Source organism: Pseudomonas sp. IT-347P, from assembly GCF_949768005.1.
In the GTDB taxonomy this organism is placed as follows: Bacteria; Pseudomonadota; Gammaproteobacteria; order Pseudomonadales; family Pseudomonadaceae; genus Aquipseudomonas.
Genome location: NZ_CATKPQ010000044.1, coordinates 397,968 through 454,383, shown reverse-complemented (window position 1 = coordinate 454,383; position 56,416 = coordinate 397,968). Strand labels below are relative to the sequence as shown.

Genomic DNA, 56,416 nt, shown 5'->3' with positions numbered 1-56,416 from the left:
GCACGGGACATCCTCGGCCTTACTGACTGACACAAAACCCTTGTAGGAGTGAGCCTGCTCGCGATCGCGGTGTGTCAGTCAACATTTATGCTGTCTGACACACCGCGATCGCGAGCAGGCTCACTCCTACAGTTGATTTCGGTGTGTCAGATATTGGCGCGCAGCACCGAAGTCGGCAGCGCCTCCCCACGCTCGGCACTCGCCGTCACCGCTTCGATCAACCCGCTCAACTCATACCCCTGCGCCTTCAACCAATCCTGATCGTAATAGGTGTCGGCATACCGTTCGCCGCCATCGCACAGAATCGCCACGATCGACCCCGACTCCCCCGCCGCTTTCATCTGCTGCGCCGCCATCAGGGCGCCGATCAGATTGGTTCCGCTCGAGCCGCCGACATGCCGCCCCAGACGCTGCGCCAGATAATGCATCGCCGCCAGTGACAAGGCGTCCGGCACCTTGACCATCGCATCGATCACCTTGGGCAGGAACGACGCCTCCACTCGTGGCCGGCCGATGCCTTCAATGCGCGAACCGCAATCCAGGCGCAAACTCGCATCGCAGGTCTGGTAGTAATCGAAGAACACTGAACGCTCGGCATCCGCGCACAGCACGCGGGTGCAATGCTGGCGATAGCGCACGTAACGACCGAGCGTCGCGGTGGTGCCGCCAGTGCCGGGGCTGGAAATCAGCCAGCTCGGTTCCGGGTGCTTTTCGTAACGCATCTGCTGGAAAATCGATTCGGCGATGTTGTTGTTCGCGCGCCAGTCGGTGGCGCGTTCGGCGTAAGTGAATTGGTCGATGAAGTGGCCGCCATGTTCGCGAGCCAGACGCTCGGACTCGGCGTAGATTTGCGTGGGATCTTTCACCAGATGACTTTGGCCACCGTAGAACGCGATCTGCGCGATCTTCTCCTTGGACGTGGTCGCCGGCATTACCGCAATGAACGGCAAACCGAGCATCCGCGCAAAATACGCCTCGGAAATCGCCGTCGAACCGCTGGACGCCTCGATCACCGGCGCGCCGGGTTTCAACCAGCCATTGCACAACGCATAGAGAAACAGCGAACGAGCCAGACGATGTTTAAGGCTGCCGGTCGGATGACTGGACTCATCCTTGAAGTACAACTCGATGCCGGCAAAACCCGGCAGCGGCAAAGGGATCAAGTGGGTGTCGGCGCTGCGCTGAAAATCCGCTTCAATGATGCGGATGGCTTCGCGGGCCCACTGTTGGTGGTCGCTCATGGTGATGGTTCTCGTTGAATCGGCAGGAGATGAATCGGTTCGAAAGGCTCACTCATCAGCTTAGGAAAAATCCTATAGCGCGCACAGATACAGCTGAGTCTCAATATGTCAGACAACTGCTAGGCTCAGCGTGGCTTGAGCCAGACACCCTGTAACGACATATAACAAAAAAGAATATAACTTTTGTTTTAACAACTAACAGTACGGGTTAGGGTGTCCCACCTTTTGACTTTATCGATGGAGAGCGACCTTGCCTCTGCGTAGCACTTTCACGCGTTTCTTTCAGTTGGAAGCTGCCAGCGGTCTGTTATTGATCGCCGCGGCCGTGCTGGCTTTGATTATCAACAACTCGCCGCTGTCGTGGCTGTACACGGGCCTGCTCGACACTCCGGTGGTGGCGCAGATCGGTGCGTTGAAAATCGCTAAACCCCTGCTGCTGTGGATCAACGACGGCCTGATGGCGATGTTCTTCCTGCTCATCGGCCTGGAAGTGAAGCGCGAAGTCCTCGACGGTCAGCTGTCGAAACCGTCGCAGATCGTCCTGCCCGGTGCAGCCGCAATCGGCGGCATGCTGGTGCCGGCGCTGATCTACTGGTTCCTCAATCGCGACAACCCGGCAGCTCTCGATGGCTGGGCGATCCCGACCGCGACCGACATCGCCTTCGCCCTCGGCGTGCTGGCCCTGCTCGGCAAGCGCGTGCCGGTGTCGCTGAAGCTGTTCCTGATGACACTGGCAATCATCGATGACCTCGGCGCGATCGTGATCATCGCCATCTTCTACTCTGGCGAACTCTCGACGCTGTCGCTGGGGCTGGCGGCGGCGTGCATCGCGGCGCTGGTGGCGATGAACCGGCTCGGGGTGGTCAAGCTTGGGCCGTACATGATCATCGGACTGATCCTCTGGGTCTGCGTCCTCAAGAGCGGTGTTCACGCGACGCTGGCCGGCGTGACGTTGGCCTTCTGCATTCCATTGCGCACGAAAAACGCCGAGCCGTCGCCGTTGCTGACCCTCGAACATGCGCTGCACCCGTGGGTGGCCTACGGCATCCTGCCGCTGTTCGCCTTCGCCAACGCCGGCCTGTCGCTCAGCGGCGTCACCGTGGAAAGCTTCACCCATCATGTGCCGATGGGCATCGCGGTAGGCCTGCTGTTGGGCAAGACCGTCGGCGTGTTCGGTCTGACCTGGCTCGCGGTCAAAACCGGCATCGCCGCCCTGCCCCAAGGCGCCAACTGGGGTCAGGTGCTGGGCGTTGCGATCCTGTGCGGCATCGGCTTCACCATGAGCCTGTTCGTTGGTTCGCTTGCGTTTGAACCGGGCGTGAGTGATTACGCCGGGATGGACCGGATGGGGATTTTGACCGGGTCGATTCTGGCGGCGCTGATTGGTTATGCGGTGACGGCGGCGGCGAGTCGCAAGAATTCCCAACCGATGTAATCTTTGTGGCGAGGGAGCAATCTCTCTCGCCACAAATTTCCTGCTTTCCCGCTACACAGCGATCAATCCCACGTCTTTAGCGACGCGTCCTACAGCCACCATTTTCCTGCTTCGTTAACGTTGCGCAGCCCTTTGCGAAGGGCTGTCGATGGATGAGCGAAAGGACGATCAGTGGCTGGCAACAAGGACATTCCCCGGGTTCAAAACCCACCGCAAGGCGACGGACATCACGTCACCTACCGCTACATGACGGCCACTGAACTGGCCGAACGCGACGCCAGACAAAACGTTTATGACGCCATGCTGGCGCGGCAGGAAGCTTTCGAGCGCAGCCGTGAGGTGGCGGTCAAAAAAGCCAATCCCGTTCGGGCTGGCTGTGTATTTGCCAAATCCTGCAAATTGCCGGACGCGATTATCGATTACTCCAGTCCTTCGGGAATGGTGCCGACTGACAGTCTCAAGGATTACGGCGACCTGATTCTGTTGGGTGCGCGAGAGGCTGATGAAAGCGGCGCAGTTCCTCTCAAGAAAATCGGTGCAACTGCTATTCCAGCTGGATTTGGCAGTCTGGCTCTGGCGGGATCAGTGTTTGAAGCACTGCCCGCTGCTGTATCCAGTGCGGCTGTTGCGCCTTTAGTTGGTTTGGTTGTGCTGTTCATGCCATCGAACCTTGGTGACAGCGCGCTCTATGCCGACGAACAACTGCGTGGACTTGAACAGGCGCGAACGCGTGTTCGGTTGAGGGTCGAACAGCAGGCCGACGGCAGCCTGAAGGGCTACGGCTTTTACACCGGCAAAAATCGCGATTGGGAAATGGTTGATGTCGTGCAGTTCAAGTTGCGTGACAGTCAGTTCATTGCTGACGTGGGTGAAGGCGTAGAACTGATCTGGACGCCTGCTGTGGATGGCTCGGACATCCTCGGTATCCCCGCGCTGGAGGCGGCACCGCAGGCGCCGCATATCTGGGTTTATCCGCCGACGAAAGCGGCGGATGGAATTCTGGTCAATCCGGTTTATCCGCCGGAGTACCGGGATTTTATTCTGGTTTTTCCGGTGGGGACGGGGGTAAAACCGTTATACGTTGTACTAAACACAGCACGCAAAGGCTTGGCACCTGCTGGCCATAGCTACCATAAACCGCCGTCTACAGAGCAAATCACCGCATTTCCAGACTTAAAAAAAGTTAAAGACAAGAATCCAGTTCAGGGCGGAGGTGGACTTCGTAAGCGCTGGACAGATGCCAAAGGAAAGAGAATTTACGAATGGGATTCAAGGCACGGAGAATTAGAAATGTACCGAAGCGATGGAGCTCATCTAGGAGCATTCGATCCCTACACCGGTGAACAACGTGAAGGGCCTATAAAAGAAAGAAGCATCAAAAAAAGATATCTGTGAGGAAAAGATGGGACTAGAACTGAGACTGGAGTGGTACGACACAGCAACCCTGCAATTGCAGGGCGAGGAGTCGTCAAAAGATCTGGGGGATGATGAATCAGTACTGAATGCCTTAGGCATTCCGGTGGAGGGCAACATCAATAATGGCAGCTTCAACGTCGTCGAGAAGTGGGTTGCGACCATTCAGCCGTACTTTCAACATCAGATTATTCTGAGTGCCAACGACTATCAAATTTCGTTTGACTACAGTTAATACCGACAAACAGGCTGTTGAAACTTAATGCGCTACCTTTCGATAACCGGCTTTTACCCTGATGACGCTCAAGACGACTCTTTGCAATTCGAGTTGTATATGAAAGATGGCGAGATGAACGAAAAAGTCGCACAGCTCATTGAGTCTAGGCCCCTAAATGAATTGGAACCCGGAGAGCTGTTATTGACTACAGATCAAGTCACTGCGCTGGAAACTCTTCTCAAAGTTAGCCTCCCCAAGGGTTTGGAGTTCTTCATGGGCACCTGTGCTGATTACTGACTACCGAATTGGAAGCAAAAAACAAAAACCCCGACCAGTCACCTGATCGGGGTTTTCTTTACCCTACATTCCGCTTAGTGCGAAACGCGGCTGGTCCCGCCAACGGTGGAGATGCGCACGCGTTCGCCAACGCGGAACACTTCATTCTCCTGAACCTGCTGCACATAGGCACGCATGCTGCCGTCGTCTTCACGTACGGTGATTTCCACGCCTTGGGTGCGGGTCAGACCTTCTTCAGTCGCCGAACCAATCAGACCGCCCGCCACCGCACCGATCACCGCGGCAACGATGCTGCCCTTGCCGCCGCCGATGGCGCTACCGCCAACGCCGCCGACCACTGCGCCTGCTGCGCCGCCGATCGGGGTTTTGGTGCCCTCGATTTTCACCGGGCGCAGGGATTCGATGGTGCCCATGCGAATCGTCTGCACGCGACGCGCTTCGTCACGGGAGTAGGAGTCACCGGTCAGGCTCGATTGGCAGCCGGTAAGCAACATCGCCATCGTGGAAAAGGAAGCAACCAGCAGAACAGACTTACGCATAGTATCAACTCCAAAGGAACATATGTTCATTAAACTCCGTGGCTTGACGCCTGTCACGACACCGCCCGGATAAATTGGCTTTCATTCAGGCGCGGTACAGACGCCTGCAAGGTTTCCCAACAGTAGCGCCAAATGACCGATTCTGCGCCACCGACACCAAGGATTTTCATGGATTACTTCATCATCGTCGTCACCACGGCCGCCGGTCTGTACTTCCACTGGTGGTTGTACGTGCGGATCAAGCGCTGGATGGATCGCGACCTGGCGTTGTCGCTGGCGGGCAAGGATGAAGGCAAACGCGCTTTCATGCTTGAACAGTTGGCGAACGCTCAGGCGCAGAAGATCAAGCGCCGGGATCTGCCGAAGTGGCTGGAGGCCGCTGCGGCAGGCTATCCCGCTCGGTAGACTGCTTAAGGTGCCAGACGTTCAAGAATCCAGTCGACGCCCTGCACACGGTAGTTGAGGCGATCGTGCAGACGGCTCGGACGGCCCTGCCAGAATTCGATGCGCTCAGGCAGCAAGCGATAGCCACCCCAATGTTCCGGGCAGTCGGGTTGAGTGTCGGAGAAACGCTGCTCGGTGGCCTTGAGCAAATCTTCCAGTTCACCGCGCCCATTGATCACCCGGCTCTGCGGTGAGGCCCAGGCACCAAGACGGCTGCCCAGTGGACGCACCTGATAATACGCATCGGACTCTTCAGGCGTGACCTTCACCACCCGCCCTTCGATGCGCACCTGGCGCTCCAGGGTGGGCCAGAAGAAGGTCATGGCGGCGAACGGGTTGGCCGCCAGATGCTGGCCCTTGGCGCTGTCGTAGTTGGTGAAAAAGGTGAAGCCCTGCTCGTCCAGGCCCTTGAGCAACAGAATGCGGCAATGCGGTCGCCCATCCTGGTCAACCGTGGCCAGCGTCATGGCGTTGGCTTCCACCGGCGCCTGTTCGGTTTTCACCGCGTCGGCGAACCACTGGTGGAACAACGCAAACGGCTCGGCCGGCGCTTGCGCCTCGGTCAGACCATCCCGGGTGTAATCACGACGCATATCTGCCAGAGCCTGGGTCATGGCGCATTCCTTTTCGTTAGCGGATCACTTCTTGGTGGCATCGGTCGCGGCGACTTTCTTGTCGGTCGCGGCGGCTTTGGCGGGCGCAGTCTTTTTCGCTGGAGTCTTGGCCGGGGCCTTTTTGGCCGGTGCCTTGGCGGCAGCTTTCTTAGCCGGAGCCTTTTTGGTTGCCGGAACAGCGGCTTTTTTCGCCGCCGGGGCCGGAGTTACCGGTTTGGCGGCTGGTTTGACGTCTTGCGCGGCGACCATGGTCACTGGCTTCGGCGCTGGCATGTTGTACTTGCTCAGTAAGGCAACCATGGTGTTCTGCGGGGTCACCAGCAATTCGACGCGACGATTCAGGGCACGACCTTCAACGCTGTCGTTGGCGGCACGCGGCGCTTCCGACCCCATACCGCGCAGCATCAGGCGATCACGCTGCAGGCCGCTGAGACGGAAGATTGCGGCAACCGACTGCGCACGTTCCTGGCTGAGCTTGATGTTGGCCGGAGCGGCACCGCTGGTGTCACTGTGACCAAGCACCAGCACGGCGGTTTTCGGGTCGGATTCGAGGATTTTCGCCACGCGGGTGAACGGGCCGAGCGTGACCGGCAGCAACATGGCTGGACGATCCGGGTTGAACGAGCCTTCGACCGGCGCGGTGACAACCAGCACGTTGTCACGACGCTCGAGTTGCAGGTTGCTGTCCTTGACCGCTTCACGCAGACGCGGCTCGTAATCGTCGAGCCAGGCCTGGGTCACTTTCGGGTCCGGCATCGGCACGGCTTTGCTGGTGGGTTGATCCTTGCCACCGAACGGCCACCACCATTTGCCACCCGCGTCGGCGTCAGCTTTGGCAACGGCTAGCGGTTTTTTCGCTTCGGGGGCAACTTCAGCCTTCATGTCGGCCTTGGCCGCTTCCTCATCGGAACCGAACGGCCAGTACCACGGGTTGCTGCTTTCGGTTTTGGCCACGGGTGCAGTGGCGGCAGGTTTCAGCGGGGCGGGGGCCGGAGCCGGCTCCTTGGCCGCGACTTTGTCGGAAGAGCCGAACGGCCACCAGCTACCGCCGTCCGCATCGTTTTTCGGAGTCTGTGCACAACCAGTGATTGCTACACACAGGGCCAGGGCGAAGGTCTTTTTAGATGACATTGAAAATCCACAAAATGAAGTAATGAAAAATCAGAGCACTTTCGCCCGGATAAACAGTCGCTTTGAATCGAAAAACCGTTCGAGGTTCCGGCCCTGGCACCCCGAGTGAAACTTTACAGACAAGTGGCAAGCACCCGCGCGAGCTTCTGCGCGCGCGGATCCATCAAGACGTACGGCCCAAGGGTATTTGTCACAAAACCGAACGCGACATCATGCTCAGGGTCAGCAAAACCGATGGAGCCGCCCGCGCCAGGATGGCCAAACGCCCGTGGGCCGAGGCCGTAGGTGGCGTTGGGCACGTCGGGTTGATCAAGCATGCAGCCCAGACCGAAACGGGTGCGGGTCAGCAAGGTCTTGTCATCGCCAAGGCTGTGTTCGCGGGTCAGCTCTTCGAGCATGTCGCTTTCGAGCAGGCTGCCATCGAGCAGACCGGCATAAAAACCGGCCAGACTGCGTGCGTTGCCGTGGCCGTTGGCCGCCGGTTGCTGCATGCGCCGCCATTCCGGTTTGTTGGTGCTGGTGAGCACCGACGGCGGATTGGTGAAAGCCCGGGTGGTCATCGCAGTCGGTTCGCGCATGGTGACTTGCAAAAGACGTTGCGCGGCGGCATCACCGGCGTTGCCCTTGCCGCGCGCGATATGCGCCACACGGTGGAACTCTTCGTCAGCCAGTCCCACATGGAAATCCAGGCCCAGCGGTTTGGCGACACGGGCGACGATCGACTCGCCCGGCCCGCGACCGTCAACGCGGCGCAGCAATTCGCCGATCAGCCAGCCATAAGTGATCGCGGCATAGCCGTGACCGGTGCCCGGCGTCCACCATGGTGTTTCAGCCGCGAGGGCGTCGACCATGGTTTGCCAGTCGTAGAGGGCTTCCGGCGCCAGCAACTCACGCAGCGCCGGCAAGCCGGCCTGATGGCAGAGCAATTGGCGCAGGGTGATGGACTCTTTGCCGGCGGCGGCGAATTCCGGCCAGTAGCGCGCAACCGGAACATCCAGTTGCAACTTGCCTTCGGCGACCAGTTGCAGCGCGGTGACAGCGGTGAAGGTTTTGGTGCAGGAGAACAGATTGGCGATGGTATCGCTGTGCCAGGCTTCAGCACCATCCTTGTCGGCCGTGCCGGACCAGAGGTCGAGGACGGTTTCTCCACCGACCTTGATGCACAGGGCTGCGCCGCGTTCCTGGGGATCGTCGAACAGTGCGGCAAAGGCTTCGCGCACCGCTTCGAATTGAAGCTCGTAATGTCCCTGAATCTGCACCCGCAACTCCCCCGCGAAAACGCTCTACAAAGTGGCCCGCATTGTTCCAGCCCTTGAGGGATTTGGGAACAGCTGCGGGCCGGACGGTTATTTCGGACTTTTCGTTGAGGCGGCTGACGCCTTCGCGAGCAAGCTCGCTCCCACACTGGATCTGTGTATCACGGAAGATCTCCTGTGGGAGCGAGCCTGCTCCAGGCGGCGTTCCGACGAAGAACGATGACGCGGTGGCTCAGGACTCAGTGACCATTGCCGGAATGACCACCGGCATGCCCTGCCCCCGGCCCTTTACCGGCCTCGCCTTTCCTGCCGCCCTCAGCCTCATGCCCCGCCGCTACGGCCGCTTTCTCAGCCTCTTTGCCAAGCTGATCAATGGCCTGCAAATTGCTCTTGCGCACCGATTCGACAAAGCCCTGATACGGCAGATCCGTCACCCCGACCAGACCAAAATGCCCATTCTCGCCATCGAGCAAGCGCCCGGTCACCGGTTGATCCAGATACTGGAACCAGTGCACGCCGACAATCGATGGCTCACTCAAGGCTTGCTTGAGGAAGTTGGCGTACGCCGGGCCGCGATCTTCTTCCCTCGCCAGTTGCGTCACGCCGCCCCAGAACGGGCCACGATCCGCTGAGCCGAAGTTGAATTCAGTGATCAGCACCGGTTTGTCCAAAGCCCCCAGGGCGGCAAAGTCATAGCCGTCCTGCGGTTTCAACGTGTACATGTTGAAGCTCAGCACATCGCAATACTGCGCGCAGGACGCCACGGCTTCCGGCGTACTGATGGCGAAACGGCCGCCGAGCAGCAACTGGTTCGGCGCGTGCCACTTCAGCGAGTCGGAAATGGTTTTGAAGTACGTGTCGGCGAAGACCTTCTGGAAGTATTTGAAGTCCGCCTCGATTTCCGGATGTTCCGGGCTCGGCAATGGCGGCACGAAACCCGGGTCCTCCATCAATTCCCACGCCGGCAGATCAATGCCCCACGCCTTCGACAGCCCTGCCTGATTGCGGTACTTGTCGCGCAACTGCTTGAGGAATGCACGTTTGGCCGGCACGTCGGTGGTCATTTTCAACGTGCCGTAGGCCAGCGCGTAGCGGGATTTCGGATCATCACCGGGACCGGCCCACGCCAGTTCATTGTCGGCGTAATAGCCGATCAGCCACGGATCATCGCGGTGATCGCGGGCAGCGATGGCCACGGCGCGCTCGGTGGCCATGGCGAAACGCGGATCGAACGGATCCGGCATGCCGCCCCACCAGTCGCTGCCGGTGCTGATGCTGGTGTAGTCGCCGACGATCGACAACGGCAAGGTGTACGGCACGCGTTCGGCATCACTTAGCGAATCGGCGCTCCAGTTACCGACCGTGTTGAAGCCCCACGCTTGCAGGCGATCAAGCGTGTGGCTGGCCCACTGCTGCTCATCGATAGTGGCCTTGCACGGCTCGGCAGCCGGCTCCGTCGTCGTTTGAACGGTTTCGGCCCTGGCCGCCTCAGCGACGCCGGACTTCGGCTCGGCAGGTACAGAAGCAGGCTCGGCGGCTTGCACCGCTGCCGCTTCAGCGGCTTGAGTCTTGGCCGCCTCTGCTACCCCGGATTTGCTCTGACTGTCGGCTTTGCACGGTTCACCGTACACGCGCTGCAGGTTGGCGCCGTAGAAGTCATACCAGCGCCCGTTGCCATACCCCCGGCCCTGATCGACACCGTTGCCGCCACGGTTGTCGCCATCGCCAAAGTGTCTGGCCAAGGGTTCATCAGGTTTCGGCAAGGATTCAAACATGTACTCGCGACCGGCCACGTAGGTCTGGTTGACCTGCGGGCTGACGGTGTTCACGCCCAGCGAGTAAAACGGGTGTCCTTCAGGCGTGACCAGATACCAGCGGCCATCGCGCTTCTCGGTGCGGAAGAACCCGCTGGCCTTGAAGGCCGGACCTTTGTTCCAGCCACCGAACTTGTCCAGCGAGGATTTTTCACGCTCGGCCAGCCAGGTTTTCAGCTGTTGCTGTTCCTTGGCGGCGGCGGACTTCAGTTGTTCGTCGTTGCTGATCTTTTCCGGCCACTTGCTGCGGGTCGACTGCCCGTAGGCATCGACCAGATTGCCGTAAACGGACTGGGTGACCGACTCGCCATCCTGCACGCCGAAGCGTTCGAGCAGCAGGCTCTGGGCGACTTTCGGCTGATCCATCGACAGGCTCACCGAGACCACTTGGCTGCGATCGATCTCGCCGCTACTGCTGGCGAGCAGGATGCGCTGACCATCGACGGTCATCGGCATCGGCGGCCCGGCTTTCATGCCAAGACTCAGCGGTGTCGACGCCACCAGCGGTACCAACAGGGTTTGCGCGGGGCCGGCCGGCAGGTCGACGCGGCTGACCAGGGTGCGGCCGTCGTTGCTCTGGATCTGTACGTAGACCGTCACCGCCCAGTCCATTGCGCTCTGCAAACGCAAGGTCATCATGCCCGACTGTGACCAGTCCCAGGCGCCGGTCTGTGGCGTCAGACGCAAGGTCGGACGGGCCACCGGGTTGAAGGTCACCCGGCGCAGCACTTCGCCCTCAGGTGTTTGCTCGGCATTGGCTTGCGGCAGATCAGCATTTTCTGTGGCGATTTTCACCACGTCGGCAGGACGGACAAAGTTGAACAGCGTCTGCTGACCGGCGGGCGCTGCCAGCAATGGGGCAGCGAAGATCAAGGCAAATACGGCGGGCAACGAACGGCGGATCATAAGAACGGAGTTCTCCCTAACGACCAAAAGGCCAATGGAAAAGCGATGGCAGAGAGATAGACAACACGGCGAGCAAAACTGCCCACCGTTGTCTCAGGATATTTCACGACGGAAAGGAGGCAACGCATTGAGGATCGCCTTGCCATAGCGCTGGGTGACCAGGCGCCGATCGAGCAAGGTGATGGTGCCGCGGTCTTCTTCAGTCCGCAGCAGACGCCCGCAAGCCTGAACCAGCTTCAGCGAAGCATCGGGCACGGAGATTTCCATGAATGGATTGCCGCCACGGGCCTCGATCCATTCCGACAATGCCGCTTCGACCGGATCATCCGGCACCGAGAACGGAATCTTGGCGATGACCACGTGCTCGCAGTAAGCACCCGGCAAGTCGACACCCTCGGCAAAACTGGCCAGACCGAACAGCACGCTGGAATCACCGCCATCGACCCGCGCCTTGTGCTTGTTCAGGGTTTCCTGTTTCGACAGGTTGCCTTGAATGAACACTTGCTTGCGCCAGTCGCGGTCGAGACCGTCGAACACGTCCTGCATCTGTTTGCGCGAAGAAAACAGCACCAGCGTGCCGCGCGAGCCTTCGACCAGATCCGGCAATTCACGGATGATCGCCGCCGTATGGGCAGCAGCGTCACGCGGGTCGGCCTTCAGATCGGGCACCCGCAACACACCGGCATCGGCATGATGGAACGGGCTTGGCACCACAGCGGTGACGGCTTTTTTCGGCAGACCGGCGCGCATGCGGAAACGATCGAAGGTGCCCAGCGCCGTCAGGGTGGCCGACGTCACCAGGCAGCCGTAGGCCACGTTCCACAGGCTACGGCGCAGGGTTTCCGCCGCAAGGATCGGGCTTGCGTTGACCTCGATGTCGAACAGCGAGCCACTTTCGGCCAGCGTCAGCCAACGGGCCATCGGCGGGCTGTCTTCCGGGTCTTCGGCGGTGAACGCGGTCCACAGCTCCCAGTTGCCGGAGGCGCGGGACAACAGGCTGCCAAACAGCGGGTACCACTCTTCGGCTTGATTGCTGGCGATGCCGATGTTGACCTCACCGTCCATGCCTTCCTTGAGCAGGTCGGTCAGGCGCGTGAACAGATCGTTGAGACGGGCAAAGCCTTTTTTCAGCTCAATGCCCATTTCGCGCATGTGCTCGGGAATCACCCCGGCGACGAAACGATGGCGCGGACGCTCACGACCCTCGACGTCTTCGCCGGGTTTGAAATCGGCGACCTGCTCGCAGGCGCTGAACATGAACTGCTGCTGGGTCTTGATCTCCCGCGCCAGCTCCGGCACTTGTTCGATGAGCTTGCCGAGGTCGCCCGGCAGCGGATGCTGGGCCAGCAGTTTGGTCAGGTTCTTCGCGGTGGTTTCCAGCCAGTCGGCCGTGGAGCGCAGGCGGGTGTAATGGGCGAAGTGGCCGATAGCCTTGTCCGGCAGGTGGTGGCCTTCGTCGAACACATAAATCGTGTCGCGCGGATCCGGCAGCACCGCGCCGCCGCCCAGCGCCAGGTCAGCCAGGACCATGTCGTGGTTGGTGACGATCACGTCAACCTTGCCCATACCTTCGCGGGCCTTGTAGAAGGCGCACTGGCCGAAGTTAGGGCAATGGCGGTTGGTGCACTGGCTGTGATCGGTGGTCAGGCGCGCCCAGTCGGCGTCTTCCAGCGCATTCGGCCAGCTGTCGCGGTCGCCATCCCATTTATTGCCGGCAAGTTTTTCGATCATGCTGGTGAACAGCTTCTGACTGGCCTCATCGACTTCGATCTTGAAGCCTTCTTCTTCGAACAGCTGGGCGGTGGCGGTTTGCGCGTGGCCTTCCTGCAACAGCATGTCGAGCTTGGACAGGCACATGTAGCGGCCACGGCCCTTGGCCAGGGCGAAACTGAAGTTCAGCCCGCTGTTGCGCATCAGGTCAGGCAAATCCTTGTAGACGATCTGCTCTTGCAGGGCCACGGTCGCGGTGGCAATCACCAGGCGCTTGCCGGCCAGCTTGGCGGTCGGGATCGCGGCCAGACTGTAAGCCACAGTCTTGCCCGTACCGGTGCCGGCTTCCACCGCGACAATCGCGGGGTCGCCACTGCGCCGGCCTTCGTCGTCGGTGTCGATATCCCCGAGGACTTTGGCGATTTCAGCGATCATCAGGCGCTGGCCGTAACGCGGCTTGAGGCTCTTGGCCTCTAAAAAACGCGAATAGGCGCCCTGGATCGTGGTTTTGAGTTCAGTGCTGATCATTGAGTGTCGGGCGCAAAAAAACGCTGGATAAATTTTCAGTGGTTTGGATCGGCGGCTATCATACCCCGCGAATCGATCCTGCGCAGAACGGAGTAACCCAATGACACTTTTTAGCCTCGTCTACCCCCTGCATGTTCTGTCCGCCCTGGTCTGGGTCGGCGGCATGTTTTTCGCCTGGATGATCCTGCGCCCGGCGGCTGTGAAGGCCCTCGACGGTCCTGCCCGACTGACCTTGTGGGTGGAAGTGTTTCAAGGTTTTTTTCGTTGGGTGTGGGTCGCGGTGATTCTGTTGCCGATCAGCGGCGTGGGCATGTTGCACCTGCAGCAGGTCGGGTTTGAGACCGCGCCGAAGTATGTGCAGGTGATGATGGGCTTGTATGTGGTGATGACGGCGTTATTTATCCGCATTCAGGGGTTGATGCTGCCTGAGCTGCGTAAAGCGGTGGAAGCGAAGGACTGGCCGGCGGGTGCGGCAGTGCTGGGGCGGATTCGCCGGGTGGTGGGGCTTAATCTGATTGTCGGGCTGGTGCTGGTGGCGATTGCGGCGGCAAGGCCGATGATCTGAAAATCAAAAGCCCCTCACCCTAACCCTCTCCCGGAGGGAGAGGGGGACTGAATGAGGGATATTGGAGAGTTACGCCGACCTGAGAGATTTTCTTTGAATCCATAATCGACTCGGTTTTTCAGGTCGATGGATAGCCTGAGTCACCTCGGAAAGCCCCTCACCCTAGCCCTCTCCCAGAGGGAGAGGGGACTGAATGGGGGATATTGGAGAGTTATACCAACTTGAGCGGATTGGCTTCGAATCCATAATCGACTCGGTTTTTCAGGTCGATGGGTAGCGTAAGTCACCTCGGTCGGCCCCCTCTCCCTCCGGGAGAGGGCTGGGGTGAGGGTAAAACGTTCAGAGGCGCTGCACAGTCACGGCACCTGCCGCCCCCACAGGTCCAGGCTGGCCATCCGCCCCGGCCTTGCCGTTCTTGCCGCCATCAGCGCGATACACCAGGCAACCCTTGGATTTACCACCCTTCCCTGCTTTGCCGCCAACGCCCGCCGGGCCACCGTTGCCGCCCGCGACATTGACCTTGATCAGCTCGGCAGGAAACTCGCGCGGCACTTCAAGGCGCACCAGCGCACCCGGTGCACCTGGCTGGCCATCGCTACCGTTACTGCCATCAAAACCGTGTCCGGCCGCGCCATAGGTGCAGCCAGGGTCTTCGCCGTTACCGCCATCGAGGCCGACAAAACCCGGCGCACCAGTGCCGCCACGGGCATCGACCAACAGTTGCGGCGCGTTCAACGCCTTGAATTGCAAATTCAGATTGCGCCCCGCACGGGCAGCTTTTTCATAAGTCCCCGGCGCCCCGCGCGCGGTGATCTGGCTGCCTTCGCTCAATTCGGCGCGGGCCACTTTCAACTCCAGCGCCTGTTCAGCCGGAACGATCGCAATGCGCGCTTCATGGCCAAGATGCAATTCGCCCACGGTCAGTTCGGTCACATTGGCGGGAATCAGCAAGGTGCCGTAATCCGCCACGTCCAGACGTTCGAGCTGCAAGGTGCTGGTGGTGTTGGGCAAACGCATCAGCGAATTGGTTTCGACGCTGACCACCTGGGCACAGGCCAACGGGCTGATGAATGCCGCGAGCAAGCAGAGTTTACGCATGGGAAGAAGCCTCCGGAGCGGCCGGGGCCGGGATGGTTTGCAGGTGGAAGACGCCAAACAGCAGGATACGGCCACGGTCGCGCCAAGGGTGCAGGCGACCTTTCAGGCTGCGATTGCACAGCAGCACTTCGAGCAGATGGATCAGCAACAGCAGAACGCCGGCCAGATTGACCAGCAGGTGCAACGGATGTACGAACGGCACCAGTTGATTGGCCAGTACCACGCAGCAGAACAGCAGGGTCAACAACCGCCCCAGCCACCAGAACACTTTCATACGCTCCCCCGTGTTGCGAATTATTCTTTGGGCGCACAGTAACGGCTTCTGCGGGGGATAAGCCAGAGGGGAAAATGAAAAAACTTCGATCGCCTGCCAAATGGCTGCCGAAACGACGCTGATCGTCGCCCGGCAGCTCTAGCCTGCGCCCTACAGACGCTTCCTATCGATTGATGTGCAGCTCGACACGCCGGTTCTGCGCGCGACCTTCATCGGTGGCGTTATCGGCAACCGGTTCGCTTTCACCGCGCCCTTCACTGGTGAGTTTGTCCGGCGCCAGGCCCTGGCTCAGCAGATACGCGGCGACACTGCTCGCACGCCGTTCCGACAAGGCCTGGTTGTACGCATCCGACCCTTTGCTGTCGGTGTGACCGATGACTTTGATGCTCACCACGTCGGCATTGCGCAGTTTGTCCATCAGCGTATCGAGCTGGGCTTTCGCCGCCGGGGTGAGGTCGGACTTGTCGAAATCGAACAGCACGCTGCCGGCATCACTGAGGGTGATGACTTCCGCTTGCGGCGCGGGCTCCGGCACTTTCTCCGTGACCGGGTATTGCGGCAGCGGGCAGCCACGATGATCGACCGGAGTATTTTCCGGGGTGTCCGGGCAACGGTCGCGTCGGTCGAAGACACCGTCGCTGTCTTCATCGCCGTCCTGGGCATAACAGATCAGTCCGCCGGTAAGAATCCCCAGCGCCGCGCCGCCACCGGCCCAGCCGCCACTTTCGAGGGCGCCGAGGCCGCCACCGACCAGCCCGCCGATCAGGCTGCAGATCGGCCACGTACGTTGATTGAGGGGTGCAGTGCCATCGCTGTGGGTGGCGCAACCGGTGAGCAAGCTGCCTAGCAGCAGCACCGGCAAGACGGACCTTGAGAAAACAGTCATTGTGAAAGCTCCTGTGTCACCGGCCCATACCGGTTACACAGGAGTAAAGACCCGCATCCGCGACTGCACAAGCCGCGGATGCGAGAGGGGGCTTAACGCTGGATTTTGATTTCGGTACGACGGTTTTGCGCGCGACCGTCAGCGGTTTTGTTGTCGGCCACTGGCTGGCTTTCACCCAGGCCGGACACCGAAACGAAGCTGGCGCGTGGCACACCCTGCTGGATCAGGTACTCAACCACCGAGTGAGCACGACGATCCGACAGTTTCTGGTTGTAGGCATCGCTGCCCACGCTGTCGGTATGACCGGTCACGGTCAGTTGCGCCGTCGAGGATTCCTGTTTCAGGCGGGTGGCGACCTTGTCGAGTACTTGCTTGTCAGGGCCGGTCAGCGTGGCCTTGTCGAACTGGAAGTGAACATCGCGGATGACAATGGTTTCTTCCTTGACCACGACAGCTTCTTCAACCACTGGCGCCGGGGCGGGTGGAGGGCAACCGTCAGCGTCGACCTGCACGCCTTTAGGCGTTCCCGGGCACTTGTCGCGACTGTCCGGCACACCATCGCCGTCTTCGTCGCCATCACCGTGTACCCAGCAATAGGCCGCTGCCGTACCACCGACCAGCAACGCACCGTAGCCGGCCCACGCCGAACTCTCGGTCGCGCCGAGACCGGCACCGACAACACCACCAACCGCCGCACAGGTCGGCCAGTCGGTTTTCTGTAAACCTGCGCAACCAGTCAACACACTGGTTAGCAGAATCAAAGGTAATGCTGTCCGAACTATGCTCATCTGGTTTTTCTCCTGAGGGATCGGCTTAGAACCGATTCAGGGAGTAAAGACCGGAGTTTTAATCTCCGCCAGCAATAGGCCACCGCTGTTTGCGAGCCTGTTCACAGGACTTCGGCACATTTGCCACAAACGGGCGCAACAGCGCGCTTTGCCGTCATCGTCAGGCAGGCTAGTCTTGGCGGTCTGAATGAGGAGCTTTGATGAACGTCGCCATTTCTTCCCGTACGCCGCAACAGGCGTTGGCCGCTTTGCTGGATCGCTACGCCCCGGCGCGTCTGCTGCTGATCGGCGCCAGTGAGTTTCCGGCCCTGAGCGCTTTTAAAGAAGCCCATCCAGACACTTGCGTAGCCCACGCCGCACCGGGAGCCTTGCCGGCGGAACTGGCGGCACAGCGTTTCGATCTCGCGCTGGTGGTCGATTGCCTGGAACATTTGCCCAAGCGCGATGGCCTGAACCTGTTGGGCGGGATTCGCAATCTCAACGCCAGCCGCATCGCCGTGCTGGCAGACCTGTCGGCCAGCGGCTGGCAGGAAACCGACTTCTATTCATTGGCGCTGCAAGCCAGTGAACGCTTTCAACGCGACGATCAAGTGCTGACCCTGTTCACCTATGATCTGCTTGACTACAAACAAGTCCCCGACTGGCTCAACTCACGGTTCTGGGCCAATCCGGAAAACTTCGGGAAATACTGGTGGTAATGCAATGAGTACAGCCATTTGCCCATGCGGCAGCGGCAATCTGCTGGAGGCCTGCTGCGGTCACTATCACGACGGCCACCCGGCGCCGTGCGCCGAAGCCTTGATGCGCTCGCGCTACAGCGCGTATGTGCTGGGGTTGATCGATTATCTGGTGGCGACCACCCTGCCCGCCCAGCAAGCGGGCCTCAATCGCCAATCGATCAGCGACTGGAGTGCGCAGAGCACCTGGCTCGGTCTTGAGGTGGAGAGTTCGGAAGTCTTCGGCGGCCAGCCGGAGCACGCCTTCGTCACCTTCACCGCGCGCTGGCATGACGATCAGGGTGAGCACAGCCACCGCGAGCGTTCCTCGTTCGTGCAAAACGCCGGGCGCTGGTACTTCATCGACCCGACAGTGCAGTTGAAACTGGGGCGCAATGACAGTTGCCCGTGCGCCAGCGGGCAGAAGTTCAAGAAGTGCTGTGCGGGGTATTTCGGCGCTTAGATTCGTCGGCGACTAGACTGGGGGCAAAAGGAGCTTTACTCGATGCTCAGTCAATGGCGCACATTCCAGGTTTTCACCCTGATGCTGATCCTGAACCTTGGCGGTTGCGCCTCGTGGTTCAGCGATGACAGCGTCGATCCCACCGTGCATCTGGTGAAAGTCGAAGTGGTGCGGGCCAAACTGCTCGAACAGAAGTTCATCCTGCATTTTCGCGTCGACAACCCCAACGACAGCGACCTGACCGTGCGCGGCCTTGAATACCGTATTCACTTGGCTGACATGCTGCTTGCCGAAGGTGAGCATGAACACTGGTTCACCGTCGGGCCGAAACGCAGTGCGTATTTCAAAGTGCCGATCCGCACCAACCTGTGGCCACGGGTAAAAGACGTGGTGAAAATGTTGAAAAATCCGAATCAGCAAATTCCCTATCGCTTGCAGGGTGAAATGGAAACCGGTTTATTCATCGCCCACTACGTGCACCTTGAGCGCAATGGCGTGATAATCCCCGCCGATTTAATTCCGGAGCAACACCGATGACTCAGCAACCTCATGTCCATGGCCCTGACTGCAATCACGATCATGACCATCATCACGAGCATGACCACGGCCACGTGCACGGCCCGAACTGCGGCCACGCCCACCAGGAACCGGTGCGCAACGCCCTGAAAGACGTCGGCCGCAACGACCCTTGCCCATGCGGCAATGGCAAGAAATTCAAGAAGTGCCACGGGGCTTGATGTCCGGGGCGAACATTCGTTTCGCCTGACAGACCGTTTTCGCGAGCAGGCTCGCTCCCACAATCAATTGAGTTCCCCGGTTGGAATGCAATCCCTGTAGGAGTGAGCCTGCTCGCGATGAGGCAGCCACACGCAACATCGTTGACGTCTGACGGACCGCTATCGCGAGCAGGCTCACTCCTACAGTTGACCGGTTTCCTTCAGTTGGAAAGCAATCACCTGTGGGAGCTGGCCTGCCAGCGAAGGGGCCGGCACAGACGGCAAAGTTTTCAGCCAGTTCCTAAAATCCGGGCAGAGCTGACCACCGTCGCGTACTCCCCGTGCAAATTCCCCAGCGACATCCCGTGCACCTCTTCAGCCGTGCGCAACGTGCCGAAATAGTCGGCCTTGTCGAAGGTGAAGCACGCATCCTCTGCCACCCATGTATCAAACCCCAGATTGCCCGCCGAGCGCGCCGTTGACTCAACCGAGTTATTGGTCGCCACACCGACAATGATCAACTGCCCGATCCCCGTCTCTCGCAACCGCGCCTCCAATCCAGTGGCACAAAACGCGTCCGGCACCTGTTTCTGAATCAGCCATTCACCGGCCTGCGGCAAAAACCTTGGCTGAAATTCCACCCCGTCCTGCTCAGGCCAGAACACCGAGTCCGGCTCACGCGACAGATGCTGCACATGAATCACCGGCCGCCCGCTACGCCGCCAAAACCCCAGCAGATCCAGAATCCGGTCCTCAGCCAAAGGATTATTCCTTCGCCCCAAACGCGGCTGCAGGATGCCTTTTTGCTGGTCGATGATGATCAGTGCGGCATTGGCCTGAAGTTCCATGGCGATTTTTCTCACAGTGGGTCGTTGAGTTTCGCAGTTGAGCATCGCCGATTCCTGTTGAGCAAGCGATCCAATGCATTCGCGAAGACCTGACCCCGGGCGTCGTGAACTCAAGAAATAACTCTCTCGCCCGCTTGCGCGGCCACCTCCTGCTCACTAACGTAGCGGCTTTATTGCGCCCCCAGCCTCTACACCCCCGCAGGAGCTTTGCCATGGCCTCGCCAGCCCTCACACATTTTCTTCCCCGGTTCGGCGTTGCCGCAGCAGTGGCCGGTGTTTTGGGCCTGTCCGGTTGCCAGACCTGGAACGCTCAGGACACCCTCCCGCCGACCTCCGGCGTGCAACCGCTCAAGGGCCTGGCGCAGAACGTGTCGGTACGCCGCAATGCCATGGGCATGCCGCTGATCGAGAGCAACACCTTCCACGACGCGCTGTTCAGCCTCGGCTACGTCCACGCCAGTGATCGCATCAATCAGATGGTGACCTTGCGCCTGTTGGCGCAGGGCCGTCTGGCGGAGATGTCCGGCGCCTCGATGCTCGACGCCGACCGCTACATGCGCGCGGTGAACCTGAAGAAAAGTGCTGGCGAGCTCTATAAAGCCTCGTCGCCACGCCTCAAGCGTTTCTTCGAAGTCTATGCGCGGGGCGTCAACGCCTACCTGTTCCGCTACGCCGACAAGCTCCCGGGTGACCTCGCCTCCAGCGGTTACAAGCCGGAATACTGGAAACCGGAAGATTCAGCGCTGATTTTCGCCCTGCTGAACTTCAGCCAGTCGGCCAACCTGCCGGAAGAGATTTCCTCGCTCGTGCTCGCGCAAACCGTGACCAGCGACAAGCTCGCCTGGCTGACACCGTCCGCACCTGATGAGAACCTGCCGCTGGCCGAGGCCGACAAACTGCAAGGGCTCAAGCTCAACGGGCAGATCCCGGGTCTGAGTGAACTGAGCAACGCCAGCCAGCAACTGTCGGCGCTGAACCTGCTGGGCACCACGTCTTCGAACAACTGGGCGATCGCCCCGCAACGCAGCCGCAGCGGCAAGAGCCTGCTGGCCAGCGATGCCCATGGCCCGCTGGCCGCGCCGTCGCTGTGGAGCTTCGTGCAAATCCGCGCACCGAAATATCAGGCCGCCGGCGTCACCGTGGCCGGCCTACCGCTGGTCCTTGGTGGTTTCAACGGCAAAGTCGCGTGGAGCATGACCAGCGTGCTCGGCGACAACCAGGATCTGTTCCTGGAAAAAATCCGCCGTCAGGGCAGCAGCCTGACCTATGAGGTCAACGGCAAATGGCAGCCGCTGGGCGTGCGCAACGAAACTTACTTCGTCAAAGGCCAGCGGCCGATTCGTGAAGCGGTGTATGAAACCCGTCACGGCGCCTTGCTCAACAGCGCTCAAGCGGCCGCGCAAGGCAGCGGTTTCGGCCTGGCCTTGCAGACCCCGAGCTTTATCGATGACAAATCGCTGGATGCATTTTTCGATCTGACCCGCGCACAAACCGTCGAGCGCGCCTCGGACGCCAGCCGCGAGATCCGCGCCATCGCCCTGAATCTGGTGTTCGCCGACGCGAGCAACATCGGCTGGCAGGTAACCGGCCGTTTCCCGAATCGCCGCGAAGGCGAAGGCTTGTTGCCGTCGCCGGGCTGGGAAGGTCGTTACGACTGGGACGGTTACGCCGACCCGATGCTGCACCCGTACGATCAGGACCCGGCGCAAGGCTGGCTTGGCACCGCCAACCAGCGGGTGATTCCTCACGGTTACGGCATGCAACTGTCGAACTCCTGGGCGGCGCCGGAACGTGGCGAGCGCTTGGCGGAGCTGGCCGCCAGCGCCAGGCACGACAGCCGCAGCGTGATCGCCATGCAGTACGACCAGACCACCACCTTCGCCGCCAAGCTGAAAAAAGTCTTCGAAGCGCCGGGCATGAAACAACCGCTGAAACAGGCGATCGATGCCCTGCCCGAAACGGATCGCAGCAAGGCCCGCGAGGCGTTCACACGGTTGCTGGCGTTCGACGGCAAGCTCAGCCCGACCTCGGCGGACGCGGCGATTTACGAACTGTTCCTGCAAGAAAGCATGAAACAGATCTTCCTCGACGAACTCGGCCCGCAATCCGGCCCGGCGTGGAAAGCGTTTATCGCCAATGGTGATTTGTCCTACGCCGCGCAGGCTGACCATTTGTTGGGACGCGAGGACAGTCCGTTCTGGGACGATCTGCGCACGCCACAAAAAGAAGACAAAGCGCAGATTCTCGCGCGCAGCCTCGCCGCAGCGATCAGCGCGGGCGACAGCCAATTGGGCGGCGATCATCGCGCCTGGCAGTGGGGCAAACTGCACAGCTATGCCTGGAAGAACAGCAATGGACAGACCGTTCGCGGGCCTCTGGCGGCCGGTGGCGATCACACTACGTTGAACACGTCGGCGTTCGCCTGGGGTGAGGATTTCATCACAACGCGTGCGCCGTCGATGCGTTTCATCGTCGACTTTGGCCAGGCCGAACCGCTGATGGGCCAGAACGGTACCGGGCAATCGGGTAATCCGCTGAGTCCGAATTACCTCAATGGCATCGATGCGTGGCTGAAGGGGCAATACATCGGTTTGCCGATGCAGCCGCAGAACTTTGATCGGGTGTATGGCAAGACCCGCCTGACACTGACTCCCGGCAAATAAGCTGAACATCAAAAGCCCCTCACCCTAACCCTCTCCCAGAGGGAGAGGGTTAGGGTGAGGGGGGGGTGCTGCAGGTTTACATCGACCTGAAAGTGCTGTGCCGAATCCGGAGTTAGCTCGGTTTGTGTTGTCACCCAATCCATAATCGACTCGGTATTTCAGGTCGGCGTAACTCTCCCTGCCCCCTCGGTCGGCCCCCTCTCCCTCCGGGAGAGGGCTGGGGTGAGGGTCGCCCCTCAAAGTCGATAGAACTTCCAGACTCGCGCCAGCCTCATAGCTAACAAGCCCCCCATTTCTGGTAACGACATGGACCTTGTTATCGCCCGCCCCGAGGGTTTGTACTGCCCTGCGGGAGATTTCTACATTGATCCGTGGCGCCCCGTCGAGCGCTCGGTGATTACCCACGCCCATGGCGATCATGCCCGCACCGGCAACCAGCATTACCTGGCCAGCAGCGCCAGCGAAGGGATTCTGCGCGCGCGTCTGGGTCAGGACATCAACCTGCAAACCCTCGCCTACGGCCAGCGCCTGACGCACCACGGTGTCACCCTGAGTTTTCACCCGGCCGGCCATGTGCTCGGTTCGGCGCAGGTGCGTCTGGAATACGGCGGCGAAGTCTGGGTCGCGTCCGGCGACTACAAGATTGAACCGGACGGCACCTGCGCCCCGTTCGAACCGGTGCGTTGCCACACCTTCATCACCGAATCGACCTTCGGCCTGCCGATCTATCGCTGGCAGCCCCAGGCCCAGGTGTTCAGCGAGATCAATCAGTGGTGGGCGGCGAACATCGCGGCCGGCAAGGCCAGCGTGCTGTTCTGTTACTCGTTCGGCAAGGCCCAGCGGATTCTCCACGGTATCGATGAAACCCTCGGTCCGATCCTCAGCCACGGTGCGGTCGAGCCGCTGAACCGGGTCTACCGCGAAGCCGGCGTGTATTTGCCGCCAACGATCTACGCCGGAGACGTGAAAAAAAGCGACCCGATCATGCGCCAGGCTCTGGTCATCGCCCCGCCGTCGGCCGGAGGCAGCAGCTGGATGCGCCGTTTTGGCGAGTTCAGCGACGCATTTGCCAGCGGCTGGATGCGGTTGCGTGGCACCCGACGGCGGCGTGGCGTCGATCGCGGTTTCGTGCTCTCCGATCACGCCGATTGGCCCGGCCTGTTGTGGGCCATCGAGCAGACCGGCGCCGAACGCGTCATGGTCACTCACGGCTCGATCGGCGTGCTGGTGCGGCATCTGCGCGAGCAGGGTCTGGATGCCCAGGGTTTCAACACCGAATACGGCGATGACGAAGAAGAAAACCTCGCCACCGAACCGACCATCGCCGAGACGCCAGCATGAAAGCATTCGCCGAGTTGTACGCTGAACTCGACGCCACTACGTCGAGCAACGCCAAACTGGCGGCGATGCAGGCTTACTTCGCCAAGGCCGAACCGCATGACGCGGCATGGGCGGTGTACTTTCTGTCCGGTGGCCGGCCCCGGCAACTGGTGCCGGTGAGAATCCTGCGCGAACTCGCCGTCGAGATCTCTGGCCTGGAACCGTGGTTGTTCGAGGAAAGTTATCAAGCGGTCGGCGACCTCGCGGAAACCATTTCGCTGGTACTCGCGGAAAACCCGCACAGATCTGACGCTGGTCTCGCCGAGTGGATCGAAGACAAACTGCTGCCGTTGCGCGGTGAATCCCCGGAATACCTGAACCGACAACTGCCCGTCCTGTGGGCGCAGCTGGATCGATCGAGCCTGATGCTGTGCATCAAACTGATCACCGGCAGTTTCCGTGTCGGCGTGTCGAAATTATTGGTTACCCGGGCACTGGCCTCTATGGCCGGGCTGGACAGCAAACGCGTGGCACAGCGTCTGGTCGGCTACACCGATCTGTCCAACCGGCCGAGCGCCGCCAGTTACCTGAAACTGATCGCCCCCGAGTCCGCCGATGAACATGCACAGCGCGGCGGTCAGCCCTACCCGTTCTTCCTCGCCCATGCCTTGTCGCAACCGGTGGAAGAATTTGAAGCGCTGATCGGCCCGGCCAGTGATTGGCAGATTGAATGGAAATGGGATGGCATCCGCGCCCAAGTGGTCAAGCGCGAAGGCCGGCTGTGGATCTGGTCGCGGGGCGAAGAGCTGGTGACCGAGCGTTTTCCCGAACTGGAGGTGCTGGTGCACGGTTTGCCTGATGGCACGGTGATCGACGGCGAAATCGTCGTGTGGAAAAGCACGCATCCGCGCACCGAAGACGCGTTTGATCCGCAATCGACCGAACCTCCGGCGGTGCAGCCCTTCGCCCTGCTGCAACAACGCATCGGCCGCAAAACCCTCGACAAGAAAATCCTCGAAGACGTGCCAGTGGTGGTGCTCGCCTACGACTTGCTCGAATGGCAGGGCGAAGACTGGCGCAACCAGCCGCAAGCCAGACGCCGCACGCAACTGGAAGACGTCATCGCCCGCTGTAACAGCCCGGTACTTTTACCCTCGCCGGTGCTGACCGGCAGCGACTGGTTCGACCTCGCCCGCCAGCGCGAAGCCTCACGGCGCCTGGGTGTCGAGGGCATGATGCTCAAGGCGCGGGACTCGCTATACGGCGTCGGCCGCACCAAAGACATGGGCGTGTGGTGGAAGTGGAAAGTCGACCCGTTCAGTGTCGATGCGGTGCTGATTTACGCGCAACGCGGTCACGGTCGCCGGGCCAGTCTGTACAGCGATTACACCTTTGCCGTATGGGACGGTCCGCCCGAATCCAGCCAGCGTTCGCTGGTGCCGTTCGCCAAGGCTTATTCGGGGCTGACGGACGAGGAGATGCGCCAGGTCGACAGCATCGTGCGCAAGACCACCGTGGAAAAGTTCGGCCCGGTGAGCAGCGTGAAACCGAGCCTGGTGTTCGAACTCGGCTTCGAAGGTATCGCCCTCTCCCGCCGACACAAGAGCGGGATCGCGGTGCGTTTTCCACGGATGTTGCGCTGGCGGCAGGACAAGACCGTGGATGAGGCCGATAGCCTTGCCACATTGCAGGATCTTCTGGCCTGACCCCGATTTCCGCGACATTGATCGTTCCCACGCCGCGCGTGGGCGCGAACAGCCACAAAACAGTGCACGCTTTTCGCGATGCCCATTTCCGGGCATTCAATCGCCCTCGCCCCTCCCCGCCCAACCTTTTAAAACACTTGTTCGGGACTCTGGTTCGGAAATTGCTACTTTCTATAGGTCGTACGCGTTCCAGTAACAATAATTCTGCGCCACAAGCGCTCATATTGGTTCTTAGGGATTGAATAATGAAAAAAGCATTGCTGACCCTTTCTGCACTGGCGTTGTGCATGGCCGCCGGCTCCGCGCTGGCCAAGGAATACAAAGAGCTGCGCTTTGGCGTTGACCCTTCGTACGCACCGTTCGAGTCGAAAGCGGCCGACGGCAGCCTGGTGGGCTTCGATATCGACCTGGGCAACGCGATCTGCGCCGAACTGAAGGTCAAGTGCAAGTGGGTCGAAAGTGACTTCGACGGCATGATTCCGGGCCTCAAGGCCAACAAATTCGACGGCGTGATCTCGTCGATGACCGTGACCCCGGCCCGCGAGAAAGTCATCGATTTCTCCAGCGAGCTGTTCTCCGGCCCGACTGCTTATGTGTTCAAAAAAGGTTCCGGCATCACCGCAGACGTCACGTCTTTGAAGGGCAAAACCGTCGGCTACGAGCAAGGCACGATTCAGGAAGCCTACGCCAAAGCCGTGCTGGACAAGGCCGGCGTGAAAACCCAGGCCTATCAGAACCAGGATCAGGTGTACTCCGACCTGACTTCCGGCCGTCTCGACGCCGGTATCCAGGACATGCTGCAAGCCGAACTGGGCTTTTTGAAGTCGCCACAGGGCGCTGACTATGACGTCAGCAAGCCAGTCGACAGCGAATTGCTGCCAGCCAAGACCGCTGTCGGTATTAAGAAAGGTAACACTGAGCTGAAAGCGCTTTTAGATAAAGGTATCAAAGCGTTACACGACGACGGCAAATATGCCGAGATTCAAAAGAAACACTTTGGCGATCTGAATCTGTACAGCGGCAAATAATGCCCCGGCGCCCATCACTCGATGGGCGCCTTTTCCATCCGCTCAGGTTGCTGATTTATGTTCGAAAACCTCTTACAAAATCTGGGGCTCTCCGCCTTCAGCCTCAAGGGTTTTGGCCCGTTGCTGTTGGAAGGCACCTGGATGACCATCAAATTATCGGCCTTGTCGCTGCTGGTGGCCGTGCTGCTCGGTCTGCTGGGCGCCAGTGCCAAGCTGTCAAAAGTCAAACTGGTGCGCCTGCCCGCGCAGCTCTACACCACGCTGATTCGCGGCGTGCCGGATCTGGTGCTGATGCTGCTGATCTTCTACAGCCTGCAAACCTGGCTGACGTCCCTGACCGATTACCTGGAATGGGAATACATCGAAATCGACCCGTTCAGCGCCGGGGTGCTGACCCTCGGCTTCATCTATGGCGCGTATTTCACTGAAACCTTCCGTGGCGCGATCCTCGCCGTGCCGCGCGGTCAGGTCGAAGCCGCCACCGCGTATGGCCTCAAACGCGGCCAGCGCTTTCGCTTCGTGGTGTTTCCGCAAATGATGCGCTTCGCCCTGCCCGGCATCGGTAACAACTGGATGGTGATGCTCAAGGCCACTGCGCTGGTGTCGATCATCGGCCTGGCCGACCTGGTCAAAGCTGCGCAGGACGCCGGTAAAAGCACTTATCAACTGTTTTACTTTCTGGTCCTCGCCGCGTTGATCTACCTGCTGATCACCAGTGCCTCGAACTTCATTCTGCGTTGGCTTGAACGTCGCTACGCCGCCGGTGCCCGGGAGGCCGTACGATGATCGAACTCCTGCAGGAATACTGGCGCGCCTTCCTTTATACCGACGGCCAGAACATCACTGGGCTGGCGATGACGATGTGGCTGCTCAGCGCCTCGATCTTCTTTGGTTTCCTTGTATCGATCCCGTTGTCGATCGCGCGGGTTTCGCCGCACTTCTACATTCGCTGGCCGGTGCAGTTCTACACCTACCTGTTCCGTGGCACGCCGTTGTATATCCAGTTGCTGATCTGCTACACCGGGATTTACAGCCTGGCCGCCGTGCGGGCGCAGCCGCTGCTCGACAGTTTCTTTCGCGATGCGATGAACTGCACAATCCTCGCCTTCGCCCTGAACACCTGCGCCTACACCACGGAGATTTTCGCCGGGGCGATTCGCAGCATGAACCACGGCGAAGTCGAAGCGGCCAAGGCCTACGGCCTGACTGGCTGGAAGTTGTATGCCTACGTGATCATGCCATCGGCGCTGCGCCGTTCGTTGCCGTATTACAGCAACGAGGTGATTCTGATGCTGCACTCGACCACCGTGGCCTTCACCGCGACCATCCCCGACATCCTGAAAGTTGCGCGGGACGCCAACTCGGCGACCTTCCTGACCTTTCAGTCGTTCGGCATCGCCGCGCTGATCTACTTGACCATTACTTTTGCGCTGGTCGGCCTGTTCCGCCTTGCCGAACGCCGATGGCTGGCCTTCCTCGGGCCGACTCACTAGGCCCCGCTCGGGAATAAAGAGATAAAAAATGCGCCACCTGATTCATGACTTGCTGGCCCCGCTGCCGGGGACCGCACGACAGATCCACAGTTTTCACTTTGGCCCGGAGCAGGCCAAAGGCAAGGTCTACATCCAGTCCTCGCTGCATGCCGATGAACTGCCCGGCATGCTCGTCGCCTGGCACCTCAAGCAGCGTCTGGCCGAGCTGGAAGCCGCCGGGCGCCTGCGCAGCCAAATCGTGCTGGTGCCGGTGGCCAACCCGGTCGGCCTCGAACAAGTGCTGATGGACGTGCCGCTGGGCCGCTACGAACTCGAGAGCGGGCAAAATTTCAACCGCTGGTTCGTCGACCTCAGCGAGGAAATCGGCAACGCCATCGAGGGCAAGCTGAACGACGATCCGCAGCACAACCTCGAACTGATCCGCACGCATCTGCGCAACGCCCTCGCCCGCCAAACCGCCAGCACGCAACTGCAATCCCAGCGCCTGACCCTGCAACGGCTGGCCTGCGATGCGGACATGGTGCTGGACTTGCACTGCGATTTCGAGTCGGTGGTGCACCTCTACACCACGCCCGAAGCGTGGCCGCAGGTCGAACCGTTGGCACGCTATATCGAAGCCCAGGCGAGCCTGCTGGCCACCGACTCCGGCGGTCAGTCGTTTGACGAATGCTTCACCCTGCTGTGGTGGCAATTGAAAGAGCGCTTCGGCGAACACTTCGAGATTCCGCTGGGCAGTTTCTCGGTGACCGTCGAGTTGCGCGGCCAGGGCGACGTTACTCATCCGCTGGCCAGCCGCGACTGCCAGGCGCTGATCGATTATCTGATCCAATCCGATGCGATCGTCGGCGAGACCAAACCGCAACCACCGTTGCCGTTCCCTGCCACGCCGCTGGCCGGTGTGGAACCGGTGACCACCCCGGTCGGCGGCCTGCTGGTGTACACCGCCACCGCGGGGCAATACCTCGAAGCCGGGCAACAGATCGCGGAAATCATTGACCCGATCCACGACCGGGTCACCCCTATTCATTGCACTAGCGCCGGCGTGATGTACGCCCGTTCGCTACGACGCATGGCCACTGCCGGCATGGTCATCGCCCACGTCGCGGGCGCTGAAGCCTATCGCAGCGGTTACCTACTTTCGCCTTGAGGATGTCTGTCCCATGTACAAACTGACCGTTGAAGGCCTGCATAAAAGCTATGGCGACCATCAGGTGCTCAAAGGGGTTTCGCTCAAGGCCAAGACCGGCGACGTGATCAGCCTGATCGGCGCCAGCGGCTCGGGCAAAAGCACCTTTTTGCGCTGCATCAACTTTCTCGAACAACCCAACGATGGCGCCATGAGCCTTGATGGCCAGGCGATCCGCATGGTTACCGACCGCCACGGCATGCACGTTGCCGACGCCGATGAACTGCAGCGCCTGCGCACGCGGCTGGCGATGGTGTTCCAGCATTTCAACCTGTGGAGCCACATGACCGTGCTGGAAAATATCACCATGGCCCCGCGCCGAGTGCTGGGTTGCAGCAAACAGGAAGCCGACGACCGTGCGCGGCGCTATCTGGACAAGGTCGGCTTGCCGGCGCGGGTGGCGGATCAATACCCGGCGTTTCTTTCTGGCGGTCAGCAACAGCGCGTGGCGATTGCCCGGGCGCTGGCGATGGAGCCGGAGGTGATGCTGTTCGATGAACCGACCTCGGCGCTCGATCCGGAATTGGTCGGGGAAGTGTTGAAGGTGATTCAGGGGCTGGCCGAAGAAGGCCGGACCATGATTATGGTGACCCACGAAATGAGTTTCGCCCGCAAGGTTTCCAGCCAGGTGCTGTTTCTGCATCAGGGGTTGGTGGAAGAAGAAGGCGCCCCCGAAGAAGTGCTCGGCAACCCGAAAAGCGAACGCCTCAAGCAATTCCTCAGCGGCAACCTGAAATAACGCCGTACACAATCCCCCTGTGGGAGCGGGCTTGCTCGCGAAAGCGGTGTTTCAGTTCACCATTATTGGCTGACACAACACCTTCGCGAGCAAGCCCGCTCCCACAAAAAGCACACCGTGCCAGCTTGAAAAATCAAACTTGTCGACCTGCCGCATGGTCACTGGAAGAACACCTCCAGAGCGCGCGCAGCCCGCATGGCGAAATCCTCCGACCTCGCAAAAATCTGGTTCAGCGCCCGCGGCTGGAAGCCGTTCGCCTTTCAGAAACAGGTCTGGGCAGCCGTCAAGAACGGCGAATCCGGTCTGCTTCATGCCAGCACCGGCGCTGGTAAAACCTATGCAGTGTGGTTCGCCGCGCTCAATCGCTTTGCCAAACCCGCCGCCGTCGTTGAAAGCCCACGCAAGCGCAAACCACCGGCCGAACCGCTGACCGTGCTGTGGATCACGCCCATGCGCGCCCTCGCCGCCGATACCGCACGCGCCCTGCAAACGCCAGTCGATGATCTACAGATCCCGTGGAGCATCGGCCTGCGCACCGGCGACACCAGCAACAGCGAGCGCGCCCGGCAGAGCCGACGCCTGCCGACCACACTGATCACCACCCCGGAAAGCCTGACCCTGTTGCTCGCTCGTGCCGATGCGCAGGTGGCGCTGGCGAGCCTGCGCATGATCGTCGTCGATGAATGGCACGAACTGCTGGGCAACAAGCGCGGCGTGCAACTGCAACTGGCCCTGGCCCGCCTGCGGCATTGGCAATCGGAGCTGATCGTCTGGGGCGTGTCGGCCACCCTCGGTAATCAATCCCACGCCGAACAAGTGCTGATCCCACGGGGCGGCGGCATAAGCATTCAGGGGCAAAGCGAAAAAACGCTGAAGGTCGACACCCTCCTCCCACCGGCCATCGAGCGTTTTCCATGGGCTGGACACATCGGTCTGAAGATGTTGCCGCAGGTGGTTGCTGAACTGGATGCCTGCGCCAGCACTTTGGTATTCACCAATACTCGGGCGCAGTCGGAAATCTGGTATCAGGCATTGCTGGAAGCACGGCCGGACTGGGCCGGGTTGATCGCTTTGCATCACAGCTCACTGTCTCGCGATACCCGTGACTGGGTGGAACAGGCCTTGAAGGACGGACATTTAAAAGCCGTGGTTTGCACTTCGAGTCTGGATCTGGGTGTGGATTTCCTGCCGGTCGAGCGAGTGCTGCAAATCGGCTCGGCCAAAGGCGTCGCGCGTCTGATGCAACGCGCCGGGCGCTCGGGCCATGCACCGGGACGCACATCGCGGGTGACTCTGGTGCCGACTCACAGCCTTGAGCTGATTGAAGCCGCTGCCGCCCGTGATGCCGTGGAGCAACGACGCATCGAACCACGCCAGTCACCGCACAAACCGCTGGATGTGCTGGTGCAGCATTTGGTCAGCATGGCGTTGGGTGGAGGATTTTTACCCGATGAGTTGTACGAAGAAGTCCGCGGCGCCTGGGCCTATCGCGACCTGACACTCGCCGATTGGAGCTGGGCGCTGGCTTTCGTACGTCATGGCGGGATGTCTCTGACAGCCTATCCGGATTACCGTCGCGTCGAGCCGGACGAGCAAGGCGTCTGGCGGGTGCCGGATGCACGCCTGGCGCGGCGCCATCGCATGAGCATCGGCACCATCGTCAGCGACGCGAGCATCCATCTGAAATTCTGGAGCAAGGGCGGTGGTGGCAAGCAATTGGGCAGCGTCGAGGAAGGATTTATCGCGCGGCTCAAACCCGGTGACGGTTTTCTCTTCGCCGGCCGTTTGCTGGAGTTGGTGCGGGTGGAAAACATGACCGCTTATGTCAAACGCAGCACCGCGAAAAAAGCCGCCGTGCCGCGCTGGAACGGCGGGCGAATGCCCCTATCCAATGAACTCGCCACCGCCGTCGTCAGTCGTTTCAGCGCGGCCGCGCAGGGTGAGTTTGTCGGGCCGGAAATGCAGGCACTGCGGCCGTTACTGGAAACGCAGCTGCGTTGGTCTGGCTTGCCCACCGCCGAAAACCTCTTGGCCGAAGTGCTGAAATCCCGCGAAGGCTGGCACCTGTTCCTCTACCCGTTTGCCGGGCGCCAGGTGCATCTGGGGCTGGCGAGCCTGCTGGCCTGGCGTGTCAGCCAGCGCCAGCCCGTGACCTTCTCGATTGCGGTGAATGATTACGGCCTGGAATTGCTCAGCGCTACGCCCGTCGATTGGACCGAGTATTTGAATGCACAACTGTTCAATGCCGATCACCTGTTGAAGGATGTGCTGGCCAGCCTCAACGCGGGTGAATTGGCGCTGCGGCGCTTCCGTGAAATTGCCCGGATTGCCGGTCTGGTCTTCGCCGGTTACCCCGGTGCGCCGAAAAGCACCCGGCAGGTACAGGCATCCAGCGGTCTGTTCTTCGAAGTGTTCAAACAATACGACGCCGACAACCTGTTGCTGGCCCAGGCCGGGGAAGAAGTCTTACGAGAAGAGTTGGATATTCAACGTCTGGAACAGACACTGGAACACATCAATCGGATGAAACTCGACGTGCATCAGATAAAACGTCCTACACCACTGGGGTTTCCACTGCTGGTGGAACGCATGCGCGAAAGCATGAGCTCTGAGAAACTGGCTGACCGCATCAGACGGATGGTCGGCGATCTGGAGAAATCCGCCGACACAGGCAAATCCCGATGAGCGCGCCGTATCCTGTGCGGCTCGCGGGTGAAGACCTCTGGTTGCTGCCGGAAAAGGCGCTGTACTGGCCGGCACAACAGGCCTTGCTGATTGCCGATGTGCACTTCGGCAAAGCTGCCGCTTATCGCAGCCTCGGTCAACCGGTCCCACAAGGAACCACGGCGAGCAATATCGCGGTGATTGATCGACTGCTGGCGAAACTGCCCTGCCGGCAGCTGATATTCCTCGGTGATTTTCTGCATGGGCCCGGCTCGCATGCCGTAGGGACTTTGCGGGAACTGGCCGAATGGCGTGCGCGTCACGCTGATCTGCCGATGACACTGATCCGTGGCAACCACGACAAACGGGCGGGCGATCCGCCTGAATCGCTGAATATCCGCGTCGTGCCCGAACCGCTGCTGATCGGACCATTCGCCTTGCAACATGAACCGGATCCGCACCCTGAAAGACATGTGCTGGCCGGTCATGTGCATCCTGTCTACCGGCTGCATGGCAAGGGTCGACAAAGCTTGCGTCTGGCGTGTTTCAGGCTCAGCGAACGCATCAGTCTGCTGCCGGCTTTCGGCGCCTTCACCGGTGGATATCCGGTCGAGAGGGAGGAAACCTGCAGGATTTTCGTCATCGGCGACAACGAAATATGGCCAGTCAGCTGAAGTCTTTGCAGACCTCAGCTGACTGGCCATTCATTTCAACGTCAATCAGGCGACCGGTGCCGGTGGCGGCTCGTCCGGAAGGGTCGGCTCGCCCGGCTCGGTGGGTTGTTCGTTGGGGGTATCGGGATCGGGCTGTCCGGGAATTCCGCCGGCCATGCTCAGTGGCGGATGCGCCAACAAGGACCAGGCCAATACGCCAATCTGATTGGGCTCGAGCCTTGCCAGTTCGGCAGTGATTTGCGGATCGATCTTCATAGGGCACTCCTCGGCGAAGGCCCGTTTTGCCGAAAGCAAAAACGGGCAGTACACCCCATAGAGTGTCTGCCCGCCAAAGAATTCCCGCGATCTGTCGGATGGACGGATCAGGTGCGCGGCAAGGTCACGCCACGCTGGCCCTGATACTTGCCGCCGCGATCCTTGTAGGAAACTTCGCATTGCTCGTCGGATTCAAGGAACAGCATCTGTGCCACGCCTTCGTTGGCATAGATCTTCGCCGGCAGGTTAGTGGTGTTGGAGAACTCCAGCGTCACGTGACCTTCCCACTCCGGCTCGAGCGGGGTGACGTTAACGATGATGCCGCAACGCGCGTAGGTGCTTTTACCCAGGCAGATGGTCAGCACGTTGCGCGGAATGCGGAAATATTCGACGGTGCTGGCCAGAGCGAAGGAGTTCGGCGGGATGATGCAGACGTCGCTGTGGACGTCGACGAAGCTGCCCGGGTCGAAATTTTTCGGGTCGACGATGGACGAGTTGATGTTGGTGAACACCTTGAAGTGGTTGGTGCAACGCACATCGTAGCCGTAGCTCGACACACCGTAGGAGATCACCCGGCTGTCATCGCTGCCGCGCACCTGACGCTCGACGAACGGCTCGATCATGCCCTGTTCCTGCGCCATGCGGCGAATCCACTTGTCCGATTTGATGCTCATGGCGGGTGTCCTGAATAGCGAGGTGGAAAAATTCTGTCCGGCATCTTACCGGGCGCGCCGCCGGGTTCAAAGTGCAGGGTGCAATTCTCGGCGAACACGCAGGAAATACCGGCTCTGACGACGAACAGTCACACCGCCGATCCCGAAAACACAGAAACCTTCGCAAGAAGCATTGGCACGTTCCGGAAAAAGGGTTAAGGTGGCGCCACTGTGCTGCTTGTGTCACTGAGAATCTCTACACGATATGTTGAATTTCGATCCAACCATCTACAAGAATTTTTCCTGCTCTTTGCACTCAGTCTCGGCCAGGGTTCTTCCTGCGTCGCAGTTATCTTTGTTCAAGGAGTTACACCATGTCTAATCGCCAAACCGGTACCGTTAAGTGGTTCAACGATGAAAAAGGCTTCGGCTTCATCACTCCACAATCCGGTGACGACCTGTTCGTTCACTTCAAAGCTATCCAATCCGACGGCTTCAAAAGCCTGAAAGAAGGCCAACAGGTTTCTTTCATCGCTACCCGCGGTCAGAAAGGCATGCAAGCTGAAGAAGTACAAGTTATCTAACTTGTAGCTTCTTTAGAAAAGAGCCCCGCCCTTAAAAGCGGGGCTTTTTTGTGGGCGTCTGTTTTGTACAGGCAAAAAAAATCGCAGCCTGCGAGGGCTGCGATTTTTTCTGGATGCCTTACCAGGCCACGCCAAACCCGGCGGTATAACGGGTCTTGTTCAGATCCGCATCGTTGGTGCCGCTGATAATGTCGCGCTCGGCCTTGAGATTGAGCGAGGCCCAATCCGTGACCTTGTAGCGCAACCCCAATTCGGCATCCAGCGCGTAATCGGCAACACCGGACAGCGGCTTGCCCACTTCACCATTGGTGAAGAACTCGACCTTCTTGCCAATCAGGTAACGGTTGTAATCCCACTTCATGGCGACAGAGTAGAAGTTGTCCTTGCTGCCATCGCGGTATTCATAGTCGGTGCGGTTAAGCAGCGAGCCCAGCGAGAATGCGCCCAGCTCATCATCCCAGAACTGGTAGCCAGGACCGGTACCGACCACGCGCTGACGCGCCAGCTCTTCGATGTGATCGCGCTTGTAATTCAGACGACCCTGCCAGAACCATTTATCAGTCAGGAAGCGGTCGAGTGCGTATTCAGCACGCCAGTTGTTGGTGGTGGTTTCAGCGTCCTGCACTTCACGGTTGTATTCGCCTTCGGCGGTATGACGCCAGCGACCATGACGTGCCGTGGTCTTGAAGCCGACATCGTAATCATCGGTATCTTTCTCGGCGCGCTGATAGTCCAGCGCCAGGTCGACATTGCCCTTCCAGACCAGATCCTCGACCACCGGTTTCGGTTTGAGAATCTGCTGAATGCTCGCCAGCTCGACGGTTTTCGGCGCCTCACCATTGGCCAGGGTGACCTTGCCGTCTTCAGCAGCCGTCAGCGATTTGGACACTTCACCGGTGTAGGCATCCTGCTTGACCAGCAAGTGCTGATCGCTGTCCAGCGTCTTGACCTCTTTCCAGTCAATGGTGACTGCACCGGCGTATTTGGTCTGGATCAACAGCTTGCCGCCATCGAACACGGTGATGGTGCCGCTCAACTTGTCACCGTTCTTCAACCAGACGGTGTCAGCAAGCAGGGGCGTAGACGCACTGAAAACAGCAAGGCACAGCAAGGATCTGGACAACATAAGCGAATCGAAGGCTCAAGTTTGCGAAAAAGATCGGCATTATCCGTAGGAATAAGACCCTGACAAGGACTGACCGGACGATTTCCGATGAGTTCATTTCTCAATTGCGCGATCACGAATTACTCTGAACGCCATCAAACTGTTCAGGCTCAGGAACCGCGTACGTGACAGACCCGCTCGATAGTGTTGAAAACGATGCGCAAATCCGACGCACGGCGCTCTACTCAACGCTTGCCCAGGTGCCGGAAGGCAAAGTCGTCAGCTATGGTCAACTGGCTGAGCTGGCCGGGTTGGGGCGCGCCGCCCGCTGGGTTGGCCGCACCTTGAGTCAGTTGCCCGGCGATACAAAACTGCCGTGGCACCGTGTACTGGGCGCCGGCGGTCGGATCAGCTTGCCGGCGGGCAGCCCCTCGGGCGATGAACAACGGGCCCGATTGCGCATGGAAGGCATCACCGTCCGGAATAATCGTGTGGATATTCAGCGCCATGGCTGGCGTCCGGTAGAGCACAGCGGTTAGAGTGCGCGCTTTGTTTTCGCAATCTTGAGGCAGACTTCAGCCCATGCCCCGTAAAACCTGGCGCGCCGCGCTAGCCGCTTATGCCAGTCCTTCGACGCTCGTGCTGTTGTTGCTCGGTTTCGCCGCCGGCCTGCCGTACATGCTGGTGTTTTCTACGCTTTCCGTCTGGCTGCGTGAAGCTGGTGTTGCCCGTGAAACCATCGGCTACGCCAGCCTGATCGGCCTCGCCTACGCGTTCAAATGGGTCTGGTCACCGCTGCTCGACCAATGGCGCCTGCCGTTGCTGGGCAAGCTCGGCCGTCGCCGTTCGTGGCTGGTGCTCTCGCAAGCGCTGGTGATCCTTGGCCTGATCGGCATGGGCTTCTGTGATCCGCAGAAGCATCTGTCCTGGCTGATCGCGATTGCCGTCGTCGTCGCCTTCGCTTCCGCCACCCAGGATATCGCGGTGGATGCCTATCGCCTGGAAATCGCCGAAGACAACCGCCAGGCCGCCCTCGCCGCCAGTTATATGTCCGGGTATCGCGTAGCGGCGCTGCTGGCCACCGCTGGCGCACTGTTCTTTGCTGAGGGCTTCGGATCTACCGGGTTCAACTACAAGCATTCGGCCTGGGCCGGCACGTACGCGCTGTTCGGCGCATTGATGATTCCCGCGCTACTGACCACGCTGTTCATGCGCGAGCCGCCGGTGCCATTGCGCACGCAACTGCAGGCCGGGCGCTACACCTTCATGCATCAACTGATGTCGGTGTTTGTGCTAATCGTGTTGCTGGTCTCGGTACCGGCGATGTTCACCCAGCTCTACAACACCGATTTCGCCAGCGTGCTGTTCGGTGACATGAGCCCGCTCGACCTGCTGCTCGAAGACCGCGCTTTCCTGCGCGCCATTCTCTATACGCTGCTCACCGGCCTGTGCCTGTCGACCATGGGCCGTCGCGGCCTCGCACCAGTGCTGACGCCGGTCAACGACTTCATTCTGCGCTATCGCTGGCAAGCGCTGCTGTTGCTTGGGCTGATCGCCACCTATCGGATGTCGGACACGGTGATGGGCGTCATGGCCAACGTGTTCTACATCGACCAGGGTTTTACCAAGGATCAGATTGCCAGTGTCAGCAAGATCTTCGGTCTGATCATGACGCTGGTCGGCGCCGGCATGGGCGGCCTGCTGATCGTGCGCTTCGGCATCCTGCCGATTCTGTTCATCGGCGGCGCGGCCTCCGCAGCCACCAACCTGCTGTTCGTCATGCTTGCGGACATGGGCCCGAACCTGCAGATGCTGGTGGTGACCATTTCCCTCGACAACTTCAGCTCGGGCCTGGCGACGTCGGCGTTCGTGGCCTACCTGTCGAGCCTGACCAACCTGAAGTTCTCGGCCACGCAATACGCGCTGCTCAGCTCGATCATGCTGCTGTTGCCGCGCCTGATGGGCGGCTATTCCGGCGTCCTGGTGGAGAAGTTCGGTTACCACAGCTTCTTCCTGATCACCGCCCTGCTCGGTGTGCCGACGCTGCTGCTGATCGCCCTGCACTGGTTCCAGGAAAGCCGCCGCGAAGGCCCGACACCAAAGCCCGAGCCTATACCGACACCGGTCACAGAAGAATCGTAAGACGTTTCGCCAACGGCGGGAGGAATCCTGCTGTTGGAACCCACCACCGGCCGCACGCCTGTACGTCAGCAAAACTCGCCGGTACACTGCTCCGTCATTTCCAGTCATAGCAACCGACAACGGCCAACCATGCGCACCAGTCAATTTTTGCTCGCCACACAGAAAGAAACGCCTTCCGACGCGGTCGTGATCAGCCACCAGCTGATGCTGCGCGCCGGCATGATCCGCAAACTCGCCTCGGGCCTGTACACCTGGCTGCCCATGGGTCTGCGAGTCATGCGCAAGGTTGAAGCCATCGTTCGCGAAGAGATGAACGCTGCCGGCTCTCTGGAAGTGTTGATGCCGAGCACCCAACCGGCCGAGCTGTGGCAGGAATCGGGGCGCTGGGAAGAATACGGCCCTGAGCTGCTGCGCATCAAAGACCGCCACGGTCGCGACTTCTGCGCGGGTCCGACCCACGAAGAAGTGATCACCGATCTGATGCGCAACGAGTTGAGCAGCTACAAGCAGCTGCCAATCAACCTGTACCAGATCCAGACCAAATTCCGTGACGAAATCCGTCCACGCTTCGGTTTGATGCGCGGTCGCGAGTTCATCATGAAGGACTCATACTCCTTCCACGCTGATCAGGCGTCGCTGCAGATCACCTATGACCGCATGCATGAAGCCTACTGCAAGATCTTCACGCGTCTGGGCCTGAAATTCCGTGCGGTAGAAGCCGACAACGGTTCGATCGGTGGTGCCGGTTCCCACGAATTCCACGTACTGGCCGAGTCCGGCGAAGACGATATCGTCTTCAGCAACGGTTCCGACTACGCGGCGAACATCGAAAAAGCCGAAGCGGTGCCACGCGAAACTTCGCGCCCTGCTCCGACCGAAGAGCTGCGTCTGGTCGATACGCCAGACACCAAAACCATCGCGGCGCTGGTGGAAAAATTCAATCTGCCGATTGAAAAGACCATCAAGACCCTGATCGTGCGCGCCGAAGAAGAAGGCAAGCTGATCGCGCTGGTCATCCGTGGCGATCACGAACTCAACGAAATCAAGGCTGCCCAGCAATCTGGCGTCGCCAGTCCGCTGGTCATGGCCACCGATGCCGAACTGCGTGACGCCATCGGCGCCGGCGCCGGTTCGCTCGGCCCGCTGAACCTGCCGCTGCCAATCATCATCGACCGCTCGGTCGAGCTGATGAGCGACTTCGGTATCGGCGCGAACATCGATGACAAGCACTACTTCGGCGTGAACTGGGAGCGTGACCTGCCGGTTCCGACCGTGGCCGACCTGCGTAACGTAGTCGCCGGTGACCCAAGCCCGGATTGCAAAGGCACCCTGGAAATCAAGCGCGGCATCGAAGTCGGACATATCTTCCAGCTGGGCAACAAGTACAGCAAGGCGATGAAGTGCGAAGTGCTGGGCGAGAACGGCAAGCCGGTGACCCTGGAAATGGGTTGCTACGGCATCGGCGTATCCCGCGTGGTGGCTGCGGCCATCGAGCAGAACAACGACGAAAACGGCATCATCTGGAGCGACACGCTGGCGCCGTTCCAGATCGCTCTGGTACCGCTGCGTTATGAAACCGAGCAGGTGCGCGAAGCCACCGACAAGCTGTACGCCGAACTGACGGCCGCCGGCTTCGAAGTGCTGTTGGACGATCGCGACAAGAAAACCAGCCCGGGCATCAAGTTCGCGGACATGGAGCTGATCGGCATTCCGCACCGGATCGTGGTCAGCGACCGCGGCCTCGCCGAAGGCAACCTGGAATACAAGAGCCGTACCGAGCCCGAAGCGCAAGCGCTGCCGGTCGCCGATGTGGTGTCCTTCCTTCAGGCCCGTATCCGCCGCTGAAAGCAGATAGAGACATCATGTTCAAGCGAAACACCTTAGGCCTCGGTGGCGCCGCCCTGTGCGGCGCCCTGCTGGTCAGCGGCTGTGCCAATCACATGTCACAACGCAGCGAGCACGAAGAGCGGGTCGAGCGAAAGTTGCTCGACCATCGCCTGCAGATCGATGTCGGTGAGCCTAAGGAGCTTGAGCTGCCGCAACGACGCGTGAAGATCAACGAGCAGAAGACCTTCGAAGTCACCGAATTCGAAGTAACGCGTCGCTACGATCGCTATACGCCTTACCAGCCTTGGCGGGAGGTCTACGAGATCCCGCTGGGGGCGGTGGCCGTGGTCGGTGGCGTCGGCGCCAACGTGGTCAATGTGTTCGCCCTCGGCAACCTGCCGGACAGCGTCACCAAGGACTGGCTGAGCTATGGTTTTGCCGGACTCAACCCGTTCATGAACGTGCAGTCCAACGGTCGCGCACAACAGAACCTGGCCGGCATCGATGAAGTCCAGCGCGACAAGCGCACGGAGTATTCGAGCCTGCCGTGGAGCGAGCGTCCGGTACAGGTCAAGGCTGGCAAACAGACCTTCGACATGACCACCGATCGTAATGGCGTGCTGCGCCTGAATCTGCTCGACAGTCCGTTTGCCGAAAATGACCTCAATCACATCGGCAAACTGCAGATCAGCGTCGAAGACGCCAAAGATGACGTGCACTCTGATTCATCGCTGATGATCAGCAGTCATCTGCGTGGCAAGTTGCTCGAAGCCCACGGGCTGATTTACGACGATCTGGAAGACGACGAAGTGAGCCAGTGGGTACACCGGGTCAAACGTTTGTCGGAACTGGGTCTGGAAGAAGAAGCCAGCGAGCTGGAACAAAGCCTGATCGAACTGACGCGCAACGATCCTGAGTTGCAGACCGAATTTCTCAAGTCGCTGACCAAGGATGCCGGGCGCCTGGTGGCGGATCCGGGACCGAATTAAAAGTCAAAAGCAAAAAGCTTCGCGAGCAAGCCCGCTCCCACATTGGTTTTGTGTACGACACAGATCCAATGTGGGAGCGGGCTTGCTCGCGAAGACGTCCTGACAGACAACGCAAAACTACCGCTCAAACAACTCCATCTGCTCAAACCCGCCGCGCAAATCCTCAAGCCTCACCCCAACCCCCAGCAACCGCACCGGTTTCCCACCGCGATTGAACGCCTGCGTCAGCAGCAGCTGATAACTGCCCAGGTCCCGCCCCGCCCCGGCCTGCTCCAGCGTGGTCTGGGTAAAGTCATGAAACTTCACTTTGACGAACGGCTTACCCGGTCGATAACTGCTATCGATCCGCGCCATACGGGTTTTCAGGGTTTCCAGCAGCTCGGGCAGCTTATCCAGGCAACTGCGCAAGTCCGGCAGATCAGCGTCGTAGGTGTTTTCCACACTGATTGACTGGCGCCGACTGTCGTTATGCACCAGCCGATCGTCGATCCCGCGGGCGAGATTCCACAATCGCTCGCCGAAACTGCCGAATTCACGTACCAGCGCCAGCCTGCCCCACTCACGCAAGTGCTGACAGTCGACGATACCGAGTTTGCCGAGCTTGTCGGCGGTGACCTTGCCAACGCCGTGCAGCTTGCTTACGGGCAGACCACTGACGAAATCCTCGACTTGATCCGGAGTGATCACGAACAAGCCGTTGGGCTTCTTCCAGTCGCTGGCGATTTTCGCCAGAAATTTGTTCGGCGCCACCCCGGCAGAAACGGTGATATGCAATTGATTGGAGACTCGACGACGGATGTCCTGGGCAATGCGTGTGGCGCTGCCACCGAAATGGGCGCTGTCCGATACATCCAGATAGGCCTCATCCAGCGACAGTGGCTCGATAAGGTCAGTGTAATCGGCAAAGATCGTGTGAATTTCTTTGGAGGCTTCGCGATAGGCATCCATGCGTGGCTTGACGATGGTCAGGTCCGGGCACAACTTCAAAGCATGCCCCGACGCCATGGCTGAACGCACGCCATACGCCCGCGCTTCATAATTGCAGGTGGCGATCACCCCGCGCCGGTCTGCCGAACCGCCCACCGCCAGCGGCTTGCCGGCCAGACGCGGGTCATCGCGCATTTCGATGGCGGCGTAGAAACAATCGCAGTCGATGTGGATGATTTTTCGCTGAGTCATGTCAGAAAAAAAAACGTGGCGAGCCGGATGGGCAGTATCTCACTGACACCTGTATATAGCACCAGTGGTATGAAGGTTCTTTCCAGACGGTAGGAAATGTCTTTTGAATTTATTTTATCAATCGACGGGCGGCCACCAATAGAGCTGAAAGCCTTGCCCCGCCTGCCCCGCAGCCGGAAAAACCTCCGACGAAAAGCGCTAACCGATTGAACCTCAACAGATTTTATCCAGATTTCGGGTTGACACCTCAGCGTTCCTCTGTAGAATGCCGACACACAGACGCGGGATGGAGCAGTCTGGTAGCTCGTCGGGCTCATAACCCGAAGGTCGTCGGTTCAAATCCGGCTCCCGCAACCAAACATCAAAAAAGGCTACTCGAAAGAGTGGCCTTTTTTGTGCGCGCCTGTTTTTCAGGTTTACCCGCCCGCGAGGGCGACCCGCCAAACAGGAATTCGTTACGTTTCTGAAAGTTAGCGCTCTGCCTGCGACCGTTTGACGCGATTGCACACTTATTTAAGCCTTTACGGGATTAGCGGTTGACACCTCGCCGTTCGCCTGTAGAATGCCGCCACACAGACGCGGGATGGAGCAGTCTGGTAGCTCGTCGGGCTCATAACCCGAAGGTCGTCGGTTCAAATCCGGCTCCCGCAACCAAACATCAAAAAAGGCTACTCGAAAGAGTGGCCTTTTTTGTATCTGTTGAAAAAGTCCTTTCGCAACAATGATCTGTCACTGTGCAGTGAACCGCTTGGGATCTTCAGAAGCACTCACTTGCGACTATGCTTGAGTCGCAGGCAAGGCCTCTGCAATCCAGGAACTGCCCTCGCCGATACCCGGTGAGAGGCGTAGTATTTTGTGATTATTTTTTTCTACAGGGATTGGTAACTTGGCTGGATACCTCCATCCTGTCGCGCACAATCCAAGAGGTGATTGATGCGCGCCAACTCGTCTGATCCACAAGACACCGTCACAGCGGAACACCCGATCAAACCCGAGCGCCTGCGCTTGCTGGATCGGTTGAGCAAATACCGACAGCCGATTGGTCTGGCGGTGACATTGCTACTGTTCGCCATTGCGCTGATTGCCTGTCGTCATCTGCTCGCCGAACTTGATCTCGATGCCTTGCACGACTCGATTCTCGACGTGCCGAAACCCGCCCTGCTCGGTGCGTTCGGCGCGACGGTGGTCGGGTTCATTATCCTGCTCGGCTACGAATGGTCGGCCAGCCGTTATGCCGGTGTGACCTTGCCGCCGCGCACATTGGCGCTGGGCGGGTTCACGGCATTCGCGATCGGTAATGCCATCGGCCTGTCGCTGCTGTCCGGCGGCTCGGTGCGCTACCGTTTATATGCACGACTGGGTCTGGGGGCTTCGGAAGTCGCGCACATGACCCTGTTCGCCAGCCTGTCGCTGGGCTGCGCGTTGCCGCCACTGGCTGCACTGGCCACGCTGAGCGACCTGCCTGCAGCGTCCCAGGCGCTTGGCTTGTCCGAGGGATTGCTCGGTACGGTCGCCGTCACCGTGCTGCTGCTCGGCGCGATTCTGGCCATCGGCATCTATCGTCGGCGCCTGCCGGAACAACCCTACCCTGACAACCTGCTGGTCAAGGCCGGACGCCGCACCCTGCGCCTGCCGGGTCGGCGCCTGACGTTCCTGCAACTGGTCATCACCGCGCTCGACGTCGCCGCTGCGGCCACTGTTCTTTATCTGCTGTTGCCGGAAGCGCCACCGTTCGGCGCATTCCTGCTGGTGTATCTGTTGGCCCTGGCTGCCGGCGTACTCAGCCATGTGCCCGGCGGTGTCGGTGTGTTCGAAGCGATCCTGCTGGCCGCTTTCGCCGACAAGCTCGGCGCAGCACCCTTGGCCGCTGCTCTGCTGCTGTATCGCCTGATCTACGTCGTGTTGCCATTGCTTGTGGCGTGCGTGCTGCTGCTGATCAACGAAGGTCAGCGTCTGTTTCAAACTCAGACCATGCGCGCGGCGTCCGGTCTGGCGGCGCCGATTCTGGCGGTATTGGTTTTTCTCTCTGGGGTTGTCCTGCTGTTTTCCGGAGCAACGCCGGAAATCGACACACGCCTGGAACACATCGGCTTTCTGATCCCGCATCGTCTGGTCGACGCTTCGCACTTTGGCGCCAGCCTGATCGGCGTGCTCTGCCTGATGCTGGCTCAGGGCCTGCGCCGGCGCCTGTCGGCCGCGTGGATGCTCACCACCATTCTGTTGCTGGTCGGCGCCCTGCTCTCGTTGCTTAAAGGCTTCGACTGGGAAGAAGCAACGCTGATGACCCTCACCGCGGCATTGCTCGGTGTATTTCGTCGCTCGTTCTATCGCCCGAGTCGTCTGACCGAACTGCCCTTCTCGCCGTTGTACCTGGTGGCCAGCCTGTGCGTCCTCGGTGCATCGACGTGGCTGCTGTTGTTCGCCTATCAGGACGTGCCGTACAGCCATCAACTGTGGTGGCAGTTCACCCTCGACGCTGACGCCCCGCGTGGCCTGCGCTCGCTGCTCGGCGCTGCCGTGCTGTTGCTGGTGATCGCACTGACCTGGCTGTTGCGCACCGCGCGCCCGGTGATCCATCTGCCGACGCCCGACGAACTCGATCGTGCAGCGAAGATTTTGATGGCGTCCTCGCAACCCGATGGCGGCCTTGCGCTGACCGGTGACAAGGCGTTGCTGTTTCACCAGAACGACGAAGCATTCCTGATGTACGCACGCCGTGGCCGCAGCCTCGTGGCGCTGTACGACCCGATCGGCCCCGGCCAGCAACGCGCCGAGATGATCTGGCAGTTCCGCGACCTCTGCGACATCCACCACGCTCGTCCGGTGTTCTACCAGGTGCGCGCGGAGAACCTGCCGTACTACATGGACATCGGCCTGACCGCGATCAAACTCGGCGAAGAAGCCCGGGTCGATCTGCAGCGCTTTGATCTGGAAGCCAAGGGCAAGGAGATGAAGGACCTGCGCTACACCTGGAACCGTGGCACCCGCGATGGCTTGTCGCTGGAAATCCACGAACCGGGTCAGGCGCCGATGGAAGAGCTGAAAGTGATTTCCGATGCGTGGCTGACGGGCAAGAACGTGCGTGAGAAAGGCTTCTCCCTCGGCCGTTTCAGCGACGATTACCTGAAGCATTTCCGCATCGCGGTGATTCGCTTCGAAGGGCGCCCGGTGGCATTCGCCAACCTGCTCGAGACTTACAGCCATGATCTGGCCAGCCTCGACCTGATGCGCGCGCACCCGGACGCCCCCAAGCTGACCATGGAATTCATGATGGTCGGCCTGATTCAACACTATAAGAGTCACGGATACGCGCGCTTCAGCCTGGGCATGGTGCCGTTGTCGGGGTTGCAACCCCGGCGTGGTGCACCGCTGACCCAGCGTCTGGGCTCGATGGTCTTCCGCCGTGGTGAGCAGCTGTACAACTTCCAAGGCTTGCGCCGCTTCAAAGACAAGTTCCAGCCTGACTGGGAACCCCGTTATATGGCCGTGCCCGCCGGACTCGATCCGCTGGTGGCACTGGCCGACACTGCTGCCCTGATCGCGGGCGGCTTGACTGGATTGGTGAAACGCTGATGATTCAACGCTCCCTGAAGTACATCCTGGCCGCACTGATCGTGCTGGCCGTGATTGCCGGCGGCGGTTTCTGGTACCTCAAACGTCCGGCACCGGAACCGACCGTCGAACAGCTGACCCCGGCCGACGGCGCCGCCATGACCCGCGTCATTCCCGGCACCCAACCCAAGGCACAGGTGCTGATTGCGGTTAATGACGATCAGAAGCTCAGTGAAAAACAACTGACTACCCTGAGCCGCAGCGCCTCGGCGCAGATCGTTCAAGTGATTCTGCCCAAGGACTGCCTGCTGCAAAGCCGCGCCCTGCAATCGGGCCTGCGTGAACTGAATGGCCCGGCCACTCTGGTCAGCGGCATCGGCCCGGGCGCTGTGCTGGCCTGGCGCTGGTTGTCGGAACAGAAAGACGACAAGGCCCAAGCCGTGTCGGTCGATCTCGCGCTGGAAAAACCCGGCTGCACCCACCTGCTGCCGAAATCCGCCGCCCACGGCCACTGGCTGGTGGCATGGAACGACAACCCGGACGACGCCAGCGCAGGTTTCGTACGCGATCAACCGAACGCTGAGACCAGCATCAGCGACTACGACATCAACCTGCCGCAAGTGCTGAACAACGAACTGCGCAAGATCCTCGTCGGCGGCGACAAGGCCAACGGCGGTCTGGCCATCCCGGTGGTTGAAGTGCCGGCCGGTCAGGCCAAAGATACCGTGACCCTGTTCCTCTCCGGTGACGGCGGCTGGCGCGACCTTGACCGCGACGTGGCCGGTGAAATGGCCAAGATCGGCTACCCGGTCGTCGGCATCGACACCCTGCGCTACTACTGGCAGCACAAGAGCCCGGAGCAAAGCGCGCTGGACCTGACTGAACTGATGCAGCACTACCGGCAGAAATGGGGCACCAAGCGCTTCATCCTCACCGGCTACTCGTTCGGTGCTGACGTTCTGCCGGCAATCTACAACCGCCTTCCGGACACCGAGCAGCAGCGCGTCGACGCAATCATCCTGCTGGCCTTCGCTCGCACCGGCAGCTTCGAAATCGAAGTCGAAGGCTGGCTGGGCAACGCCGGCAAAGAAGCCGCCACCGGCCCGGAAATGGCCAAGCTGCCAGCGGCCAAAGTTGTGTGCATCTACGGTGAAGAAGAGACCGATGAAAGTGGCTGCACCGACAAGACTGCCGTGGGCGAGGCAGTGAAACTGCCAGGCGGCCATCACTTCGACGAGAACTACCCGGCGCTGGCCAAGCGTCTGGTGGACTTGATCGAGAAGCGTCAGAGCAAGGACTCGGTCGCCGAAGAGTGATCTGAGCCACGCCCACAAAAAGCCCCCGCAACTTCGCAGTTACGGGGGCTTTTTACATTCCAGCCGCCACCACAATCCCTGTGGGAGCGAGCTTGCTCGCGAAAGCGGCGGGTCAGTCAACAGATTCGCCGACTGACACTAAGCCTTCGCGAGCAAGCTCGCTCCCACAGGGGAATTGCGCTGGATTCAGCAGTTTTGTGCCAAGGCTCGCAAATCTCTTGACTCTTCAGGAAGCCAAAAACGCCAAGTGTCCACATTCCATAAAACGTGGACACCTGCTTGATTGGCATTATCGAATCGTCAACTCCACACTCATTCATCTGCTGAACAAATACCCGCAAAACCGCCAGCAACGTTTAGTTTCGTTTACGTCTGGTCTCGCAATATCAGATGACGCCCACAGACCTTGTAGGCAAACTCCGAAACTCGTATCTGGGCGCTGTGCCGCTCTATTGCGCTGTTTTTTGACGGGATACTCTCCGGACGTCGCTGACCCATTCAGCGATCGGGTGTGGTAACCCGGAGAAACCATCGCAACAGCGCGCTCCTCAAGTTATGGCGGCTGTGCGTGGGACGCTTTCGGGCGTGCCGGTTTCCTTGGTTCCCGGTTTACCACCCTGCGTACAGTTGCCTCCCTTTCGCGTGGTAACGAAAGTCGCGGCACTTCGAACTAAGGAGTAACACGATGACCGAAACTGATCTGCCCGGACTTGCAAACGCTCAAACCATCGGCTTCACCCCTTTCCTCTACAACTCGGATCAAGCGTTCTTCAACGTCCGCTCCGGCATCCCGATTCTCGATGCCCTGTCCAAATCCTCCGACCTGCTGTACCTCGCAAAATCCTTCGCCGAAGATGCGGCCTTCATCAGAGATACCGACCGCCATGCCTGGGCTGCGCATTACCTCACACTCATGGGCAAGGCTTTGCTTGATGATGTGATTCAGACACTGACTCCTCGTCCTCCGCGAACAAAGGCTGAATCTGAATTAGATGCACCCGAGAGCATGTAAAAGCGCAGGCAAAAAAAGCCCCCGCCAGTTGGAAAACCGGCGAGGGCTATCTTTTAATTGGGTTCGACACATTGATCAGATTCGACGCTCGGCGGCGTCGTAAACCTCTTCATCTCGCCGCACCCCAACTGCGACGATCAACACCTGAATCGCCCTGCCATTGACCCGATAAACAATGCGCGTGTCGCCCGTGCGAATCCTGCGACATCCGGCAAGGCTGGCTCTGAGCGGTTTTCCAGACTTGTCTGGCTCACCATTAATAATCCGCTCTTCAATGACATCAAGAATCCGGTTGGCTGCCGCAGGTCCCAGTTGATCCAGATCCCCTTGGACTTCCGGATGATAAATCACTCCCCAAACCATCCAGCACTCCTTTAGTCCTTCCTGGCATACCTGGCCCGCATATCGTCATGGCTGACCGCCTGGGCCGGATCAAAATTGATCAATCTCTCCCGGGCTGCCGCTTCGACGCGCAGATTCTCGAGTTCATCCAGCATCTCTTGATAGGCCTGCACATTGATGATGACAGCGGCCGGTTGATTGTCTTTGAAGATAACCAAACGCTCAGTTGCACGACTGGAGATTTCCTTGAGCTTCGCACTGAAGCTCCTGACCATGGCAGTGACGGAAATTGCCTGGTCAGCACGTTCTAGTAATGCCGTCATAACTACCTCTCACTCACTTGCTGATTAGCACAATAATGCACAGAGTATTGCGTTGAATTAAACACAGTGCAACCTCCTGTTTCCAGCCACCGACCAAATACCCGCTCGACCAGACGCTCACAAAAAAGCCCCCGCCAACCACAAGGCTGACGGGGGCTTTTCGGTTGAGGCCAGGCTTACATCTCCACCTGCGTCCCCAACTCAATCACCCGGTTCAGCGGCAGATTGAAGAACCTCAAGTTCCCATTGGCATTCTTCAACATGAACGCAAACAGCGCTTCACGCCAACGCGCCATGCCTTCCAGCTTCGAAGCAATCACCGTTTCGCGGCTGAGAAAGTAGGTCGTACGCATCGGGCTGAAATCCAGATCCTCCAGATGACACAGTTTCAGCGCTTGCGGCACGTCCGGCTCGTCGGTGAAGCCGAAGTGCAGGATCACCCGGAAGAAGCCCTCGCCGTGGGCTTCGACTTCGAAGCGCCGTGATGGCGGTACACGCGGGATGTCTTCGTAGACCACCGTCAGCAATACAACCTGCTCATGCAGCACCTGGTTGTGCAGCAGGTTGTGCAACAACGCATGCGGTACGGCGTCGGAGCGTGCGGTGAGGAACACGGCGGTGCCTTGCACGCGGTGCGGCGGTTGCACGCGGATGCTGCTGATGAAGATCGGCAACGGTAGCGCGCCTTCGTCGAGACGTTCGACCAGCAGCTGTTTGCCGCGCTTCCAGGTGGTCATCAGCACGAACAGCGCGATACCGGCGATCACCGGGAAGGCGCCGCCCTGAACGATCTTCGGCACGTTGGCGGCAAAATACAAACCGTCCACCAACAGGAAGCCGAGCAGCACCGGCACCGCAAGAATCGGTGGCCATTTCCACAGCAGCAACATCACCGCCGACACCAGAATGGTGGTCATCAGCATGGTGCCGGTCACCGCCACGCCATAGGCCGAGGCCAGTGCGCCAGAGGATTCGAAGCCCAGCACCAACAGCACAACACCAACCATCAGCGCCCAGTTCACCGCGCCGATATAGATCTGGCCCTGCTCATCGCTGGAGGTGTGCTGGATGTACATGCGTGGAATGTAACCGAGCTGAATCGCCTGGCGAGTCAACGAGAACGCACCGGAAATCACCGCCTGCGAGGCAATTACCGTGGCCAGGGTCGACAGGCCGACCAGCGGAATCAACGCCCAGCTCGGCGCCAGCAGATAGAACGGGTTACGCGCCGCCTCAGGATTTTCCAGCAGCAAGGCGCCCTGACCGAAGTAATTGAGCACCAGCGCCGGCAACACCAGAATGAACCACGCGCGGGCAATCGGCTTGCGGCCAAAGTGGCCCATGTCGGCGTACAGCGCTTCGGCACCGGTCAGCGCCAGCACCACGGCGCCGAGGATCGCCACGCCCATGCCCGGATGAACAACGAAGAAATTCACCGCCCACATCGGATTGATCGCGTGCAGCACTTCCGGCGTATGGCTGATGCCGTACACGCCAAGCGCGCCAAGGACGAGGAACCAGGTGACCATGATCGGCCCGAACAGAATGCCGATCCGCGCCGTACCGTGACGCTGAATCAGAAACAGCGCGACCAGAACGACCAATGACAGCGGCACGACCCAATGGTCGATGCCATCAAACGCCAGCCCCAGACCTTCAATGGCCGACAACACGGAAATCGCCGGGGTGATCATGCTGTCGCCATAAAACAGCGCCGCGCCGATCAGCCCGCACACCACCAGCAACGAGCGCAGTTTCCGCCGCTGTCCCGCCGCGCGACGGGCCAGTGCGGTAAGCGCCATGATGCCGCCCTCGCCCTGGTTGTCGGCGCGCAGCACGAACATCATGTATTTGATCGACACGACCCAGATCAGCGACCAGAAGATCAACGACAGAATGCCCAGCACGCCATCGTGATTGACCGATACGCCGTAAGCGCCGGAAAACACTTCTTTGAGGGTGTACAACGGGCTCGTGCCGATGTCGCCGTAAACTACCCCGACCGCCGCGACCAGCATGCTCAGCGGCTTGGTGGCCGAACCCTCGGCGCCTGCCGCATGACTACTTGCCTGACCCATCCAACACTCCTACTTCTCAGAACCGGCTTCTTGAATGAAGCACTATGCTTTGTGGTGCAGCATGCGCTGTTTTACCTGTTGTTACAGACGTTTTGTTGACTGTAAAAAATTGGTAAAGCTCAACGGCGCGAAGCATAGCGCAGCACTCGTCGTATTTCCCTGCATAAAGCTGGTCAAGTTCGCTGCCCGCCGCTAGAATTGCGCACTTTTTGATCAGAGGCGCGCCCCAAGCGCCCATCCGTCGGCTTTCCTTCACGGTTAGCGGCGTCACAAAATACCGAGGTTAGACATGTCCACCACTCCCGCGCCGGCCAATCCAAAGGTTGGCTTTGTATCTCTGGGTTGCCCGAAAGCACTGGTCGACTCCGAGCGCATCCTGACCCAGCTGCGCATGGAAGGCTATGACGTGGTGTCCACCTATCAGGACGCCGACGTGGTCGTGGTCAACACCTGCGGTTTCATCGATTCGGCCAAGGCTGAGTCGCTGGAAGTGATCGGCGAAGCGATCAAGGAAAACGGCAAGGTCATCGTCACCGGTTGCATGGGCGTGGAAGAAGGCAACATCCGCAACGTACACCCGAGTGTGTTGGCCGTGACCGGTCCGCAGCAGTACGAGCAAGTGGTCAACGCTGTGCACGAAGTGGTGCCGCCGCGTCAGGATCACAATCCGCTGATCGACCTGGTGCCGCCGCAAGGTATCAAGCTGACCCCGCGCCACTACGCGTACCTGAAGATTTCCGAAGGCTGCAACCACAGCTGCTCGTTCTGCATCATCCCGTCGATGCGCGGCAAACTGGTCAGCCGTCCGGTCGGTGATGTGCTCGACGAAGCTCAGCGCCTGGTCAAGTCCGGGGTTAAAGAGCTGCTGGTCATTTCCCAAGACACCAGCGCCTACGGCGTCGATGTGAAATACCGCACCGGTTTCTGGAACGGCGCGCCGGTGAAAACCCGCATGACCGAACTGTGCGAAGCGCTGAGCACCCTCGGCGTCTGGGTGCGTCTGCACTACGTTTACCCGTACCCGCACGTTGACGAACTGATTCCGCTGATGGCCGCCGGCAAGATCCTGCCGTACCTGGACATTCCGTTCCAGCACGCCAGCCCGAAAGTGTTGAAGTCGATGAAACGCCCGGCGTTCGAAGACAAGACCCTGGCGCGGATCAAGAACTGGCGCGAAATCTGCCCGGATCTGATCATCCGTTCGACCTTCATCGTTGGCTTCCCGGGCGAAACCGAAGAAGACTTCCAGTACCTGCTGAACTGGCTGACCGAAGCTCAACTCGACCGCGTCGGCTGCTTTCAGTACTCGCCGGTGGATGGCGCGCCAGCCAACGATCTGGATCTGGAAGTGGTGCCGGACGACGTCAAGCAGGATCGTTGGGAGCGCTTCATGGCGCACCAGCAAGCGATCAGTTCGGCCCGTCTGCAAATGCGCATCGGCCGTGAGATCGAAGTGCTGGTCGATGAAGTCGACGAGCAAGGCGCGGTTGGCCGCTGCTTCTTCGATGCCCCGGAAATCGATGGCAACGTGTTTATCGACAATGGCAGCAATCTGAAGCCGGGCGACAAGGTCTGGTGCAAAGTGACTGACGCTGACGAATATGATTTGTGGGCTGAGCAGATCTGATCAGAAAATCAAAAGCCCCTCACCCTAACCCTCTCCCAAAGGGAGAGGGGACTGATTGAGGTGTTCTTGCGAGCTGCACCGACTTGAACGTTCGAGTCGAACTCAGGCTTTGAACAGCACGAAGATCAGCCCCCTTCCCCCTCGCCCCCTCTGGGGGAGAGGGGACTGATCGAGGTGTTCTTGCGAGCTGCACCGACCTGAACGTTCGAGTCGAACTCAGGTTTTGAACAGCACGAAGATCTGCTCCCTTCCCCCTCGCCCCCTTTGGGGGAGAGGGTTGGGGTGAGGGGGAGAGATCTTGCTGGCGACAGAAATAGCCCGCCAGACACCGCAACAAATACAAAAAGCCCCGCTCTTTTTCCGAGATGCGGGGCTTTTTTACGGCTATCGTTTAGCGGGGGACGGACTCCCATGAAACGGACAAGAGGCAGACGGGCATGCGTCACCATTCGGTCATCCACACGCCGAAACTCAGCGATTACCAGGAATTGACCCGGGTCTGGGAGGCCTCGGTGCGCGCCACACACGATTTTCTGCCGGACAGCTACATCGAGCTGTTGCGCAATCTGGTGCTCACCCGCTATCTCGATGCGGTGATGTTGATCTGCACCAAGGACGCCAATCAGCGCATCACCGGATTCGCTGGCGTCGCGGCGGGCAAGATCGAGATGCTGTTCATCGACCCGGATTTTCGCGGCCAGGGCTTGGGCAAGAAGTTGCTGAACTACGCCTTGCAGCATCTGAATGCCGATGAACTCGACGTCAACGAACAGAACCCGCAGGCACTGGGGTTTTACTTCAAGCAGGGTTTCGAAGTGATCGGCCGCTCGGAGGTGGATGGCATGGGCCAGCCGTATCCGTTGCTGCATATGCGCCTGCGCCAAAACCAGCAACGCTCCAGTAACGGCTGACACAACCCAAAACAATGTAGGAGTGAGCCTGCTCGCGATAGCGCCAGATCAGCCAACATCAATGTCGAATGTCAGATGGCTATCGCGAGCAGGCTCACTCCTACAAAAAGCCATACCGTGAAATGGAACCGGGCTTAACCGGCGCCACACAGGTACAATGCCCACCCCTTTTTTGTTACGGCCCTGTCATGACTGACCCGATTCGCCTCTCCAAACGCCTCATCGAACTGGTCGGTTGCTCCCGCCGGGAGGCCGAGCTGTTCATCGAGGGCGGCTGGGTCACCGTGGACGGCGAAGTGATTGACGAACCGCAATTCAAGGTCGGCGACCAGAAGGTCGAGCTCGACAAGGACGCCAAGGCCACCGCGCCGGAGCCGGTGACCATCCTGCTCAACGCGCCAGCCGGCATCGACGTCGAGACCGCCATGCAGTCGCTCAGCGCCGAGACCCTCAGCGAAGAGCACCGCTACAGCAAGCGGCCATTGCGTGGGCACTTCCTGCGCCTGACTGCCAGCGCCGACCTGCAGCCCAAGGCCAGCGGCCTGCTGGTGTTCACCCAGGACTGGAAAATCCTGCGCAAGCTCACCGCCGACGCCGCGAAGATCGAGCAGGAATACGTCGTTGAAGTCGAAGGTGACATGGTCGCTCACGGCCTCAATCGCTTGCAGCACGGCCTGACCCACAAGGGCAAGGAGCTGCCGCCGGTCAAGGCCAGCTGGCAGAACGAAAACCGTCTGCGCTTCGCCATGAAAAATCCGCAGCCGGGGATCATTGCGCAGTTCTGCGAAGCAGTCGGCCTGAAGGTCATCGGCATCCGCCGCATCCGCATCGGCGGCGTCTCGATCGGCAAAGTCCCGGTTGGCCAATGGCGCTATCTGTCCGGCAAAGAGAAGTTCTAAAACTTCCACTGCCGCCACACATTCCGGCAGCGCCCCCCGCGCGCTGCCCACAACGCATCAGGATTACTCACATGGTTCATAACGACGTACTGCGCAGCGTGCGCTACATGCTCGACATCAGCGACAAGAAAGTTGTCGAGATCATCAAGCTCGGCGGCCTGGACGTCACCCTCGCCGACGTAGTGACCTGGCTCGACAAGAAAGAAGAAGACGAAGAAGGTTTCGTGCGCTGCCCGGACGAAGTCATCGCGCACTTCCTCGACGGCCTGGTGATCTTCAAGCGTGGCAAGGACGAAAGCCGTCCGCCGCAGCCGATCGAAGTGCCGGTGACCAACAACATCATCCTGAAAAAGCTGCGCGTGGCCTTCGAACTGAAAGAAGACGACATGCACGCGATCCTCAAGGCGGCCGAGTTCCCGGTGTCCAAGCCTGAGCTGAGCGCACTGTTCCGCAAGGTCGGCCACACCAACTACCGCCCGTGCGGCGACCAGTTGCTGCGCAACTTCCTCAAGGGCCTGACCCTGCGCGTCCGCCCGGCCTGATCCCCTTCTGCGGTGGCGACCGATGGTCGCCGCCGCAGCGCATGACTGTTCATTCCCTCCAGAAATAATGGCTCCGCTTTGTGCGGCTGACGACTAGGGTGTATTGATCCCTAATCCTCAGGACTCGCCATGCATCCGTACTTTTCCCTGCAAGGCCGCACCGCTCTGGTGACCGGCGGCACCCGTGGTATCGGCAAAATGATCGCCAAAGCCTATGTCGAGGCCGGAGCGCGTGTTTACGTCTGCTCGCGCGACGCCGAAGCCTGCCATCAAACCGCTGAAGAACTCAGTGCGCTGGGCAAATGTCACGGCTTGGCGGCGAATCTGGCGACCGAAGAAGGCGTGCAGGAGCTGGCCGCACGCCTGGGCGAGCAGATCACCCATCTGGATATTCTGGTAAACAATGCCGGCACCACTTGGGGCGCGCCGCTGGAGAGCTACCCGGTCAAGGGCTGGGAAAAGGTCATGCAGCTCAACGTGACCTCGGTGTTTACCTGCATCCAGCAATTTCTGCCGTTGCTACGCAAGGCCGGTTCGGCGGCGAACCCGGCGCGGATCATCAACATTGGTTCGGTAGCGGGAATTTCATCGTTTGGTGAGCAGGCCTATGCCTACGGGCCAAGTAAGGCCGCCCTGCACCAATTGTCGCGGATTCTCGCACGGGAACTGGTGAGCCAGCATATCAACGTCAATGTCATCGCGCCGGGGCGCTTTCCGAGCAAGATGACTCAGCATATTGGCAATGATCAGCAGGCGCTGGCTGAGGACACGGCGCTGATTCCGATGAAGCGTTGGGGGCGTGAAGAGGAAATGGCGGCGTTGGCGATCAGTCTGGCAAGTACGGCGGGGGCTTATATGACCGGGAATATTATTCCGCTGGATGGTGGGTTCAGTCTGTAGATCGGCGGCGCGGCCTTCGCGAGCAAGCTCGCTCCCACATTGGATCTATGGCGTGCACAAGATCCCTGTGGGAGCGAGCTTGCTCGCGAATAGGCCAGCCCTGCCACCACCAGACTTGAGGTTGGACGGGTTATCATGCCCACCCCTGCCCCGCTTCGAATGCAAACCATGACTTACAGCGTCTCCCCCATCGGCTTCGTGCGCTCCTGCTTCAAGGAGAAATTCGCCATCCCCCGCCAACCGCAACTGGCCCCCGCCGCCCGTGGCGTGCTGGAACTGGTGGCGCCGTTCGATCAGGGTGACGCCGTGCAAGGCCTGGAACAGGTCAGCCATGTGTGGCTGCTGTTCCTGTTTCATCAGGCGCTGGAAGACAAGCCACGTTTGAAGGTTCGCCCGCCACGTCTGGGCGGCAACAAGTCTATGGGCGTGTTCGCCACCCGCGCTACACACCGGCCCAACGGCATCGGCCAATCGGTGGTGAAACTGGACAAGGTCGAGGCCAATCGGCTGTTCATCTCCGGGATCGATTTGCTCGACGGCACGCCGATTCTCGACATCAAACCCTACGTGCCATATGCCGACATCATTCCCGAAGCCTCCAACAGCATCGCCAGCGCCGCGCCGCAGTTGATTGATGTGCAGTGGACGGACTCGGCGCTGAAACAAGCGCACACACACGCTCAGCGCCTCGACGAACCGTTGGTTGAACTGATTGAACAGTGTCTGGCTCAGGATCCGCGTCCGGCGTATCAAACCCCGGCGCCGGAACGCGAGTACGGCGCACAGTTCTGGGATCTGGACGTGCGCT

Annotated in this window: 53 protein-coding genes, 2 tRNA genes and 1 pseudogene (2 of these 56 only partly in view); 37 read left to right on the top strand and 19 right to left on the bottom strand. The window is 59.9% G+C overall.

What is annotated here, in order from left to right:
* A protein-coding gene (locus ACM6IV_RS18410; protein WP_414871078.1) for an NAD(P)/FAD-dependent oxidoreductase crosses the window boundary here: on the top strand, positions 1-30 show its 3' portion. 1,584 nt of this gene lie to the left of the window's left edge; the window shows 30 of its 1,614 coding nt (coding positions 1,585-1,614); its start codon lies off the left edge, out of view; it ends in the stop codon at positions 28-30.
* Positions 31-146: 116 nt separating this feature from the next.
* Here the strand turns inward: ACM6IV_RS18410 and ACM6IV_RS18405 are convergent, their stop codons facing one another.
* Entirely contained in the window at positions 147-1,241 is a 1,095-nt protein-coding gene (locus ACM6IV_RS18405; RefSeq protein WP_414871077.1) for a PLP-dependent cysteine synthase family protein, read from the bottom strand.
* 250 nt (positions 1,242-1,491) lie between these two features.
* Here ACM6IV_RS18405 and nhaA point away from each other — a divergent pair, with 250 nt between their 5' ends.
* The 4 genes from nhaA (at position 1,492) to ACM6IV_RS18385 (ending at position 4,603) form a co-directional block, all read left to right on the top strand.
* Positions 1,492-2,676: a Na+/H+ antiporter NhaA gene (nhaA, locus tag ACM6IV_RS18400; RefSeq protein ID WP_414871076.1), complete on the top strand. Its 1,185-nt coding sequence runs from the start codon at positions 1,492-1,494 to the stop codon at positions 2,674-2,676.
* Positions 2,677-2,847: 171 nt separating this feature from the next.
* Positions 2,848-4,071, top strand: coding sequence for a colicin E3/pyocin S6 family cytotoxin (locus ACM6IV_RS18395; protein ID WP_414871075.1), 1,224 nt, complete (start codon positions 2,848-2,850; stop codon positions 4,069-4,071).
* A gap of 7 nt (positions 4,072-4,078) precedes the next feature.
* On the top strand, positions 4,079-4,324 hold the full coding sequence (locus ACM6IV_RS18390) for a colicin E3-like toxin immunity protein (RefSeq protein WP_034154981.1): 246 nt from the start codon (positions 4,079-4,081) through the stop codon (positions 4,322-4,324).
* A gap of 27 nt (positions 4,325-4,351) precedes the next feature.
* On the top strand, positions 4,352-4,603 hold the full coding sequence (locus ACM6IV_RS18385; protein ID WP_414871074.1) for a pyocin S6 family toxin immunity protein: 252 nt from the start codon (positions 4,352-4,354) through the stop codon (positions 4,601-4,603).
* A 74-nt stretch (positions 4,604-4,677) separates the two neighbouring features.
* On the opposite strand, the gene ACM6IV_RS18380 is transcribed toward ACM6IV_RS18385, so the two are convergent.
* Positions 4,678-5,142 (bottom strand): glycine zipper 2TM domain-containing protein, encoded by a 465-nt coding sequence (locus ACM6IV_RS18380; protein ID WP_007969461.1) that lies wholly within the window; start codon positions 5,140-5,142, stop codon positions 4,678-4,680.
* Between the two features lie 168 nt (positions 5,143-5,310).
* On the opposite strand from ACM6IV_RS18380, the gene ACM6IV_RS18375 reads away from it, so the two are divergent.
* Positions 5,311-5,547, top strand: a complete 237-nt coding sequence (locus ACM6IV_RS18375; RefSeq protein WP_095119201.1) for a hypothetical protein — start codon at positions 5,311-5,313, stop codon at positions 5,545-5,547.
* A gap of 5 nt (positions 5,548-5,552) precedes the next feature.
* Here ACM6IV_RS18375 and pdxH read toward each other — a convergent pair whose 3' ends face one another.
* The 5 genes from pdxH to dinG all read right to left on the bottom strand — a co-directional run bounded on the left by pdxH (position 5,553) and on the right by dinG (position 13,545).
* Positions 5,553-6,200, bottom strand: a complete 648-nt coding sequence (gene pdxH, locus ACM6IV_RS18370) for a pyridoxamine 5'-phosphate oxidase (protein WP_414871073.1) — start codon at positions 6,198-6,200, stop codon at positions 5,553-5,555.
* A gap of 24 nt (positions 6,201-6,224) precedes the next feature.
* Complete coding sequence (locus ACM6IV_RS18365; protein ID WP_414871072.1) at positions 6,225-7,331, bottom strand: OmpA family protein; 1,107 nt, start codon at positions 7,329-7,331, stop codon at positions 6,225-6,227.
* Positions 7,332-7,444: 113 nt separating this feature from the next.
* Complete coding sequence (locus ACM6IV_RS18360; RefSeq protein WP_414871071.1) at positions 7,445-8,590, bottom strand: serine hydrolase domain-containing protein; 1,146 nt, start codon at positions 8,588-8,590, stop codon at positions 7,445-7,447.
* A 236-nt stretch (positions 8,591-8,826) separates the two neighbouring features.
* Entirely contained in the window at positions 8,827-11,307 is a 2,481-nt protein-coding gene (locus ACM6IV_RS18355) for a beta-agarase (RefSeq protein ID WP_414871070.1), read from the bottom strand.
* Positions 11,308-11,400: 93 nt separating this feature from the next.
* Positions 11,401-13,545: an ATP-dependent DNA helicase DinG gene (dinG, locus tag ACM6IV_RS18350; protein WP_414871069.1), complete on the bottom strand. Its 2,145-nt coding sequence runs from the start codon at positions 13,543-13,545 to the stop codon at positions 11,401-11,403.
* A 100-nt stretch (positions 13,546-13,645) separates the two neighbouring features.
* On the opposite strand from dinG, the gene ACM6IV_RS18345 reads away from it, so the two are divergent.
* A complete protein-coding gene (locus tag ACM6IV_RS18345; RefSeq protein WP_038358134.1) occupies positions 13,646-14,110 on the top strand; it encodes a DUF2269 family protein in 465 nt (154 codons plus the stop codon).
* Between the two features lie 339 nt (positions 14,111-14,449).
* On the opposite strand, the gene ACM6IV_RS18340 is transcribed toward ACM6IV_RS18345, so the two are convergent.
* The 4 genes from ACM6IV_RS18340 to ACM6IV_RS18325 all read right to left on the bottom strand — a co-directional run bounded on the left by ACM6IV_RS18340 (position 14,450) and on the right by ACM6IV_RS18325 (position 17,156).
* Entirely contained in the window at positions 14,450-15,208 is a 759-nt protein-coding gene (locus tag ACM6IV_RS18340; RefSeq protein ID WP_414871068.1) for a collagen-like protein, read from the bottom strand.
* Positions 15,201-15,482 carry a DUF1145 domain-containing protein gene (locus ACM6IV_RS18335; protein ID WP_414871067.1) on the bottom strand — a complete coding sequence of 94 codons (282 nt, stop codon included), beginning with the start codon at positions 15,480-15,482 and terminating at the stop codon, positions 15,201-15,203. The genes ACM6IV_RS18340 and ACM6IV_RS18335 overlap by 8 nt, the downstream gene beginning before the upstream one ends.
* A 163-nt stretch (positions 15,483-15,645) precedes the next feature.
* Entirely contained in the window at positions 15,646-16,368 is a 723-nt protein-coding gene (locus ACM6IV_RS18330) for an OmpA family protein (RefSeq protein ID WP_414871066.1), read from the bottom strand.
* Between the two features lie 92 nt (positions 16,369-16,460).
* Entirely contained in the window at positions 16,461-17,156 is a 696-nt protein-coding gene (locus ACM6IV_RS18325; protein ID WP_414871065.1) for an OmpA family protein, read from the bottom strand.
* 200 nt (positions 17,157-17,356) lie between these two features.
* Here ACM6IV_RS18325 and ACM6IV_RS18320 point away from each other — a divergent pair, with 200 nt between their 5' ends.
* From ACM6IV_RS18320 to ACM6IV_RS18305, 4 genes are read left to right on the top strand one after another with little or no spacing between them, the layout of a single operon-like run.
* The gene (locus ACM6IV_RS18320) at positions 17,357-17,854 is read left to right on the top strand and encodes a DUF6231 family protein (protein ID WP_414871064.1); all 498 of its coding nucleotides are present in this window, start codon (positions 17,357-17,359) and stop codon (positions 17,852-17,854) included.
* Between the two features lie 4 nt (positions 17,855-17,858).
* On the top strand, positions 17,859-18,335 hold the full coding sequence (locus ACM6IV_RS18315; protein ID WP_414871063.1) for a YchJ family protein: 477 nt from the start codon (positions 17,859-17,861) through the stop codon (positions 18,333-18,335).
* Between the two features lie 42 nt (positions 18,336-18,377).
* Entirely contained in the window at positions 18,378-18,872 is a 495-nt protein-coding gene (locus tag ACM6IV_RS18310) for an LEA type 2 family protein (protein WP_414871062.1), read from the top strand.
* Positions 18,869-19,072 carry an SEC-C metal-binding domain-containing protein gene (locus ACM6IV_RS18305; RefSeq protein ID WP_034154967.1) on the top strand — a complete coding sequence of 68 codons (204 nt, stop codon included), beginning with the start codon at positions 18,869-18,871 and terminating at the stop codon, positions 19,070-19,072. Before ACM6IV_RS18310 ends, ACM6IV_RS18305 begins: the two co-directional genes overlap by 4 nt.
* Before the next feature lie 269 nt (positions 19,073-19,341).
* On the opposite strand, the gene ACM6IV_RS18300 is transcribed toward ACM6IV_RS18305, so the two are convergent.
* A complete protein-coding gene (locus ACM6IV_RS18300) occupies positions 19,342-19,899 on the bottom strand; it encodes a cysteine hydrolase family protein (protein ID WP_414871260.1) in 558 nt (185 codons plus the stop codon).
* A gap of 212 nt (positions 19,900-20,111) precedes the next feature.
* Between ACM6IV_RS18300 and ACM6IV_RS18295 the strand changes: the two genes are divergently transcribed.
* The 10 genes from ACM6IV_RS18295 to pdeM all read left to right on the top strand — a co-directional run bounded on the left by ACM6IV_RS18295 (position 20,112) and on the right by pdeM (position 33,372).
* Positions 20,112-22,562 (top strand): penicillin acylase family protein, encoded by a 2,451-nt coding sequence (locus ACM6IV_RS18295; protein WP_414871061.1) that lies wholly within the window; start codon positions 20,112-20,114, stop codon positions 22,560-22,562.
* 306 nt (positions 22,563-22,868) lie between these two features.
* Positions 22,869-23,903, top strand: coding sequence for a ligase-associated DNA damage response exonuclease (locus ACM6IV_RS18290; RefSeq protein ID WP_414871060.1), 1,035 nt, complete (start codon positions 22,869-22,871; stop codon positions 23,901-23,903).
* Positions 23,900-25,588 carry an ATP-dependent DNA ligase gene (locus tag ACM6IV_RS18285; protein ID WP_414871059.1) on the top strand — a complete coding sequence of 563 codons (1,689 nt, stop codon included), beginning with the start codon at positions 23,900-23,902 and terminating at the stop codon, positions 25,586-25,588. The genes ACM6IV_RS18290 and ACM6IV_RS18285 overlap by 4 nt, the downstream gene beginning before the upstream one ends.
* A 245-nt stretch (positions 25,589-25,833) precedes the next feature.
* A complete protein-coding gene (locus ACM6IV_RS18280; RefSeq protein ID WP_414871058.1) occupies positions 25,834-26,616 on the top strand; it encodes a transporter substrate-binding domain-containing protein in 783 nt (260 codons plus the stop codon).
* 57 nt (positions 26,617-26,673) lie between these two features.
* Positions 26,674-27,402 (top strand): ABC transporter permease, encoded by a 729-nt coding sequence (locus tag ACM6IV_RS18275; protein ID WP_007918609.1) that lies wholly within the window; start codon positions 26,674-26,676, stop codon positions 27,400-27,402.
* Positions 27,399-28,109, top strand: coding sequence for an ABC transporter permease (locus ACM6IV_RS18270; protein WP_007918610.1), 711 nt, complete (start codon positions 27,399-27,401; stop codon positions 28,107-28,109). The genes ACM6IV_RS18275 and ACM6IV_RS18270 overlap by 4 nt, the downstream gene beginning before the upstream one ends.
* A 28-nt stretch (positions 28,110-28,137) precedes the next feature.
* On the top strand, positions 28,138-29,256 hold the full coding sequence (locus tag ACM6IV_RS18265) for a succinylglutamate desuccinylase/aspartoacylase family protein (protein WP_414871057.1): 1,119 nt from the start codon (positions 28,138-28,140) through the stop codon (positions 29,254-29,256).
* 13 nt (positions 29,257-29,269) lie between these two features.
* On the top strand, positions 29,270-30,034 hold the full coding sequence (locus ACM6IV_RS18260; protein WP_007918612.1) for an ABC transporter ATP-binding protein: 765 nt from the start codon (positions 29,270-29,272) through the stop codon (positions 30,032-30,034).
* A gap of 195 nt (positions 30,035-30,229) precedes the next feature.
* Positions 30,230-32,719 carry a ligase-associated DNA damage response DEXH box helicase gene (locus tag ACM6IV_RS18255; protein WP_414871056.1) on the top strand — a complete coding sequence of 830 codons (2,490 nt, stop codon included), beginning with the start codon at positions 30,230-30,232 and terminating at the stop codon, positions 32,717-32,719.
* Positions 32,716-33,372 (top strand): ligase-associated DNA damage response endonuclease PdeM, encoded by a 657-nt coding sequence (pdeM, locus tag ACM6IV_RS18250; protein ID WP_414871055.1) that lies wholly within the window; start codon positions 32,716-32,718, stop codon positions 33,370-33,372. Before ACM6IV_RS18255 ends, pdeM begins: the two co-directional genes overlap by 4 nt.
* A 45-nt stretch (positions 33,373-33,417) precedes the next feature.
* On the opposite strand, the gene ACM6IV_RS18245 is transcribed toward pdeM, so the two are convergent.
* Positions 33,418-33,627 carry a hypothetical protein gene (locus ACM6IV_RS18245; protein ID WP_007918615.1) on the bottom strand — a complete coding sequence of 70 codons (210 nt, stop codon included), beginning with the start codon at positions 33,625-33,627 and terminating at the stop codon, positions 33,418-33,420.
* 107 nt (positions 33,628-33,734) lie between these two features.
* Complete coding sequence (gene dcd / locus ACM6IV_RS18240; protein ID WP_122600782.1) at positions 33,735-34,301, bottom strand: dCTP deaminase; 567 nt, start codon at positions 34,299-34,301, stop codon at positions 33,735-33,737.
* A gap of 353 nt (positions 34,302-34,654) precedes the next feature.
* Between dcd and ACM6IV_RS18235 the strand changes: the two genes are divergently transcribed.
* Complete coding sequence (locus ACM6IV_RS18235; RefSeq protein ID WP_002554837.1) at positions 34,655-34,864, top strand: cold-shock protein; 210 nt, start codon at positions 34,655-34,657, stop codon at positions 34,862-34,864.
* A gap of 118 nt (positions 34,865-34,982) precedes the next feature.
* Here ACM6IV_RS18235 and ACM6IV_RS18230 read toward each other — a convergent pair whose 3' ends face one another.
* Positions 34,983-35,990, bottom strand: a complete 1,008-nt coding sequence (locus ACM6IV_RS18230) for a DUF481 domain-containing protein (protein WP_414871054.1) — start codon at positions 35,988-35,990, stop codon at positions 34,983-34,985.
* Positions 35,991-36,154: 164 nt separating this feature from the next.
* Here ACM6IV_RS18230 and ACM6IV_RS18225 point away from each other — a divergent pair, with 164 nt between their 5' ends.
* From ACM6IV_RS18225 to ACM6IV_RS18210, 4 genes are all read left to right on the top strand, one after another.
* Positions 36,155-36,508: an MGMT family protein gene (locus ACM6IV_RS18225; protein ID WP_414871053.1), complete on the top strand. Its 354-nt coding sequence runs from the start codon at positions 36,155-36,157 to the stop codon at positions 36,506-36,508.
* 43 nt (positions 36,509-36,551) lie between these two features.
* A complete protein-coding gene (locus ACM6IV_RS18220; RefSeq protein ID WP_414871052.1) occupies positions 36,552-38,111 on the top strand; it encodes an AmpG family muropeptide MFS transporter in 1,560 nt (519 codons plus the stop codon).
* Positions 38,112-38,240: 129 nt separating this feature from the next.
* A complete protein-coding gene (locus ACM6IV_RS18215) occupies positions 38,241-39,956 on the top strand; it encodes a proline--tRNA ligase (RefSeq protein WP_414871051.1) in 1,716 nt (571 codons plus the stop codon).
* Between the two features lie 17 nt (positions 39,957-39,973).
* The gene (locus ACM6IV_RS18210; RefSeq protein WP_414871050.1) at positions 39,974-40,927 is read left to right on the top strand and encodes a hypothetical protein; all 954 of its coding nucleotides are present in this window, start codon (positions 39,974-39,976) and stop codon (positions 40,925-40,927) included.
* Between the two features lie 117 nt (positions 40,928-41,044).
* Here the strand turns inward: ACM6IV_RS18210 and dinB are convergent, their stop codons facing one another.
* Complete coding sequence (dinB, locus tag ACM6IV_RS18205) at positions 41,045-42,106, bottom strand: DNA polymerase IV (protein ID WP_414871049.1); 1,062 nt, start codon at positions 42,104-42,106, stop codon at positions 41,045-41,047.
* 280 nt (positions 42,107-42,386) lie between these two features.
* On the opposite strand from dinB, the gene ACM6IV_RS18200 reads away from it, so the two are divergent.
* The 5 genes from ACM6IV_RS18200 (at position 42,387) to ACM6IV_RS18180 (ending at position 47,986) form a co-directional block, all read left to right on the top strand.
* Positions 42,387-42,463 (top strand) — tRNA-Met (locus ACM6IV_RS18200).
* A gap of 220 nt (positions 42,464-42,683) precedes the next feature.
* Positions 42,684-42,760 (top strand) — tRNA-Met (locus tag ACM6IV_RS18195).
* 279 nt (positions 42,761-43,039) lie between these two features.
* A complete protein-coding gene (gene mprF, locus ACM6IV_RS18190; protein ID WP_414871048.1) occupies positions 43,040-45,679 on the top strand; it encodes a bifunctional lysylphosphatidylglycerol flippase/synthetase MprF in 2,640 nt (879 codons plus the stop codon).
* On the top strand, positions 45,679-46,974 hold the full coding sequence (locus tag ACM6IV_RS18185) for an AcvB/VirJ family lysyl-phosphatidylglycerol hydrolase (RefSeq protein ID WP_414871047.1): 1,296 nt from the start codon (positions 45,679-45,681) through the stop codon (positions 46,972-46,974). The genes mprF and ACM6IV_RS18185 overlap by 1 nt, the downstream gene beginning before the upstream one ends.
* A gap of 685 nt (positions 46,975-47,659) precedes the next feature.
* Entirely contained in the window at positions 47,660-47,986 is a 327-nt protein-coding gene (locus ACM6IV_RS18180; protein WP_414871046.1) for a DUF3077 domain-containing protein, read from the top strand.
* 75 nt (positions 47,987-48,061) lie between these two features.
* Here ACM6IV_RS18180 and ACM6IV_RS18175 read toward each other — a convergent pair whose 3' ends face one another.
* The 3 genes from ACM6IV_RS18175 to ACM6IV_RS18165 form a co-directional block, all read right to left on the bottom strand.
* On the bottom strand, positions 48,062-48,349 hold the full coding sequence (locus ACM6IV_RS18175) for a type II toxin-antitoxin system RelE family toxin (RefSeq protein WP_414871045.1): 288 nt from the start codon (positions 48,347-48,349) through the stop codon (positions 48,062-48,064).
* A gap of 11 nt (positions 48,350-48,360) precedes the next feature.
* A complete protein-coding gene (locus ACM6IV_RS18170) occupies positions 48,361-48,651 on the bottom strand; it encodes a type II toxin-antitoxin system Phd/YefM family antitoxin (RefSeq protein ID WP_414871044.1) in 291 nt (96 codons plus the stop codon).
* A gap of 176 nt (positions 48,652-48,827) precedes the next feature.
* Entirely contained in the window at positions 48,828-50,669 is a 1,842-nt protein-coding gene (locus ACM6IV_RS18165; protein WP_414871259.1) for a potassium transporter Kup, read from the bottom strand.
* Between the two features lie 349 nt (positions 50,670-51,018).
* Between ACM6IV_RS18165 and rimO the strand changes: the two genes are divergently transcribed.
* The 6 genes and pseudogenes from rimO to tsaA all read left to right on the top strand — a co-directional run.
* Complete coding sequence (gene rimO / locus ACM6IV_RS18160) at positions 51,019-52,356, top strand: 30S ribosomal protein S12 methylthiotransferase RimO (RefSeq protein ID WP_041478077.1); 1,338 nt, start codon at positions 51,019-51,021, stop codon at positions 52,354-52,356.
* Positions 52,357-52,793: 437 nt separating this feature from the next.
* Entirely contained in the window at positions 52,794-53,267 is a 474-nt protein-coding gene (locus ACM6IV_RS18155) for a GNAT family N-acetyltransferase (protein WP_414871043.1), read from the top strand.
* Between the two features lie 68 nt (positions 53,268-53,335).
* Positions 53,336-53,581: pseudogene (locus tag ACM6IV_RS18150) on the top strand (S4 domain-containing protein); the annotation flags it as partial.
* A 656-nt stretch (positions 53,582-54,237) separates the two neighbouring features.
* Positions 54,238-54,708 (top strand): DUF1456 family protein, encoded by a 471-nt coding sequence (locus ACM6IV_RS18145; protein ID WP_250603199.1) that lies wholly within the window; start codon positions 54,238-54,240, stop codon positions 54,706-54,708.
* Between the two features lie 129 nt (positions 54,709-54,837).
* The gene (locus ACM6IV_RS18140; protein ID WP_414871042.1) at positions 54,838-55,608 is read left to right on the top strand and encodes an SDR family oxidoreductase; all 771 of its coding nucleotides are present in this window, start codon (positions 54,838-54,840) and stop codon (positions 55,606-55,608) included.
* Between the two features lie 168 nt (positions 55,609-55,776).
* A protein-coding gene (tsaA, locus tag ACM6IV_RS18135; RefSeq protein ID WP_414871041.1) for a tRNA (N6-threonylcarbamoyladenosine(37)-N6)-methyltransferase TrmO crosses the window boundary here: on the top strand, positions 55,777-56,416 show its 5' portion. The gene runs 59 nt beyond the window's last position; 640 of the gene's 699 nt are visible here — the first part of the coding sequence; the start codon lies at positions 55,777-55,779; its stop codon lies off the right edge, out of view.

Bases quoted from the DNA above. Each gene is read 5' to 3' on its own strand.
- ACM6IV_RS18365 (WP_414871072.1), bottom strand. From the start codon at position 7,331: ATGTCATCTAAAAAGACCTTCGCCCTGGCCCTGTGTGTAGCAATCACT.
- ACM6IV_RS18290 (WP_414871060.1), top strand. From the start codon at position 22,869: ATGGACCTTGTTATCGCCCGCCCCGAGGGTTTGTACTGCCCTGCGGGA.
- ACM6IV_RS18315 (WP_414871063.1), top strand. From the start codon at position 17,859: ATGAGTACAGCCATTTGCCCATGCGGCAGCGGCAATCTGCTGGAGGCC.
- ACM6IV_RS18345 (WP_038358134.1), top strand. From the start codon at position 13,646: ATGACACTTTTTAGCCTCGTCTACCCCCTGCATGTTCTGTCCGCCCTG.
- ACM6IV_RS18385 (WP_414871074.1), top strand. From the start codon at position 4,352: ATGCGCTACCTTTCGATAACCGGCTTTTACCCTGATGACGCTCAAGAC.
- ACM6IV_RS18220 (WP_414871052.1), top strand. From the start codon at position 36,552: ATGCCCCGTAAAACCTGGCGCGCCGCGCTAGCCGCTTATGCCAGTCCT.
- ACM6IV_RS18260 (WP_007918612.1), top strand. From the start codon at position 29,270: ATGTACAAACTGACCGTTGAAGGCCTGCATAAAAGCTATGGCGACCAT.
- ACM6IV_RS18310 (WP_414871062.1), top strand. From the start codon at position 18,378: ATGCTCAGTCAATGGCGCACATTCCAGGTTTTCACCCTGATGCTGATC.
- ACM6IV_RS18295 (WP_414871061.1), top strand. From the start codon at position 20,112: ATGGCCTCGCCAGCCCTCACACATTTTCTTCCCCGGTTCGGCGTTGCC.
- ACM6IV_RS18270 (WP_007918610.1), top strand. From the start codon at position 27,399: ATGATCGAACTCCTGCAGGAATACTGGCGCGCCTTCCTTTATACCGAC.
- ACM6IV_RS18255 (WP_414871056.1), top strand. From the start codon at position 30,230: ATGGCGAAATCCTCCGACCTCGCAAAAATCTGGTTCAGCGCCCGCGGC.
- dcd (WP_122600782.1), bottom strand. From the start codon at position 34,301: ATGAGCATCAAATCGGACAAGTGGATTCGCCGCATGGCGCAGGAACAG.
- ACM6IV_RS18280 (WP_414871058.1), top strand. From the start codon at position 25,834: ATGAAAAAAGCATTGCTGACCCTTTCTGCACTGGCGTTGTGCATGGCC.
- pdeM (WP_414871055.1), top strand. From the start codon at position 32,716: ATGAGCGCGCCGTATCCTGTGCGGCTCGCGGGTGAAGACCTCTGGTTG.
- ACM6IV_RS18170 (WP_414871044.1), bottom strand. From the start codon at position 48,651: ATGACGGCATTACTAGAACGTGCTGACCAGGCAATTTCCGTCACTGCC.
- ACM6IV_RS18245 (WP_007918615.1), bottom strand. From the start codon at position 33,627: ATGAAGATCGATCCGCAAATCACTGCCGAACTGGCAAGGCTCGAGCCC.
- pdxH (WP_414871073.1), bottom strand. From the start codon at position 6,200: ATGACCCAGGCTCTGGCAGATATGCGTCGTGATTACACCCGGGATGGT.
- ACM6IV_RS18285 (WP_414871059.1), top strand. From the start codon at position 23,900: ATGAAAGCATTCGCCGAGTTGTACGCTGAACTCGACGCCACTACGTCG.
- ACM6IV_RS18175 (WP_414871045.1), bottom strand. From the start codon at position 48,349: ATGGTTTGGGGAGTGATTTATCATCCGGAAGTCCAAGGGGATCTGGAT.
- ACM6IV_RS18145 (WP_250603199.1), top strand. From the start codon at position 54,238: ATGGTTCATAACGACGTACTGCGCAGCGTGCGCTACATGCTCGACATC.
- ACM6IV_RS18140 (WP_414871042.1), top strand. From the start codon at position 54,838: ATGCATCCGTACTTTTCCCTGCAAGGCCGCACCGCTCTGGTGACCGGC.
- ACM6IV_RS18180 (WP_414871046.1), top strand. From the start codon at position 47,660: ATGACCGAAACTGATCTGCCCGGACTTGCAAACGCTCAAACCATCGGC.
- ACM6IV_RS18320 (WP_414871064.1), top strand. From the start codon at position 17,357: ATGAACGTCGCCATTTCTTCCCGTACGCCGCAACAGGCGTTGGCCGCT.
- ACM6IV_RS18210 (WP_414871050.1), top strand. From the start codon at position 39,974: ATGTTCAAGCGAAACACCTTAGGCCTCGGTGGCGCCGCCCTGTGCGGC.
- ACM6IV_RS18300 (WP_414871260.1), bottom strand. From the start codon at position 19,899: ATGGAACTTCAGGCCAATGCCGCACTGATCATCATCGACCAGCAAAAA.
- ACM6IV_RS18215 (WP_414871051.1), top strand. From the start codon at position 38,241: ATGCGCACCAGTCAATTTTTGCTCGCCACACAGAAAGAAACGCCTTCC.
- ACM6IV_RS18375 (WP_095119201.1), top strand. From the start codon at position 5,311: ATGGATTACTTCATCATCGTCGTCACCACGGCCGCCGGTCTGTACTTC.
- ACM6IV_RS18390 (WP_034154981.1), top strand. From the start codon at position 4,079: ATGGGACTAGAACTGAGACTGGAGTGGTACGACACAGCAACCCTGCAA.
- mprF (WP_414871048.1), top strand. From the start codon at position 43,040: ATGCGCGCCAACTCGTCTGATCCACAAGACACCGTCACAGCGGAACAC.
- ACM6IV_RS18165 (WP_414871259.1), bottom strand. From the start codon at position 50,669: ATGCTGGTCGCGGCGGTCGGGGTAGTTTACGGCGACATCGGCACGAGC.
- dinG (WP_414871069.1), bottom strand. From the start codon at position 13,545: ATGATCAGCACTGAACTCAAAACCACGATCCAGGGCGCCTATTCGCGT.
- ACM6IV_RS18325 (WP_414871065.1), bottom strand. From the start codon at position 17,156: ATGAGCATAGTTCGGACAGCATTACCTTTGATTCTGCTAACCAGTGTG.
- ACM6IV_RS18405 (WP_414871077.1), bottom strand. From the start codon at position 1,241: ATGAGCGACCACCAACAGTGGGCCCGCGAAGCCATCCGCATCATTGAA.
- rimO (WP_041478077.1), top strand. From the start codon at position 51,019: ATGTCCACCACTCCCGCGCCGGCCAATCCAAAGGTTGGCTTTGTATCT.
- ACM6IV_RS18380 (WP_007969461.1), bottom strand. From the start codon at position 5,142: ATGCGTAAGTCTGTTCTGCTGGTTGCTTCCTTTTCCACGATGGCGATG.
- ACM6IV_RS18335 (WP_414871067.1), bottom strand. From the start codon at position 15,482: ATGAAAGTGTTCTGGTGGCTGGGGCGGTTGTTGACCCTGCTGTTCTGC.
- ACM6IV_RS18230 (WP_414871054.1), bottom strand. From the start codon at position 35,990: ATGTTGTCCAGATCCTTGCTGTGCCTTGCTGTTTTCAGTGCGTCTACG.
- ACM6IV_RS18330 (WP_414871066.1), bottom strand. From the start codon at position 16,368: ATGACTGTTTTCTCAAGGTCCGTCTTGCCGGTGCTGCTGCTAGGCAGC.
- ACM6IV_RS18340 (WP_414871068.1), bottom strand. From the start codon at position 15,208: ATGCGTAAACTCTGCTTGCTCGCGGCATTCATCAGCCCGTTGGCCTGT.
- ACM6IV_RS18265 (WP_414871057.1), top strand. From the start codon at position 28,138: ATGCGCCACCTGATTCATGACTTGCTGGCCCCGCTGCCGGGGACCGCA.
- ACM6IV_RS18155 (WP_414871043.1), top strand. From the start codon at position 52,794: ATGCGTCACCATTCGGTCATCCACACGCCGAAACTCAGCGATTACCAG.
- ACM6IV_RS18355 (WP_414871070.1), bottom strand. From the start codon at position 11,307: ATGATCCGCCGTTCGTTGCCCGCCGTATTTGCCTTGATCTTCGCTGCC.
- ACM6IV_RS18185 (WP_414871047.1), top strand. From the start codon at position 45,679: ATGATTCAACGCTCCCTGAAGTACATCCTGGCCGCACTGATCGTGCTG.
- dinB (WP_414871049.1), bottom strand. From the start codon at position 42,106: ATGACTCAGCGAAAAATCATCCACATCGACTGCGATTGTTTCTACGCC.
- ACM6IV_RS18235 (WP_002554837.1), top strand. From the start codon at position 34,655: ATGTCTAATCGCCAAACCGGTACCGTTAAGTGGTTCAACGATGAAAAA.
- ACM6IV_RS18305 (WP_034154967.1), top strand. From the start codon at position 18,869: ATGACTCAGCAACCTCATGTCCATGGCCCTGACTGCAATCACGATCAT.
- ACM6IV_RS18275 (WP_007918609.1), top strand. From the start codon at position 26,674: ATGTTCGAAAACCTCTTACAAAATCTGGGGCTCTCCGCCTTCAGCCTC.